This is a genomic window from Nonomuraea sp. NPDC050540 (assembly GCF_044457485.1).
In the GTDB taxonomy this organism is placed as follows: domain Bacteria; phylum Actinomycetota; class Actinomycetes; order Streptosporangiales; family Streptosporangiaceae; genus Nonomuraea.
In genome coordinates this window covers 170,558-226,504 of the sequence record NZ_JBITHA010000008.1, presented here as the reverse complement: position 1 = coordinate 226,504, position 55,947 = coordinate 170,558, and the positions used below count along the sequence as shown (strand labels likewise).

Annotated in this window: 54 protein-coding genes and 1 pseudogene (2 of these 55 only partly in view); 23 read left to right on the top strand and 32 right to left on the bottom strand. The window is 70.7% G+C overall.

The features are described 5' to 3' along the window. Positions 1-921: the 3' portion of a PhoH family protein gene (locus ACIBI5_RS27915; protein ID WP_379610720.1), read on the top strand. 399 nt of this gene lie to the left of the window's left edge; the window shows 921 of its 1,320 coding nt (coding positions 400-1,320); the start codon falls outside the window, past its left edge; the stop codon is at positions 919-921. Here the strand turns inward: ACIBI5_RS27915 and ACIBI5_RS27910 are convergent. From ACIBI5_RS27910 to ACIBI5_RS27900, 3 genes are read right to left on the bottom strand one after another with little or no spacing between them, the layout of a single operon-like run. Next, complete coding sequence (locus ACIBI5_RS27910) at positions 911-1,459, bottom strand: hypothetical protein (RefSeq protein WP_397251666.1); 549 nt, start codon at positions 1,457-1,459, stop codon at positions 911-913. The genes ACIBI5_RS27915 and ACIBI5_RS27910 overlap by 11 nt on opposite strands. Beyond that, positions 1,456-2,865: an ATP-binding protein gene (locus tag ACIBI5_RS27905; RefSeq protein WP_397251664.1), complete on the bottom strand. Its 1,410-nt coding sequence runs from the start codon at positions 2,863-2,865 to the stop codon at positions 1,456-1,458. Before ACIBI5_RS27905 ends, ACIBI5_RS27910 begins: the two co-directional genes overlap by 4 nt. Then, entirely contained in the window at positions 2,865-3,539 is a 675-nt protein-coding gene (locus ACIBI5_RS27900) for a response regulator transcription factor (protein ID WP_184967676.1), read from the bottom strand. The genes ACIBI5_RS27905 and ACIBI5_RS27900 overlap by 1 nt, the downstream gene beginning before the upstream one ends. Positions 3,540-3,860: 321 nt before the next feature. Here ACIBI5_RS27900 and ACIBI5_RS27895 point away from each other — a divergent pair, with 321 nt between their 5' ends. Beyond that, positions 3,861-4,496 (top strand): lytic transglycosylase domain-containing protein, encoded by a 636-nt coding sequence (locus ACIBI5_RS27895; protein WP_397251662.1) that lies wholly within the window; start codon positions 3,861-3,863, stop codon positions 4,494-4,496. 60 nt (positions 4,497-4,556) lie between these two features. Further along, a complete protein-coding gene (locus ACIBI5_RS27890; RefSeq protein WP_397251660.1) occupies positions 4,557-6,551 on the top strand; it encodes a glycosyltransferase family 2 protein in 1,995 nt (664 codons plus the stop codon). Positions 6,552-6,570: 19 nt separating this feature from the next. On the opposite strand, the gene ACIBI5_RS27885 is transcribed toward ACIBI5_RS27890, so the two are convergent. From ACIBI5_RS27885 to ACIBI5_RS27865, 5 genes are read right to left on the bottom strand one after another with little or no spacing between them, the layout of a single operon-like run. After that, complete coding sequence (locus ACIBI5_RS27885; RefSeq protein ID WP_397251659.1) at positions 6,571-7,707, bottom strand: alpha/beta hydrolase family protein; 1,137 nt, start codon at positions 7,705-7,707, stop codon at positions 6,571-6,573. After that, the gene (locus tag ACIBI5_RS27880) at positions 7,707-8,702 is read right to left on the bottom strand and encodes an alpha/beta fold hydrolase (protein WP_397251657.1); all 996 of its coding nucleotides are present in this window, start codon (positions 8,700-8,702) and stop codon (positions 7,707-7,709) included. Before ACIBI5_RS27880 ends, ACIBI5_RS27885 begins: the two co-directional genes overlap by 1 nt. Continuing rightward, on the bottom strand, positions 8,699-9,970 hold the full coding sequence (locus ACIBI5_RS27875; protein ID WP_397251655.1) for an MFS transporter: 1,272 nt from the start codon (positions 9,968-9,970) through the stop codon (positions 8,699-8,701). The genes ACIBI5_RS27880 and ACIBI5_RS27875 overlap by 4 nt, the downstream gene beginning before the upstream one ends. 31 nt (positions 9,971-10,001) lie before the next feature. After that, positions 10,002-11,882, bottom strand: a complete 1,881-nt coding sequence (locus ACIBI5_RS27870) for a helix-turn-helix domain-containing protein (RefSeq protein WP_397251653.1) — start codon at positions 11,880-11,882, stop codon at positions 10,002-10,004. Beyond that, complete coding sequence (locus ACIBI5_RS27865; protein WP_397251651.1) at positions 11,882-12,631, bottom strand: 3-hydroxybutyrate dehydrogenase; 750 nt, start codon at positions 12,629-12,631, stop codon at positions 11,882-11,884. Before ACIBI5_RS27865 ends, ACIBI5_RS27870 begins: the two co-directional genes overlap by 1 nt. A gap of 242 nt (positions 12,632-12,873) precedes the next feature. Here ACIBI5_RS27865 and trpD point away from each other — a divergent pair, with 242 nt between their 5' ends. After that, the gene (trpD, locus tag ACIBI5_RS27860) at positions 12,874-13,947 is read left to right on the top strand and encodes an anthranilate phosphoribosyltransferase (RefSeq protein ID WP_397251649.1); all 1,074 of its coding nucleotides are present in this window, start codon (positions 12,874-12,876) and stop codon (positions 13,945-13,947) included. Here the strand turns inward: trpD and dnaE are convergent. Then, positions 13,913-17,425, bottom strand: a complete 3,513-nt coding sequence (gene dnaE / locus ACIBI5_RS27855) for a DNA polymerase III subunit alpha (RefSeq protein WP_397251647.1) — start codon at positions 17,423-17,425, stop codon at positions 13,913-13,915. The genes trpD and dnaE overlap by 35 nt on opposite strands. A gap of 120 nt (positions 17,426-17,545) precedes the next feature. Between dnaE and ACIBI5_RS27850 the strand changes: the two genes are divergently transcribed. Then, positions 17,546-18,493, top strand: a complete 948-nt coding sequence (locus ACIBI5_RS27850) for a LysR family transcriptional regulator (RefSeq protein ID WP_397251645.1) — start codon at positions 17,546-17,548, stop codon at positions 18,491-18,493. A gap of 213 nt (positions 18,494-18,706) precedes the next feature. Here ACIBI5_RS27850 and ACIBI5_RS27845 read toward each other — a convergent pair whose 3' ends face one another. The 4 genes from ACIBI5_RS27845 to ACIBI5_RS27830 all read right to left on the bottom strand — a co-directional run bounded on the left by ACIBI5_RS27845 (position 18,707) and on the right by ACIBI5_RS27830 (position 23,313). After that, on the bottom strand, positions 18,707-20,098 hold the full coding sequence (locus tag ACIBI5_RS27845) for a class II fumarate hydratase (protein ID WP_397251643.1): 1,392 nt from the start codon (positions 20,096-20,098) through the stop codon (positions 18,707-18,709). A gap of 26 nt (positions 20,099-20,124) precedes the next feature. Beyond that, positions 20,125-21,573: a serine/threonine-protein kinase gene (locus tag ACIBI5_RS27840; RefSeq protein ID WP_397251641.1), complete on the bottom strand. Its 1,449-nt coding sequence runs from the start codon at positions 21,571-21,573 to the stop codon at positions 20,125-20,127. Continuing rightward, a complete protein-coding gene (locus ACIBI5_RS27835) occupies positions 21,525-22,634 on the bottom strand; it encodes a serine/threonine-protein kinase (RefSeq protein ID WP_379610702.1) in 1,110 nt (369 codons plus the stop codon). Before ACIBI5_RS27835 ends, ACIBI5_RS27840 begins: the two co-directional genes overlap by 49 nt. Positions 22,635-22,704: 70 nt before the next feature. Next, positions 22,705-23,313, bottom strand: a complete 609-nt coding sequence (locus tag ACIBI5_RS27830) for a superoxide dismutase (protein WP_184967702.1) — start codon at positions 23,311-23,313, stop codon at positions 22,705-22,707. A gap of 524 nt (positions 23,314-23,837) precedes the next feature. Between ACIBI5_RS27830 and ACIBI5_RS27825 the strand changes: the two genes are divergently transcribed. Further along, entirely contained in the window at positions 23,838-24,026 is a 189-nt protein-coding gene (locus ACIBI5_RS27825; protein ID WP_397251639.1) for a DUF5999 family protein, read from the top strand. A gap of 235 nt (positions 24,027-24,261) precedes the next feature. Here the strand turns inward: ACIBI5_RS27825 and ACIBI5_RS27820 are convergent, their stop codons facing one another. The 4 genes and pseudogenes from ACIBI5_RS27820 to ACIBI5_RS27805 form a co-directional block, all read right to left on the bottom strand. Next, entirely contained in the window at positions 24,262-24,528 is a 267-nt protein-coding gene (locus ACIBI5_RS27820; RefSeq protein WP_397251637.1) for a hypothetical protein, read from the bottom strand. Positions 24,529-24,591: 63 nt separating this feature from the next. Beyond that, positions 24,592-25,314, bottom strand: a pseudogene (locus ACIBI5_RS27815) (leucine zipper domain-containing protein); the annotation flags it as partial. A gap of 70 nt (positions 25,315-25,384) precedes the next feature. After that, positions 25,385-27,031 (bottom strand): fumarate hydratase, encoded by a 1,647-nt coding sequence (locus tag ACIBI5_RS27810; protein WP_397251635.1) that lies wholly within the window; start codon positions 27,029-27,031, stop codon positions 25,385-25,387. 44 nt (positions 27,032-27,075) lie between these two features. Beyond that, on the bottom strand, positions 27,076-27,660 hold the full coding sequence (locus tag ACIBI5_RS27805; RefSeq protein ID WP_397251633.1) for a DinB family protein: 585 nt from the start codon (positions 27,658-27,660) through the stop codon (positions 27,076-27,078). A gap of 37 nt (positions 27,661-27,697) precedes the next feature. On the opposite strand from ACIBI5_RS27805, the gene ACIBI5_RS27800 reads away from it, so the two are divergent. Both ACIBI5_RS27800 and ACIBI5_RS27795 read left to right on the top strand, forming a co-directional pair. Next, the gene (locus tag ACIBI5_RS27800; protein WP_397251630.1) at positions 27,698-28,330 is read left to right on the top strand and encodes a maleylpyruvate isomerase N-terminal domain-containing protein; all 633 of its coding nucleotides are present in this window, start codon (positions 27,698-27,700) and stop codon (positions 28,328-28,330) included. 98 nt (positions 28,331-28,428) lie between these two features. Next, positions 28,429-29,277 (top strand): SDR family oxidoreductase, encoded by an 849-nt coding sequence (locus tag ACIBI5_RS27795; protein ID WP_397251628.1) that lies wholly within the window; start codon positions 28,429-28,431, stop codon positions 29,275-29,277. Here ACIBI5_RS27795 and ACIBI5_RS27790 read toward each other — a convergent pair. The 3 genes from ACIBI5_RS27790 to ACIBI5_RS27780 are packed head-to-tail and all read right to left on the bottom strand — an operon-like array spanning position 29,267 to position 32,469. Next, complete coding sequence (locus ACIBI5_RS27790) at positions 29,267-30,127, bottom strand: deoxyribose-phosphate aldolase (RefSeq protein ID WP_397251626.1); 861 nt, start codon at positions 30,125-30,127, stop codon at positions 29,267-29,269. The two genes, ACIBI5_RS27795 and ACIBI5_RS27790, sit on opposite strands and share 11 nt — an antisense overlap. Continuing rightward, the gene (locus ACIBI5_RS27785) at positions 30,120-31,058 is read right to left on the bottom strand and encodes a Gfo/Idh/MocA family oxidoreductase (RefSeq protein WP_397251624.1); all 939 of its coding nucleotides are present in this window, start codon (positions 31,056-31,058) and stop codon (positions 30,120-30,122) included. Before ACIBI5_RS27785 ends, ACIBI5_RS27790 begins: the two co-directional genes overlap by 8 nt. A gap of 49 nt (positions 31,059-31,107) precedes the next feature. Beyond that, positions 31,108-32,469, bottom strand: a complete 1,362-nt coding sequence (locus ACIBI5_RS27780) for a PLP-dependent aminotransferase family protein (protein ID WP_397251622.1) — start codon at positions 32,467-32,469, stop codon at positions 31,108-31,110. Positions 32,470-32,537: 68 nt separating this feature from the next. Between ACIBI5_RS27780 and ACIBI5_RS27775 the strand changes: the two genes are divergently transcribed. Then, positions 32,538-33,422 carry an EamA family transporter gene (locus ACIBI5_RS27775; RefSeq protein WP_397251620.1) on the top strand — a complete coding sequence of 295 codons (885 nt, stop codon included), beginning with the start codon at positions 32,538-32,540 and terminating at the stop codon, positions 33,420-33,422. On the opposite strand, the gene ACIBI5_RS27770 is transcribed toward ACIBI5_RS27775, so the two are convergent. The 4 genes from ACIBI5_RS27770 to ACIBI5_RS27755 form a co-directional block, all read right to left on the bottom strand. Then, positions 33,388-33,513, bottom strand: coding sequence for a hypothetical protein (locus ACIBI5_RS27770; protein WP_397251618.1), 126 nt, complete (start codon positions 33,511-33,513; stop codon positions 33,388-33,390). The genes ACIBI5_RS27775 and ACIBI5_RS27770 overlap by 35 nt on opposite strands. Before the next feature lie 69 nt (positions 33,514-33,582). Further along, positions 33,583-34,158, bottom strand: a complete 576-nt coding sequence (locus tag ACIBI5_RS27765) for a DUF1772 domain-containing protein (RefSeq protein WP_397251616.1) — start codon at positions 34,156-34,158, stop codon at positions 33,583-33,585. Between the two features lie 258 nt (positions 34,159-34,416). Beyond that, on the bottom strand, positions 34,417-35,577 hold the full coding sequence (locus tag ACIBI5_RS27760; RefSeq protein WP_397251614.1) for an MFS transporter: 1,161 nt from the start codon (positions 35,575-35,577) through the stop codon (positions 34,417-34,419). A gap of 32 nt (positions 35,578-35,609) precedes the next feature. Then, positions 35,610-36,257: a phosphatase PAP2 family protein gene (locus ACIBI5_RS27755; RefSeq protein ID WP_397251612.1), complete on the bottom strand. Its 648-nt coding sequence runs from the start codon at positions 36,255-36,257 to the stop codon at positions 35,610-35,612. 73 nt (positions 36,258-36,330) lie between these two features. Between ACIBI5_RS27755 and ACIBI5_RS27750 the strand changes: the two genes are divergently transcribed. Then, a complete protein-coding gene (locus ACIBI5_RS27750) occupies positions 36,331-36,927 on the top strand; it encodes a TetR/AcrR family transcriptional regulator (RefSeq protein WP_397251610.1) in 597 nt (198 codons plus the stop codon). 80 nt (positions 36,928-37,007) lie between these two features. On the opposite strand, the gene ACIBI5_RS27745 is transcribed toward ACIBI5_RS27750, so the two are convergent. Then, positions 37,008-37,664 carry a DUF998 domain-containing protein gene (locus ACIBI5_RS27745; protein WP_397251608.1) on the bottom strand — a complete coding sequence of 219 codons (657 nt, stop codon included), beginning with the start codon at positions 37,662-37,664 and terminating at the stop codon, positions 37,008-37,010. Between the two features lie 72 nt (positions 37,665-37,736). On the opposite strand from ACIBI5_RS27745, the gene ACIBI5_RS27740 reads away from it, so the two are divergent. Next, on the top strand, positions 37,737-38,285 hold the full coding sequence (locus ACIBI5_RS27740) for a hypothetical protein (RefSeq protein ID WP_397251606.1): 549 nt from the start codon (positions 37,737-37,739) through the stop codon (positions 38,283-38,285). A gap of 59 nt (positions 38,286-38,344) precedes the next feature. After that, complete coding sequence (locus ACIBI5_RS27735; RefSeq protein WP_397251604.1) at positions 38,345-38,995, top strand: DUF1707 domain-containing protein; 651 nt, start codon at positions 38,345-38,347, stop codon at positions 38,993-38,995. Positions 38,996-39,037: 42 nt separating this feature from the next. Here the strand turns inward: ACIBI5_RS27735 and glpX are convergent, their stop codons facing one another. Then, a complete protein-coding gene (gene glpX / locus ACIBI5_RS27730; RefSeq protein WP_397251602.1) occupies positions 39,038-40,072 on the bottom strand; it encodes a class II fructose-bisphosphatase in 1,035 nt (344 codons plus the stop codon). Between the two features lie 82 nt (positions 40,073-40,154). Between glpX and ACIBI5_RS27725 the strand changes: the two genes are divergently transcribed. Further along, positions 40,155-40,736, top strand: a complete 582-nt coding sequence (locus ACIBI5_RS27725; RefSeq protein WP_379610676.1) for a TetR/AcrR family transcriptional regulator — start codon at positions 40,155-40,157, stop codon at positions 40,734-40,736. A gap of 11 nt (positions 40,737-40,747) precedes the next feature. Then, positions 40,748-41,278, top strand: coding sequence for a DUF4245 domain-containing protein (locus ACIBI5_RS27720; RefSeq protein WP_397251600.1), 531 nt, complete (start codon positions 40,748-40,750; stop codon positions 41,276-41,278). A gap of 1 nt (position 41,279) precedes the next feature. On the opposite strand, the gene ACIBI5_RS27715 is transcribed toward ACIBI5_RS27720, so the two are convergent. Further along, the gene (locus ACIBI5_RS27715) at positions 41,280-41,879 is read right to left on the bottom strand and encodes a TetR/AcrR family transcriptional regulator (RefSeq protein WP_397251598.1); all 600 of its coding nucleotides are present in this window, start codon (positions 41,877-41,879) and stop codon (positions 41,280-41,282) included. An 86-nt stretch (positions 41,880-41,965) separates the two neighbouring features. On the opposite strand from ACIBI5_RS27715, the gene ACIBI5_RS27710 reads away from it, so the two are divergent. Next, positions 41,966-42,373 carry a nitroreductase family deazaflavin-dependent oxidoreductase gene (locus tag ACIBI5_RS27710; RefSeq protein ID WP_397251596.1) on the top strand — a complete coding sequence of 136 codons (408 nt, stop codon included), beginning with the start codon at positions 41,966-41,968 and terminating at the stop codon, positions 42,371-42,373. A 344-nt stretch (positions 42,374-42,717) separates the two neighbouring features. Here the strand turns inward: ACIBI5_RS27710 and ACIBI5_RS27705 are convergent, their stop codons facing one another. The 3 genes from ACIBI5_RS27705 to ACIBI5_RS27695 form a co-directional block, all read right to left on the bottom strand. Then, positions 42,718-42,966 carry an exodeoxyribonuclease VII small subunit gene (locus ACIBI5_RS27705; RefSeq protein ID WP_397251594.1) on the bottom strand — a complete coding sequence of 83 codons (249 nt, stop codon included), beginning with the start codon at positions 42,964-42,966 and terminating at the stop codon, positions 42,718-42,720. Between the two features lie 78 nt (positions 42,967-43,044). Continuing rightward, on the bottom strand, positions 43,045-44,370 hold the full coding sequence (gene xseA / locus ACIBI5_RS27700; RefSeq protein ID WP_397251592.1) for an exodeoxyribonuclease VII large subunit: 1,326 nt from the start codon (positions 44,368-44,370) through the stop codon (positions 43,045-43,047). Positions 44,371-44,396: 26 nt separating this feature from the next. Next, positions 44,397-45,485, bottom strand: coding sequence for a hypothetical protein (locus ACIBI5_RS27695; RefSeq protein ID WP_397251590.1), 1,089 nt, complete (start codon positions 45,483-45,485; stop codon positions 44,397-44,399). Positions 45,486-45,598: 113 nt separating this feature from the next. On the opposite strand from ACIBI5_RS27695, the gene ACIBI5_RS27690 reads away from it, so the two are divergent. Next, the gene (locus ACIBI5_RS27690; protein WP_397251588.1) at positions 45,599-46,564 is read left to right on the top strand and encodes a 4-hydroxy-3-methylbut-2-enyl diphosphate reductase; all 966 of its coding nucleotides are present in this window, start codon (positions 45,599-45,601) and stop codon (positions 46,562-46,564) included. Positions 46,565-46,666: 102 nt separating this feature from the next. Here ACIBI5_RS27690 and ACIBI5_RS27685 read toward each other — a convergent pair whose 3' ends face one another. Together ACIBI5_RS27685 and rmuC are read right to left on the bottom strand one after the other, a co-directional pair. After that, positions 46,667-47,158 (bottom strand): DUF6542 domain-containing protein, encoded by a 492-nt coding sequence (locus ACIBI5_RS27685; RefSeq protein WP_397251586.1) that lies wholly within the window; start codon positions 47,156-47,158, stop codon positions 46,667-46,669. A gap of 41 nt (positions 47,159-47,199) precedes the next feature. Further along, entirely contained in the window at positions 47,200-48,465 is a 1,266-nt protein-coding gene (gene rmuC, locus ACIBI5_RS27680) for a DNA recombination protein RmuC (RefSeq protein ID WP_397251585.1), read from the bottom strand. 87 nt (positions 48,466-48,552) lie between these two features. Here rmuC and ACIBI5_RS27675 point away from each other — a divergent pair, with 87 nt between their 5' ends. The 7 genes from ACIBI5_RS27675 to ACIBI5_RS27645 all read left to right on the top strand — a co-directional run. Beyond that, positions 48,553-49,305 (top strand): hypothetical protein, encoded by a 753-nt coding sequence (locus ACIBI5_RS27675; RefSeq protein ID WP_397251584.1) that lies wholly within the window; start codon positions 48,553-48,555, stop codon positions 49,303-49,305. 11 nt (positions 49,306-49,316) lie between these two features. Further along, complete coding sequence (gene ychF / locus ACIBI5_RS27670) at positions 49,317-50,393, top strand: redox-regulated ATPase YchF (protein WP_397251583.1); 1,077 nt, start codon at positions 49,317-49,319, stop codon at positions 50,391-50,393. 73 nt (positions 50,394-50,466) lie between these two features. Then, complete coding sequence (locus ACIBI5_RS27665) at positions 50,467-50,811, top strand: hypothetical protein (RefSeq protein WP_397099146.1); 345 nt, start codon at positions 50,467-50,469, stop codon at positions 50,809-50,811. A 548-nt stretch (positions 50,812-51,359) separates the two neighbouring features. After that, a complete protein-coding gene (locus ACIBI5_RS27660; protein ID WP_397251582.1) occupies positions 51,360-52,184 on the top strand; it encodes a conjugal transfer protein in 825 nt (274 codons plus the stop codon). Between the two features lie 47 nt (positions 52,185-52,231). Beyond that, positions 52,232-52,525 (top strand): hypothetical protein, encoded by a 294-nt coding sequence (locus ACIBI5_RS27655; protein ID WP_184967764.1) that lies wholly within the window; start codon positions 52,232-52,234, stop codon positions 52,523-52,525. A 59-nt stretch (positions 52,526-52,584) separates the two neighbouring features. Next, positions 52,585-54,981 (top strand): TcpE family conjugal transfer membrane protein, encoded by a 2,397-nt coding sequence (locus ACIBI5_RS27650; RefSeq protein WP_397251580.1) that lies wholly within the window; start codon positions 52,585-52,587, stop codon positions 54,979-54,981. Positions 54,982-55,028: 47 nt separating this feature from the next. Further along, positions 55,029-55,947: the 5' portion of an ATP-binding protein gene (locus ACIBI5_RS27645; protein WP_397251578.1), read on the top strand. It continues 1,559 nt past the right edge of the window; only the first 919 of its 2,478 coding nucleotides appear in the window; the start codon lies at positions 55,029-55,031; the stop codon falls past the right edge of the window.

The window sequence follows — 55,947 nt, the reverse complement described above, 5'->3', positions numbered from 1 at the left end:
AAGGATCTGCCCCTGCGGGTCAAGGCGGCCTCGATCGGCCTGTCGGCGGAGGAGTACCGCGCCGAACTGGTCGTGGAGTCGGGCTGGACGGGGATGGCCGAGATCCAGGTGACCACCGAGGACGTCGAGACGCTCTTCGAGCACGGCGCCGCGGAACTGGAGGAGGCCAGGGACCTGCCCGCGCACACCGGGCTGCGGTTGCTGTCGAGCAAGGGTTCGGCGCTGGGCCGGGTACTGCCCGACAAGTCGGTCAAGCTCGTGCGGGGCGACCGCGAGGTGTTCGGGCTGCACGGCCGCTCGGCCGAACAGCGCATCGCGCTGGAGCTCCTGATGGACCCCGAGATCGGCATCGTGTCGCTGGGCGGCAGGGCCGGCACCGGAAAGTCCGCCCTGGCGCTCTGCGCGGGCCTGGAGGCCGTTCTGGAGCGCCGCCAGCACCGCAAGGTCGTGGTCTTCCGCCCGCTGTACGCGGTCGGCGGCCAGGAGCTCGGCTACCTTCCCGGCACCGAGGGCGAGAAGATGGGCCCCTGGGCCCAGGCCGTCTACGACACCCTGGGCGCGGTGACCACTCCAGAGGTGATCGAGGAGGTCATCGACCGGGGCATGCTGGAGGTGCTGCCGCTCACCCACATCCGCGGCCGGTCGCTGCACGACGCTTTCGTGATCGTGGACGAGGCGCAGTCGCTGGAGCGCGGGGTGCTGCTGACGGTGCTGAGCCGCATCGGCGCCAACTCCCGCGTGGTGCTCACCCATGACATCGCCCAGCGCGACAACCTGCGGGTGGGCCGCCATGACGGCGTCGTGGCGGTGGTGGAGAAGCTCAAGGGGCATCCGCTGTTCGCCCACGTGACGCTGACCAGGTCCGAGCGTTCGCCGATCGCGGCGCTGGTGACGGAGATGCTGGAGGACATCACTCTTTAGCGTCCTTCAGTTTCCCGCAGATGTGTTGCCCCTCGTCCTGGGGCGCCCTGCTGGGGAACTGGCGGATGATCTTCACCTGCTCGAACTGCGTTTCCTGCTGGGCGGTGCAGACGATCTGCTTCTTGCCCAGCAGGGGCAGCGGCCCGGTGCCCTTGATGTACACCGTCAGCGTGGACGTCCGGGGCAGCCGGGTCTCGTCGCGGGTCACCGGGTCGAGCGAGTCCTGCATGCCTTCGTAGGTGAAGCCGCGCAGGGCGGTGTGCAGGCCGCCCAGCTGCCGGCCGTTGGCCTGGAACAACGCCGTGAGCAGGCTGTCCACGGTGTCGTTCTCCACGTCGGCCGGCTCCTTGGTCAGCGCGAAGCGCGCGCGCCTGCTGTCCTGCCGCTGGTCGACCGGCTTGAGCAGGTAGATGGTCTTGGACGGTGGCGGGATCTTGACCGTCGGAGGTCCTGCCACGTCCACCACGTTCGTGGGCGTGATCCCGCAGCCCGCCACCGCGAGGAGGAGGCCGGCCGCCAGCGCTCGCCCGCCGTTCACAGGCCCGGCAGCCAGACCGTGAACAGGGTGCCGGGACCCTGCCTGCGCACCGAGATCGTGCCGTTGTGGAGGTGCACGTTCGCCCTGGTGATGGCCAGGCCGAGCCCGCTTCCGTGGCTGCGCGAGCGTCCCGCTCCCGCCTTGAAGAACCGGTCGAAGACGTACGGCAGCGCCTCCTCGGGAATCCCGGCGCCGTGGTCGCGTACCTTCATCTCCAGCCCGTTCTCCGTGCCTCTGGCCGACACCTGGACCGGTGGGCCGCCGTGTTTGAGCGCGTTGCCCACCAGGTTGGCGACGATCACGTCGAAGCGGCGCGGGTCCACGGTGGCCGCCAGTCCCTTGGCCACGTTCACCTCCACGGTCTCCGTCCAGCCGCGTGTCTCCAGGCTGTCATGGATGGCGTCGTGGACGTTGACGGATTCCACGTTGAGCGTGGCCGTACCGGCGTCGAAGCGGCTGACCTCGATGAGGTGCTCGACGAGGTGGCGCAGCCGTTCGATCTCCGACAGCACGAGCCTGACCGCCTCGGCGGGTGCGTCGGGCAGCCGTTCGGCCTCCTCCATCAGCATGTCGGCCACCGCGGTCATCGCGGTCAGCGGCGTGCGCAGCTCGTGTGAGACGTCGGCGACGAAGCGGCGCGAGAGGGCCTCCAGCGCGCGTAGTTCGGAGACGCTGAGCTCCAGCGCGGCGGCGGCGTCGTTGAACCTGGCGGTCAGCGCGGCCAGCTCGTCCTGGCCGTGGACGGGCAGCCGCGTGTCGAGCCGGCCCTCGCCGAGCGCCTGGGCGGCGGCGCTGAGGCGGCGTACGGGCAGCAGCACGCTTCTGGCCGAGACCAGCGCGACGCCGAGGGCGATCAGCACGATGACAGCGCCGCCCTGCGCGAGCGAGCCCTTGAGGGTGGTGAGCTGGTCCTCTTCCTCGCGCATGGAGAAGAAGACGAAGGCGCGCAGCCCGCTGGCCTCGGGCACGGGGCCGTCCCTGCGGTAGACCTCGGCGCCGACGATCAGCCACACGTCGTCGCGGATCACCTGGCGCTGCTTGACCACGCCGCCGCGGGCCCTGCCGTGCAGCTCGTGCGGGACGTTGGCCATCGACAGCGGGCCCTCTGAGTAGCTGAGGTGGCCGTACTCGAGCGCGACGCTCCGCCCGGGGCCGTTGAGCGCGTCGGCGAGCAGCCGCAGGTCCTTGGAGTCGGGCGCCGCCTCGCCCTGGCGCAGGGTGCCGACCGGGAAGGTGATCTGGCGCAGCTCCCTGGTGACCAGGTCGACGGCGCTGTCCTCGGCCCGCTCGATGAGGGCGGCCTTGGCCAGCTCGTAGCCGATGGTGGCGACCATGACCGAGGCCGCCACGGCGACGAGCGTGAACGTGATGACCAGGCGGGCGCGCAGTCCGGTGGGCGGCCGCATCACGGAGGGCTGAACCGGTAGCCGAAGCCGCGGACGGTGTGGATGAACACCGGCTCGGCCGGGCGCGGTTCGATCTTCGCCCGCACTCGCTGGACGCAGGCGTCGACGAGGCGGGAGTCGGCCACGTGGGTGTGGTCCCAGACGACGCGCAGCAGGTAGCGCCGGTTGAGCACCTGGCCGGGATGACGCACGAGCTCCAGCAGCAGCCGCAGCTCGGTGGGGGTGAGGTGGATCTCCTTGTTGGCCAGCGTGACCTTGAGCGCGCCCCGGTCGATCATGAGGTCGCCGAAGGAGATGCGGTCGGATGAGGCCGACTCGGCTCGGCGCAGGATGGCCCTGATCCGCGCGTCCAGAACCCGGGGCTCGACCGGCTTGACCACGTAGTCGTCGGCGCCGGCCTCCAGTCCGACCACGACGTCGAGGTCGTCGCCGCGGGCGGTGAGCAGGATGACCGGCAGCTGGTCCAGGCGGCGGATACGGCGGCACACCTCGACGCCGTCGATTCCCGGCAGCATCACGTCGAGGATGGCGATCTCCGGGCGGCGGGACCTGATGTGGTCGAGCGCCTCCTCGCCCGTGGCGTAGGACGTCACGGAATGGCCCTGCCGGGTCAGCGCCAGCTCCAGGGCGGTGCGGACGGAGGGGTCGTCTTCGACGAGGAGGATGCCTGCCACGCGCACATTATTCTTCCACCCCGCGAATATCCGTGTTCTGTCATAAAAATGTGACATCACCGGGAAGGGTAGGCGGAAGTCTGTAATGAGGCTCTCCCTTCGGTTAGCGGGGCGCGAGGGGCGGGCCTTACGCATGTGACAAAAGTCACAGTCGCGAAAGAAAGACCTGTGTGGCCTGCTGGTCAGTCAATGGAACACCAACCGGATGTCGCGTTTTGGTTGCGGACCACCCCCTGGGACAGGGCATTCTCATAGGTCGTGAGCCCTGGTCCGGAGTTGAAGGAGCGCGAAGCGCCGCCGTCTCGCCGCAAGAAGAAGGCGATGAGCCCGAAGCGCGTGCTGATCTTCGGTTTGGCGGTCGTGATCGTGGCCGGTGGCGGTGGTTTCACCGCCTACACCGCGATCCAGAACTCCAAGGCCGTCCACACCCCGATCTCCCCCGAGGAGTGGGGCAAGATCGCCATGGGCGACTTCTACTCGCCGGATCCCAAGGCCGACTCCTACAAGGCCGCGGCGGTCACGGCGTACCAGAAGGACAAGCTCAAGAAGGAGCGCAAGGGCGTCGAGGGCCTCGACCCGGTCATCATCAAGAAGCGCGGGCCGGGCGGCGACGGTTTCCCGCCCGCCAACTTCCCGGTCGGCAGCAACCCCTCGCCCGGCAGCAACAAGGCGCTGGCCAAGGGGATGCTCGGCCAGTTCGGCTTCGGCGAGGACCAGTGGGGCTGCCTGGAGAAGCTCTGGCACAAGGAGAGCGGCTGGAACGAGCGGGCCATGAACCGCTACTCCGGCGCCTACGGCATCCCCCAGTCGCTGCCCGGCAGCAAGATGGCCAGCGCGGGCGCCGACTGGCAGACCAACGCCGCCACCCAGATCGAGTGGGGCCTCGGCTACATCAAGGGCCGCTACGGCACGCCTTGCGGTGCTTGGGGCCATTCCCAGGCCAAGGGCTGGTACTGACCCGCTATTCGATCGGCAAGCCGTCGCGCCTGATCCGGTAGTACGGCGCACCCTGGCGGCATGGCTATGAAGGTCAGCGTGATCGTCAGTGTCCATAATCCGGGTGCCGGCGCCGATCCGTGCATCCGCTCCGTGCTGGAGCAGACGTTGCCGCCGGAGGCGTACGAAGTGATCTTCGTGGACGACGGGTCCACGGACGGCATCGCGGAGCGCCTGGACACCGTGGCCGCGGTCCGCAGAAACGTGAGGGTCCTGCACCTGCCGCACACCGGCTCGCCCATGCGCGGGCGCAACATCGGCCTGGCCGCCGCCAAGGGCGAGTTCGTCTACTTCCTCGACCAGCGCGACCGCCTGGAGCGCACCGCGCTGGAGCACATGCACACGCGGGCCGGGGAGACCGACGCCGACGTGCTCGTCGGCCGCCTCGTCCGCGACTCGGGGCCGCCGATGACCGCGTTCGAGGCCAGCACCGCCCGCGCCGACATCCTGCGCGACCGGCTGCTCAGCCTGCTCACGCCGCACAAGCTCTTCCGCCGGGCGTTCCTGGAGAAGCACCAGCTGGGCTTCGCCGTACCCGGGGGGCGGATGGCCGAGCAGGCGTTCGTGGTGCGCGCCTATCTCCTGGCCAAGGTCGTCGCGGTGATGGCCGACCAGGTCTGCTGCCACCTCGGCGAGCGCGAGGAGGCGGACGACGACCTGCGTACGGTCGCCGGCGAGCTGCTGTCGCTGCTGAACGTCGTCGACGAGCACACCGAGCAGGGCCGCCAGCGCGACCGCATGTACGCCCACTGGCTGCGGTCCGTGGTGCTGCGCCCGTTCCTCAGCGCCCGCTTCGCCGGATCCTCGGTGGATCGCGGGAAGATGTTCACCACGAGCAGGGAGCTCGTGCTGGAGCGCTTCCCCGAGCGGCTCGACCGGCACCTGCCGGTGCACCTGCGCGCGGTCGCCGCGTTCCTGCGAGCCGGCCGCCTCGACCAGCTCGTCAGCTACGCCAACGCCACCCGCCGCGCGGACCTGCGCGCCGACCTGCTCGACGTGCGCTGGGACGGCCCCGTGCTCGCCCTCGGCCTGGCCGTGGAGGTGCTCGCCGCCGACGGCGAGCCCGCCCGCTACCGGGTGGAGGACGGGCGCCTGCGGTGGCTGCCGCCGTGCTCGCTCGACGACAAGGCCCTGCCGGATGCCGTCACGGACGTCACGACCGCCGTGGCGCGCGCCCGCATCGAGGTCTACGTACGGCACGCCGACACCGGCGTCGTCTACTTCCTGCCCGTCACCTACCACGTGGAACGTGTGCAGGAGGACGAGGACGTACGGCTGCGCATCGTCGGCGAGGCCAGGCTGGACGTGGCCGTCGCCGCGCTCGGCACCCCGCTCGCCTCCGGCCAATGGGAGGTCCACGTCCGCATGTACGGCGGCGCCCTCCAGGCCAGAACCCGCGTACGCCGCCCCGACGGCCCGCTCAACTGCCTGGGCATCCTGGCCCAGCGCCCCAGGCGCCGCCTGGTCGTCCCGTGCTGGACCGACGCCGGGGAGCTGGGCCTGGCCATCGAGCCGCGCTCGTTCTCCGAGTCGATCGCCCTGGTCTCGCCGGGCGCCAGCATCCGCAGGCAGGAGAACCACATCTACGTCGTCGTGCCCGTGCCGTATGTGCCGCCGAGCGGCGGCCCTCCGCTGGAGCTGGTACTGCGCAACACGGCCGGCCGCCTGCGCGAGATCTCCGCGCCCGCCCTGGTGGAGCCGGGCGTACCGGGCAGGATCGCTGGCCAGCTCGTGGCCAAGGTTCCGGTCAAGCGGCTGATGCCGGGCCGCGACCGGCTCGGTCCCGGCGCCTGGATGTCCTCGCTGCGCGCAGAGGACGACGAGGTGAGCCTGCGTTTCGGGCTGGAGATGCGCGGCAGCAGGGTCGAGGTGTGCGCCTCGACCGAGCTGGATCCGGCGCGGCGCTCGCCCATGGGACACGACACGATGCTGCGCCGCCTGGGCCGGCGGCTGCCGGGAGCCCGGCATCTGGTCCGCCTGGCCCGCGCGGGCAAACACCGCTACCTCAAGGACTGATACCTCAAGGGCCGGTACCTCAAGGGCCGACCCAGTCCTCCAGCTCCTCGAAGGCCTTCCTGAACTCGGGCAGGATGGGCCTGAGCCGGTCCGGGTAGGCGTCGACCAGGGCGTCCAGGTGGTTGCCACCCTCGACGCGGTGGTAGCGGAAGGGGCGGCGCGGGCCGACCATCTCGGCGTAGACGTCGGAGGAGCGCGCGATGGGCAGCAGGGCGTCGAGCGTGCCGTGGACGGTGATGAGCGGCTTGGTGATCCGGCCGGTCAGCGCGATCTTCGCCACGGCCGCGTACGGCCGGCGCTCGGCATACACATAGTCGGCCGGTGCGCCGGTGTAGGCCGGGTCCAGTTCCTTCTGGTAGAGCTGCTGGGTGAGCTCCCAGTAGTACTGGCGGTGGAAGGGCCACAGAAACTCCGACTCCGGCGGGAAGCCGGCCCGCAGGGGGCCGTGCTTGAGCGCCGTGGGCAGGAAGTCCAGCAGGTTGTCGCCCTTCAGCCGCCAGAGCGTGCCCTCCCAGTCGACGCCGCCGTCGTAGAGGTGGCCGCGGTTCTCCAGCTGCCACCTGACCAGGTAGCCGCCGTTGGAGATGCCGGCCATGAGGGTGCGGGCGGGCGGCCTGCCGTACCGCTGCCTGACGACGGATCTGGCGGCCAGCGTGAGCTGGGTGACGCGGTGGTTCCATTCGGCGACGGCGTCGCCGGGGCGGCGGCCGTCGGTGTGGAAGTCGAGGCCGACGTTGCCCTTGTCCGTGGCGGCGAAGGCGTAGCCCTTGGCGAGGACCCAGTCGGAGATGGTGAAGTCGTTGGCGTACTGCTCCCGGTTGCCGGGGGTGCCGGAGACGACCAGGCCGCCGTTCCAGTTCTTGGGCAGGCGGATGACGAACTGGGAGTCGTGGTTCCAGCCCCGGGTCTTGTTGCCGGTGGAGGTGTCGGGGAAGTAGCCGTCGATCTGGGTGCCGGGGACGCCGGTGGGGTTGGTGGTGGCCGCCGAGTGGAGACCGGCCCAGTCGGCGGGGTCGGTGTGGCCGGTGGTGGCCGTGCCGGCGGTGGTGAGGTCGGCGAGGGTGGCGGTGACCGTGCGCTCGGCGCCGGGGACGGTGAGCTGCGGGGTGGCGACGACCATGCTGCCGAGCAGGGTGAGGGTGGCCAAGGCGTGCATCAGGACCGTCCGAGGTGGTCGAGGAGGAGGCGGCGGAACTCCTGCGGGTGCTCCAGGTGGGGGCTGTGGCCGCAATTGGGCAGGACCGCTTCCTCGTAGGGGCCGTACCGCTCCAGGACGGCTCTGGTCTGGGCGATCATCGGCTGGGCCGGGGTGCCGGGGGAGCCGGGCACCACGCCGATCGCGCCGAGGTGCGCCAGGTCGAACGGCGAGGCGTCGGCGACGATCAGGTCGTCGGCGCCCCTGATCCACAGGATCGGCGGCTTCTCCGGGAGCTCGTGGAGGTCGTCGAGGCGGAAGTGCGTGGGTGCCAGGGCGTTCAGGACCCCGCTCTTGCCCGGGGCCACGCCGGGCCAGCGGTCGGAGGTGACGGCGTCGCCCGGGTAGTTGTGCTCGCCGATCCTGGTGGTGAGCATCGAGGCCACGTAGAAGTCCTCGTCGGGGACCGGGGCGGCGACGTAGGAGCTGCGGAAGACGGACCGGGGTGAGGTGGGGGACTCGTCCGTGGTGTCGCCGGCCTGGAGGCGGGCCACGAAGTCGGGGTTGGCCGCTCCGGCGCCCGCTCCGGTGCCGTCCTCGTGGGTGAGCCCGCCGTCGGGGCCCTCGGTGCCGCTGTAGCCGTAGGGGGAGACGGGGTTGACCAGGGTGATGCTCCTGACCAGGTCGGGGTGGTCGCGCAGGAGCTGCAGGACGACGCCGCCACCCATGCTCCAGCCCACCAGGTGGGCCTTGGGCAGGGTGAGCGTCTCGATCAGCTCGGTCAGGTCGTCGGAGAAGTCGCGCAGGCCGCGGGTGGCGTCGACGGGGGCCGGGTCGGTCTCGCCGAAGCCGCGCAGGTCGGGCGCCAGCGGCAGGTACGGCTCCGGCAGGGCCTTCAGGGTGTCGCGCCAGAAGGCGCCGGAGGAGATGTTTCCGTGGACGAACAGCACGGGCTCAGTCCCGTCGTCCCGAAATTTCAGGACGTGCTGGGTGAGGCGGGGGGTGGTGACTCTCACGCGTGGATCCTCTCAGCCAGGTCGCGGCCCTGGGTCTCCCTGGCCTTGTACACGGCGAACAGGGTCAGGAGGGCGGCGATGCCCAGGTAGATGGAGATCGGCACCGTGCTGTCGTACTCCCTGAGCAGGGCGACCGCGATCACCGGGGCCAGCGCGCCGGCCACGATGGCCGACAGCTGGGCGCCGATGGACACGCCGGTGTAGCGCGAGCGCGTGGCGAACAGCTCGGCGAAGAAGGCGGCCTGCGGGCCGTACATCATGCCGTGGAACAGCAGGCCGACCGTCACCGCCAGCGTGATCGCCAGGAAGTTGCCGGTCCCGACCAGCGGGAAGAACGCGAAGATCCACACGCCGATGCCGGCGGCGCCGGCGAGGTAGATCGGACGGCGGCCGACGCGGTCCGACAGCGCGCCCCACACCGGAATCGTCAGGAAGTGGATGGCCGAGGCGATGAGCACCGCGTTGAGCACGGTCGAGTTGTCGATCTTCTCGGCCTTGGCGTAGGTGATGACGAAGACCGTCAGCAGGTAGAACGAGATGTTCTCGGCGAGGCGGGCGCCGATCGCGGTCAGCACGTCGCGGCGGTGGTGGCGCAGCACGGTCACGATCGGCGGCGACTCCTCCTTCGGCGCCTGCTGGAAGACGGGCGACTCGGAGATCGACAACCGGATCCACAGGCCGATCAGCACCAGCACGCCCGACAGCAGGAACGGCACCCGCCAGCCCCACGACAGGAACGCCGACTCCGACTGCACCGCGGCCAGCACCGCCAGCACGCCCGTCGCCAGCAGGTTGCCGCCCGGCGCGCCCGCCTGCGGCCACGACGCCCAGAAGCCGCGCCGGGCGGAGTCGCCGTGCTCGGAGACGATCAGCACGGCGCCGCCCCATTCGCCGCCGAGGGCGAAGCCCTGCACCAGGCGCAGGACCGTCAGCAGCAGCGGCGCCGCCGCGCCGATCGCGGCGTGCGTGGGCAGGCAGCCGATGAGGAACGTCGCCGCGCCCATCAGCAGCAGGCTGACGACCAGCAGCGTCTTGCGGCCCAGCCGGTCGCCGAAGTGGCCGAAGACCAGGCCGCCCAGCGGTCTGGCGACGAACCCGACGGCGTAGGTGAGGAAGGCGAGCAACGTGCCGGTCAGGGGGTCGCTCTCGGGGAAGAAGAGCTTGTTGAACACCAGCGCGGCTGCGGAGCCGTACAGGAAGAAGTCGTACCACTCGATGGTGGTGCCGATCAGGCTCGCGCCGACGATCTTCTTGATGGAAGTGGCCATGCCGGTCACGCTAAAGAGTGACGGGCGTCACTCATATGGGGCTGTTCTCCACACTCTGGGGGGAGGTTGTGTGGCCGAGCCGGTGAAGGCGGAGCGCGAGCTGGAGCTCAAGGGCGCGCTCGGGTTCCTGCCAGCCGTCGCCCAGGAGTTTGGCGATGCGGTCCAGGCGCTGGGTGACGGTGTTGACGTGGATGTGCATGGCCTCAGCCGTACGCGAGGGCGAGCCGCCCGCGGCGAAGTAGGCCGCCAGCGTGTCCACCAGCGCGGTACCCCGGCGGGCGTCGTAGCCGCTCACCGGGCCCAGGACGGAGCCCACGAAGCCGGGCACGTCCTGGCCGTCGCCGATGAGCAGGCCCACGAAGCCCAGCTCGGCCGCGCCCGCCCCGTCGCCCGCCCGGCCCAGCGCGACCAGCGCCTGCGCGCACCGCTGCGCCTCCCGGTAGGCCGCCGTGACCTCCCCGTTCCTCGGTACGGCCGCGCCCGCCGTGGCCGGCCGGCCCAGGGAGGCGGTCAGCTCGGCGGCGATCCGGCGCGCGATTCCGCCGGGATCGTCACCCGGCAGCAGCAGCACGACCTCCTCGCCGCGCGCCGCCGCCAGCCCGTGCCGGACGGCCGCCTGCGAGGAGGCCCAGAACGCCGCGCGCTCGCGCTGTCCCTCGTACCTGGCCACGACCAGCACGTGCGGGGTGTCCAGGTCCAGGCCCAGCCTGCGGGCGCGGTCGGCCAGGCCGGGTGAGCCGGGCCGGGAGATCAGGTCGTCCAGGAGTTCGCCGCGCACCCGGCCCTCGGCCTCCGCGACGCTGCGCCGGAACAGCAGCAGCAGCGCGCACACCTGGGCGCCGCGTTCGAGTATGCGCTCGTCGGCATCGAGAATGTGGCCGCTGCGCAGCACCAGCGTGCACAGCGGCTCGCCGCCGACGTCGACGCTGGCGATGAGCAGTTCGCCGCGCCGTACGGTCCTGCCGAGGGCGCGCGAGGCCTGCGCCGCCTCGAAGACGCCGGGTTCGGGCCCGGCCGCGCCGGCGTCCCCCGCCAGGGGACGGCCGAGGTCGTCGAGGACGGCCAGCGTCCCGCCCAGCACCTCCGTGATCACCGCGGCCACGTTCTCGATGCCGCCGCCGCGCAGCACCACCGAGGTCATCCGGTCGTGGGCCAGCGCCGCCCGCTCGACCGCCGCCGCGTGCTCGCGCGCGGTCCTGTGCGCCTGGGACAGCTCGTCGAGGGCGTTGCGCGTCTCCTGGAGCAGCCGCGCGTTGTCGATGGCCACCGCCGCGTGCGCGGCCAGCGACGCCAGCAGCGCCTCCTCTTCCTGCAGGAACGGCCGCGCGCTGCGGTTGGCGGCGAACAACACGCCGATCACCCGGCGTCCCAGCCTGAGCGGCACCCCGAGGATGGCGACCAGGCCCTCCTCCTTGACCGCCGAGTCGATGGTCCCGGTGTGGTGGAAGCGCGAGTCGGCGGGATAGTCCGCGGTCGAGTACGGCCGCGCCGTCTGCGCCACGAGCCCGCCGAGCCCGTCGCCCATCCCGAGCCGCAGCGCCTGGAACGCCGCCGAGACGGAGCCGTCGGTGACCCGCATGTAGGTGTCGCCGCGCTCGGGGTCTCCCAGGGTGAGGTAGGCGGTGTCGGTGCCGAGCAACTGCCTGGCCCGGTGGACGATCGCCTCCAGCACGGCGTCGAGGTCGCGCAGCGCGGCCAGGTCCCCGGCGGTGTCGAACAGCGCCGACAGCTCGGCCTCGCGCCTGGCCCGGCGCCGCAGCAGCTGCCTGACCCGCAGCGCCTCCACCTTGGCCAGTTCGAGCCGCTCGATCTCGGCCGGGTCGGCGCCGGCCGCCCGCGCCTCGATGATCGGCCCTTCGAACTCGACCGCCGAGGCCTCCCGGGCGAGAAGTTCGAGGAAGCGCCTGACCACTAGCGTGCCGTCCAGCCGCCGTCGACGGTGAGCGTGACCCCGGTGATGAACGACCCGCTCGGTCCGCACAGGTACGCGGCCAGGTCGGCCACCTCCCCGGGCTCGATCAGCCGCTTGATCGCCTCGGGCCCGAGCATGATGTCGGTGAGCACCTGGCTCTCCGGGATGCCGTGCGCCCTGGCCTGGTCGGCGATCTGGCGTTCGACCAGCTCGGTCCTGACGTACCCGGGCGAGACGCAGGCGGAGGTGACGCCGTGGGGCGCGCCTTCGAGCGCGATCACCTTGGACAGGCCTTCCAGCCCGTGCTTGGCCGCCGTGTACGCCGACTTGTACGGCGAGCCCCGCAGCCCGTGCACCGAGGTGATGTTGACGAAGCGGCCCCAGCCCCGTGCGTACATGCCGGGCAGTACGTGCCCGGCGATCAGGAACGGCGCCTCCAGCATGACCTTGAGCATGGTCGCGAACGTCTCCGGAGGGAACTCCTCGATCGGGGCGACATGCTGGAAGCCCGCGTTGTTGACCACGATGTCGACCTCTTCAGGAAATTTCCTGACGAAGGCGGGCGCGGCGAGGTCGGCCACGACGGCCAGCCCGCCCGTCTCGGCCGCGACCTTCTCCGCCGCCTCCCTGTCCCGGTCGACCGCCACGACCGCGGCCCCCAGCGAGGCCAGCTTGAGCGCGCACGCGCGCCCGATCCCCGCACCCGCCCCCGTCACCAGGGCGGTCCGGCCGCTCAGCTCGTTCCCCATGCTCCCGACCATAGGCGCTGGCCGATTCCGGACGCATGGGTGCGGCCGACATACCTGGGTGTTGATCTATGTGGTCCACGCCGAGGTGCTAAGGTTTGGCCCATGAACGCGTTCTCGTACTCCTGGTGGCCCGTCTTCTAGGCGGACCCCCTAGCGTTCATCTCTACGGCCGCCTCGACGAGGCGGCCTTTCGCGTTCTTCCCTCCGCCTTGCCGAGCAGACTCGACACCCGGAGGCGTCACGTGACCACCACCTGGCCCGCACTTCTCACCACGCTGCTCGGCGGCGGGTCGCTGTCGGCGCGCGACAGCGCGTGGGCGATGGAGCAGATCATGTCGGGCGCCGCGACCGACGCACAGATCGCCGGTTTCGCCGTGGCCCTGCGCGCCAAGGGGGAGAGCGTCGAGGAGGTCGCCGGGCTCGCCGACGGGATGCTTGCCTGCTCGGCCGCGATCCGCATCCCCGGCGACCCCGTCGACCTGGTCGGCACCGGCGGCGACCGGGCCAACACCGTCAACGTCTCCACCATGGCCGCGATCGTCGCCGCCGCGGCGGGGGCGAAGGTGGTCAAGCACGGCTCCCGCTCGGCCAGCTCCGCCTCCGGAGCGGCCGACGTGCTGGAGGAACTCGGGATCGCCATCTCCCTGGACCCGGCGGCGGTGGCCGAAGTGGCCGACGAGGTGGGGATCACCTTCCTGTTCGCCCCGATCTTCCATCCCTTCCTGCGCCACGCCTCCAAGGCGCGCGGGCAGCTCGGCGTCCCGACCGTCTTCAACTTCCTCGGCCCGCTCACCAACCCCGCCCTGCCCGCCGCGCAGGCGGTCGGCGTCTTCCACCCGCGCATGGCCGAGGTGATCGCGGGCGTGCTCGCCGAGCGCGGCGGGTCCGCGCTGGTCTTCCGCGGCGACGACGGGCTCGACGAGCTGACCACCACCGGTCCGTCCACCGTCCACGTGGTACGGCGGGGCGCGGTGCACCGGACCGCCTTCGACCCGGCCGACCTCGACATCCCCAGAGCCACCGTGGCCGACCTGCGGGGCGGCGACCCGGCCCGCAACGCCGACGTCGCCAGGCGGGTCCTGGCCGGAGAGCGGGGCCCGGTGCGCGACATCGTCCTGCTGAACGCCGCCGCCGCCCTGGTCGCGGCCGATGGGACGCCACCGGCCGGCGACCTGACCGAGGCGCTGGGCAAGGCGATGCGGCGTACCGCCGACGCCGTGGACTCCGGCGCCGCCGCCGACCTGCTCACCCGGTGGGCGGCGGCCACACAGGCGGCGTACCTCAAGAGAGGGAAAGCGGACCCAGGAGCGCCTTGACGTCGGCGTGGAAGGCGGGGCCGGGGGTGATCGTGTAGGCGGGCAGGCTCATCAGGACGTCCTTGCCCGCCGCACGGCGTACCCGCAGGTGGACGGGGGTCTGACCGGGATGCGTGGTCAGGATCCGCTTGAACTCCCGCACCAGCCGGACCGTCAGCTTCTCCTCCTCCAGCCGGATCACGAGCGGCGGGCCGGGCACCGTCAGGAACGTGACCTCCTCGCCGTAGACGCTCAGCGTCTCGTCGCGGACGTTGACCCGGCCGCTGACGGACACCACGTCGTCCTGGGCCAGCGACTCCCCGCACAGCGTGTAGACCTTGGGGAAGATCAGGCATTCGACGGCGGCCTCGTGATCCTCCAGCGTGACGACCGCCCAGGGGTGCCCCTGCTTGGTCACCTTGCGCTGCAGGCCGGAGACGATGCCGCTGACCCGGGTCCTGGCGTCCTGACGGCCCGAGGCCAGCAGGGCGGCGATCGTGGTGTCGCGGTGGGCGCGAAGGAGCTCCTCGGCGCCGTCCAGCGGGTGGCCGGAGACGTACAGGCCGAGCATCTCCCGCTCGTGGGCCAGCAGCGTGGGCTGCTCCCACTCCTCGTCGGGGATCGGGGCCGACAGGGCGTCCTCGGCGAACAGTGAGTCCTGGCCGTGGCCTTGGTTGCGTTTGAGGCCGATGACCGCGTCCACGGCCTGCTCGTGCACGGCGACCAGCGCCCTGCGGCGGTGTCCCAGGCTGTCGAACGCCCCCGCCTTGGCCAGCGACTCGATGACCCGCTTGTTGCAGACTGCGGCGGGCACCTTGCCGAGGAAGTCGTTGAAGCCGGTGAAAGGGCCCTTCTCGGTGCGCGCGGCGACGATGGCCTCCACGACGTTGGCGCCGATGTTGCGCACCGCGCCGAGGCCGAAGCGGATGTCGGCGCCGACCGCGGCGAAGTCCAGCCGGCTGGCGTTGACGTCGGGTGGCAGGACCTTGAGTCCGACGCGGCGGGCGTCGGCCAGGTAGACGGCCATCTTGTCCTTGTCGTCGCCGACCGAGGTGAGCAGCGCGGCCAGGTACTCGCTGGGATGGTTGGCCTTGAGGTAGGCGGTCCAGTAGGAGACCAGGCCGTATCCGGCGGTGTGCGACTTGTTGAAGCCGTAGCCGCTGAACGGGACCAGGACGTCCCAGACGGACTTGATCGCCGGATCGGAGAAGCCGTTGGCGCGCATGCCGGTCGAGAACCGGTCCCATTCGGCGTCCAGCACCTCTTTCTTCTTCTTGCCCATGGCCCTGCGCAGCATGTCGGCGGCGCCCAGCGAGTACCCGGCGAGCTGCTGGGCGATGGCCATGACCTGCTCCTGGAAGACGACCAGGTGGTAGGTGTCGCCCAGGATCGGCTCCAGGGCCGATTCCAGCTCGGGGTGGATCGGCTCGACCGGCTGCTTGCCGGTCTTGCGCAGGGCGTAGCTGGTGTGGGCGTTCATCTCCATCGGGCCGGGCCGGTAGAGCGCGTTCACCGCGGCGATGTCGGTGAACGTGGTCGGCTGCATGAGCCTCAGCAGGACCCGCATGCCGCCGCTGTCCAGCTGGAAGACGCCGAGCGTGTCGCCGCGGGCCAGCAGTTCGTAGGTCCTGGCGTCGTCGAGCGGGACGTCGAGGATGTCGATGTCCACACCCTTGTTCGCCCGTACGCCGGCTGTCGTGTCCTGGATGACGGTGAGGTTGCGCAGCCCGAGGAAGTCCATCTTCAGCAGGCCCATGTCCTCGGCCTGGGTGAAGGGGAAGGCGGTCACGACCGGGCCGTCGGCCTTGGGCTTGGCCAGCGGGAGCACGTCCAGCAGGGGCTCGCTGGACAGGATGACGCCGGCGGCGTGGATGCCGGTGCCGCGTACCAGGCCCTCGACGCCGGTCGCGGTGTCGATCACCTGGCGGACCTCGGCGTCGGCGGCGTACATCTGCCGGAGTTCCGCCGCTTCGCCGTGGCGGGGGTGGTCCTCGTTGTGGATGGCCTGCAGCGGGATCTCCTTGCCGCCCACAGACGCGGGGAAGGCCTTGCTGATCCGGTCGCCGAGCGCGTACGGGTGGCCGAGCACGCGGCAGGCGTCCTTGACGGCGGCCTTGGCCTTGATCGTGTTGAAGGTGACGATCTGGCAGACGCGGTCGTCGCCGTACTTGCGGGTGACGTAGTCGATCATCTCGTCCCGGCGGCGGTCGTCGAAGTCGAGGTCCACGTCCGGCATGGTGATCCGCTCGGGGTTGAGGAACCGCTCGAAGATCAGCTTGTGCTCGATCGGGTCGAGCTCGGTGATGCCGGTGCAGTAGGCGACCATGGAGCCGGTGGCCGAACCTCTGCCGGGCCCCAGGCCGATGCCGTTCTCGCGAGCGTGCCGGCAGATGTCGGCGACGACCAGGAAGTAGCCGGGGAAGCCCATGGTTTCGATGACCGACAGCTCGTAGTCGATGCGGTCCAGGACCTCTTGCGGCGGGTCGCCGGCGTAGCGGCGGCGGGCGCCGCGCAGCGACTCCTCGCGCAGCCAGCTCGACTCGCTCTCGCCCTGTGGCACCGGGAACCTCGGCGTCAGGTCGCGGTGGGCGAAGACCTCGGCGTAGTCGCCGACCCGCTCGGCCACGAGCAGGGTGTTGTCGCAGGCGCCCGGAACCTCGGAGTCCCACTGGGCGCGCATCTCCTCGGCGGGCTTGAGGTAGTAGCCGCTGCCGCCGAACCGGAACCGGTCGGCGTCGGCCAGCCGCTTGCCCGTGCCGATGCACAGCAACGCGTCGTGCGCCTGGGACTGCGACTCGGTGACGTAGTGGGAGTCGTTGGTGGCCAGGGGCGGCAGGCCGAGCGCCGTGCCGATGCGCAGCAGGTCCTCGCGGACGCGGCGCTCGATGGCCAGGCCGTGGTCCATCAGCTCCAGGAAGTAGTCACCGGGTCCGAAGACGTCGCGGTAGCGGGCGGCGGCGGCGAGCGCCTGGTCGTACTGGCCGAGGCGCAGCCGGGTCTGCACCTCTCCCGAGGGGCAGCCGGTCGTGGCGATGACGCCTTCGTGATGCTCGGCCAGCAGTTCATCATCCATGCGCGGATATTTCTGGACGTGTCCCTCCAGCCAGGCCCGCGACTGCAGCCGGAACAGGTTCCGCAGCCCCGCCGCGTCCGCCGCCCACATCGTCATGTGCGTGTACAGCCCGCGCCCCGACACGTCGCCGCCCGCCCCGGTCTCATCGTCGGAACGCCGCAGCGACAGGTCCTCGCTCCAGAACACCGGCCGCCGGTCCCGCCGCGAGGCCGGCGCCACGTACGCCTCGATCCCGATGATCGGCTTGACGCCGGCCCCGCGCGCCGCCTGGTGGAACTCGTAGGCCCCGTGCACGTTGCCGTGATCGCTCATGGCCACGGCCGGCATCCCCAGCCTGACCGCCTCCGCCATGAGCGGCGCCACCTTGGCGGCGCCGTCCAGCATGCTGTACTCCGTGTGCACGTGCAGGTGTGCGAAGGACCTCATGCCACTCCTCTTGGTTGTACGCTCAGCGCGGAACCCGAGCATTCGACCCAAGGCTGACCGGGGTTGTCCAACAATCGACACGCGGAAATGCACAACGTGTGGTTGTGTTAGGAGGTAGCGGTGGAAGGTCCCGAGCTCGACCTCGGCGCGGTGCGCGCGTTCGTGGCGATCGCCGAGGATCGCTTCTTCAGCGACGCCGCCGTCCGCCTCGGCATCAGCCAGCAGGCCGTCTCCAAACGGATCGCGAAGCTGGAGTCGGACCTCGGGCTGACGTTGTTCTACCGCACGCGCGGCGGCGCCGACCTCACCCAGGACGGCGCCGCCTTCCTGACGCACGCCCGCGCCCTCGTGGGCCTGGCCGACCAAGCCGTCGAGCTGGCCAGGCGGCGGCACCGCGCGCTGCGCGTGGACGTGCTGGACACCCGGGTCGCCTCCATCGAACTGGTCCGCTCCTTCCACCGCGCCCGCGGCGCGGCCGACATCGACGTCGTCACCTCCAACGGCCTCAGGAGCGCCCGCGAGAGCCTCGGCAAGGGCCACGTGGACGCCGTCTTCGCCCGCGCAGAGGGAGCGCTGCCCGACACGCTGGAAGTCGTACCGGCCTACCTGGAGCCGCTCTCTCTCCTGGTCGGCAGGACGCATCCGCTGGCCGGGCGCAGGCGGTTCGAGACCGCGGACCTGGCCGGGATGACCGTGTGGATGCCGGGCAACGAGGAGGGCAGCGAGTGGGCCGGCTTCTACGCCGAGATGGCCGCCGCCTTCGGGTTCCGGGTGGACACCTCGGGGCCGGACTTCGGCTGGGAGCACTTCGTGGAGACGGTGGCGCTGGGAGAACGGGTCAGCTTCGCGGGCGAGCGGACCCGCATCCCCCGGCATCCGGGCACGACACAGATCCCGCTGGTCAACCCGTCACCGGCCTATCCGTGCTCGCTGATCGTGCACCGGCGGAACCGGCGCGCGATCCTGCGGGCGTTCGTGGGGCACGTGCGAGAGGGCTTCCGCACCATCGCCCCGGACCGGCACTGGCTGCCCGCCCGGGACCGCGAGGTGTTCCGCCGGCCGGGCTAACGTGGGTGACGGGGGTGGTTCGGGCCGGAGTGAGGTCCCCTCGGGCGGGCCGGAGTGGGTCCCCTCGGGCTGGCCGAGGGGTTTCCCTGTCGGGTGGTCAAGGGGGGCCGTTGCGGTGGGGCGTGTGTCCGACGTGGGAAGCGACCCCCACGATCGGCGCCCGCCCGCGTCGGCGGGTGGGGTGGGGGCGGCTTCGCCGTAACGTATGGGCGGTCAGGAAGCGGGCTTGGTCATGGAGAGCACGTCGAGGAGGGCGTCGAGCTGAGGCTCGGTGAGGGCGCCGCTGGCGACGTGGCCGCGTTCGATGACGACCTGGCGGATGGTTTTGCGTTCGGCCAGTGCCTGCTTGGCGACCTTGGCCGCCTCCTCGTAGCCGATGTAGCGGTTGAGCGGCGTCACGATCGACGGCGACGACTCCGCGTACTCGCGCAGGCGCTCCACGTTCGCCGTGATGCCGGACACCGTGCGGTCGGCGAGCAGGCGTGAGATGGCGGCCAGCAGGCGGATCGACTCCAGGATGTTGCGCGCCATCACCGGGAGCTGGACGTTCAGCTCGAACGTGCCCGAGGCGCCGGCGAACGTGATGGCCGCGTCGTTGCCGATGACCTGGGCGGCGACCATGGCCGTGGCCTCGGGGATGACGGGGTTCACCTTGCCCGGCATGATCGACGAGCCGGGCTGCAGGTCGGGCAGGTTGATCTCGCCGAGCCCCGCGCGGGGGCCCGAGCCCATCCAGCGGAGGTCGTTGGCGATCTTGTTCAGGGAGACGGCCACGACCTTGAGCTGCCCGGACAGCTCGACGATCGAGTCCTGCGCGCTCTGCGCCTCGAAGTGGTCGTCCGCCTCGCGGAAGGCGATGCCGGTAGCCTCACGCAGCTTCGCGATCGCCTGCTCGGCGAAGCCCGGTGGCGTGTTGATGCCGGTGCCGACCGCGGTGCCGCCCAGGGGGAGTTCGAGCACGTGGGGCAGCGCCGAGCGCACCCGGGCCAGGCCGTGCTCGATCTGCGCCGCGTAGCCGCCGAACTCCTGGCCCAGGGTGACCGGAGTCGCGTCCATGAGGTGCGTACGGCCGGACTTCACATGGTCGGCGAACTCCGCGGCCTTCGCGCGCAACGCCGCCGCCAGGTGCTCAAGGGAGGGCAGCAAGTGGAAGGTGACCTCGGTCGCGGCGGCCACGTGGATCGAGGTCGGGAAGACGTCGTTGGACGACTGCGAGGCGTTGACGTGGTCGTTCGGGTGCACGGGCCGGCCCAGCCGCTCCTCGGCCAGGCTGGCGATCACCTCGTTGGCGTTCATGTTGGACGAGGTGCCGGAGCCGGTCTGGAAGACGTCGATGGGGAAGTGCGCGTCGTACTCGTTGTCGGCCACGTCGGCGGCCGCCTGCGCGATCGCCTCGGCCAGGTCCTTGTCGATCACGCCGAGCTCGCCGTTGACCTCCGCGGCCACGGCCTTGATCAGGCCGAGCGCGGCGATGTGGGCCGGCTCAAGCGGGCGGCCGGAGACCGGGAAGTTCTCCACGGCGCGCTGGGTCTGCGCCCGCCAGCGCGCCCCCGCCGGCACCCGGACCTCGCCCATAGAGTCATGCTCAATCCGAAACTCGCTCATGGCCCCAGTCTGTCTCATGGGTGAGCTCAGCTGACGAGCGCCACGATGAGGATCGCGATGATGACCGCGGTCGCCGCCGCCACGGCCATGAGGATGAGCATGCCGCGCTTGTTGCCGGTCTGCGGCGGCTCCTGCTGGGTGCCGGCGATGGCGAACAGGTCGGTGCCCAGCCCCTTCTCCTCGAAGATCGGCGGCGGCTGCGGTGGTTGCTGCTGCCGCGGGCGCATGTGCGGGGGCGGCGGGTAGACCTGCTGGCCGGGCGGGTAGACGCGCATGGTGTTGACGTCCCCCTCGTCGACCGGCGGCCGGCGCACGGGTGGAGCCGGAGGCTGGGGGCGGGACGTGGGGTGGGGCGCGGTGTTGGCCGAGGCCGGGTAGGCGGGGGCCTGTGGGTTGCGTACGGGCGGGGCGGCGGGAGGCTGGGCCGGAGGACGGGTGGCCGTGGGCATCTGGGGTGGTTTGGGGACCCGTACGGCGATCGTGCGGTCCGGGTCGTAGCCCTCGGCGGGCCTCGGGGGACGCGGCGGCGCCTTCGGCGGTTCGTCCTTGATGATCGGGATCTCACTGGTGGGCGTGTCGGCGACCATCCTGAGCATGGTCTCGGCCTGCGCCGCGCTCAGCCGCTGCTTGTAGTCCTTGTTCAGCAGCCCGGTCAGCGCCGGGCGCAGCGGCCCCGCTTGCGTGGGCAGGTCGGCGCTCTCGCTGAGCAGCGCCGCCAGCGTCTCGGCGATCGACGAGCGCTCGTACGCCGGCCGGCCCTCGACCGCGAAGTACAGGGTCGCGCCGAGCGACCAGATGTCTGATTCCGGCCCGGTGTATTCGCCTCGGGCGCGTTCCGGAGCGGTGTAGCCGGGCGAGCCGATGACCATGCCGGTCTTGGTGAGCTTGCTGTCGCCCTCCTGCTTGGCGATGCCGAAGTCGGTCAGCACCACCCGCCCGCTCGCGGTGACGAGAACGTTGCCGGGCTTGACGTCGCGGTGGGTGATGCCCTGGGCGTGCGCGGCGCGCAGCGCGCCCAGCAGGTCGACGCCGATCTCGGCCACGAGCCGCGGCGGCAGCGGGCCCTCCTCGTCGATGACCTGCTCCAGCGAGCGGGCCTCGACCAGCTCCATGATGATCCACGGGCTGTTGTCCTCGATGATGACGTCGTGGATCGAGGCGACCGACGGGTGGTTGATCCTGGAGGCGGTACGGCCTTCCCTGACCATGCGCTCGCGCAGCTCGGCACGCTGCTCCTCGCTGAGCCCGGGATCCTGGCGAATCTCCTTGACCGCCACGTCCCGGCCGAGGGCGCGATCACGGGCGCGCCACACGGTGCCCATGGTGCCCCGGCCAAGCGGGGCCGTCAGCTCGTAGCGCTCCGCGAGCAGGCGTGTGTGCTGTTCCGGCATGGGTAGAAGATATCGATTCTCGCTTAGGAAGTGCTTTACCCTCGCTTGCGAAGTTCTCGTGGCCAGAAGCGACGAGGAAGGCACAACTTTATCACCGCAGCTTTAAATCGGGCATAAGCCGACAGAGTGGGACGTGGTTCCACGCGCTTGCGGTGCACGCCCTCGCCCTGCCTGCGCTCCATCCTGGGCCCGGGTACGGCCAGCGCGGCCGCCGTGGCCTCCGCCCGATGCAGCCCGCGATGCGCGGGCCTGCGCGCGAAAGACGGGGTGGTGATCACCGGCGTCGGCCGCGCGCCCCTCTTCACCGGCAGCGGCTCCTCGGCCGAACCGCCCGCCGCCACACGGGCCAGCATCAGCGACGCGCGCACCGAGTCGAGCCGGGTCTCCGGGTCGATGCGCAGCAGGGCGTCGAGCACGGGCGCCAGCGGGCCCGCCTTGGCCATCGGGATCGGTTCGCCGCTGGTCAGGGCGGCCAGGGCGGCGGCGGCCGTACGCCGGCCATGGAGACCTCTGCCCTCGGCGGCGGTGTAGAGGGTCGCGCCGAGCGACCACAGGTCGGCGGCGGGGCTGGCCTTGGCGCCCAGCACCCGCTCGGGCGCGATGTAACCCGCGGACCCCAGCACGATGCCCGCCTGGGTGATCGAGACGTCGCCTTCCAGCGCGGCCAGGCCGAAGTCGGTGAGCACCGCGCGGTCCTCGGTCACCAGCACGTTGCTGGGCTTCACGTCGCGGTGCAGGATGCCCTTGGCGTGGACGGCGCGCAGCGCGCCCAGGATCTGGCGGCCGATCTCGGCGGCCTTGCGCGGGTGGAGCGGTCCGTCCTCAAGGATGAGCTGCTCCAGGGACTTGGCCTGGAGCAGCTCCATCACGATCCACGGCCGGTCGTCCTCGGTGACCACGTCGAAGACGGTGATGACCGAGGGGTGGGCGACCATCGCGGTGGCCCGGCCCTCGCGCTCGGTGCGGGCGCACAACTCCGCGCGCAGCTCTTCGTCGAGTACGGCCGGCAGCCGCACCTCCTTGACCGCCACGTGCCGGTCAAGCAACTCGTCATGCGCTCGCCAAACGGTGCCCATGCCACCGCGGCCGACCGGCTCCAACAACCGGTAGCGCGCGGCGAGGAGGTAACCGGCGGGCGCACGCATGGCAGGCAGCTTACCTATTTGTGTAAACCGACCAGTAGAGGCCGGGCCGATAAAAAGTTGCGAACTTTGGTCAACTCGCTTGACTTGTGACGTCAGCGAACCTACGCGTCACGTCGTCCCAGTTGATCAGGCTCCACAGCTTCTCCACATAGTCCGGGCGGACGTTGCGGTACTGCAGGTAGTACGCGTGCTCCCAGGCGTCGAAGACCAGGAGCGGCGTGCTGTTCATGCCGACGTTGCCATGGTGGTCGTAGACCTGCTCGACGACCAGGCGTTTGCCGAGCGGTTCCCACGCCAGGATTCCCCAACCGGAACCCTGCACCCCGGCGGTGGCCGTCGTCAACTGCTTCTGGAAGGCCTCGAACGTGCCGAAGTGCTCGTCGATGGCCGCCCGCAGCGCGCCGTCGGGACGGTCGCCGCCGTCGGGGGAGAGGTTCTCCCAGAAGATCGAGTGCAGCACGTGGCCGGAGAGGTTGAACGCGAACGTCTTCTCCAGGCCGACCAGCCCGCCGAACTCGCCCTTGTCGCGGGCCTCCGCGAGGCGCTCCAGGGTGTCGTTGGCGCCCTTGACGTACGCCGCGTGGTGCTTGGCGTGGTGCAGTTCCAGGATCTCGCCGGTGATGGCGGGCTCCAGCGCCGCGTAGTCGTAAGGCATGTCAGGAAGGGTGTACTCCCCCATGTGTCCTCCTAGTCGATCACTGGCATCCGACACTATTGCAACTATCTCGCAACTGCATCAGACCTGCGACCTAGGTCTAGCCCTTCTTGCGAGTTATTCGCAAGTAAGACATCATGGCAAGAGTCAGTTAGGTCCTGGTCGTGCGGGCGAGCGGTCTCCGTTCGCCCGCACCGCCGTTTGTGCCTGCGGCCGGTTCGTCCCCAACTCCCGTTGTAGGGGGACCCCTGAACCCGCTTACGAAACCCTTGTCGCGTCTTGTCAGTGGGTTGTAGGTGTGCGGTAAGAGGTACGGCGCAGAGTGAAGCCATGAAGCAGGCAGGCAGCCCCCGAAACTGTCGGTCCCGATCGTCAGAATGAGGGCAAGCGCCCAGACCTTAGGGACGTGATGAAGATGCGCCAGACCCAGATCAGGCCCCGTCCGAAGAAGCCCGCCGGGACCGCGCTGGACCTCCGCACTCCGTCAGGGCGCAAGCTGCCCTTCTGAAAACCCCAAGCTTTTCCAGGAGTCACCTGAGAGGTGCACGATGTGCGGTCACCAGCCGATCTGCCCCACTGCCTACTCCGCCGACCGTGAGGCGTCGCACGTGATCTCGGCCCACCCTGACCAGGGCTGGAGCCTGCTGTGCAATGGCGTGGTGCTGTTCGACGACACCGGGCTGCTGCTGCCGGACGGCACGATCGTCGCGCCCCATCGGGAGCCGGTCGCCGCCTGAAAGGCAAGGTCCTCCACCTTGGCGCGCTTCGCGCGTGGGAGGTTCCGGGCGTTCTTCCAGTCGAGCTGAAGCTCGGCCCCTGTCGATCCTCACTCCGCTCGGGTCCCCTCCCCAAGGCGCGCCTCCGGCGCCCCGGGGTCAGGACGAGACGCTCAATCCCGGCTGGACGCCTTCCGCGATTGGGCTTGGACGCCTCCGGCAGGAGCCCAGACAAGATCGCTTTGAACGAGCGGGCCTAGCTTCCGTCCGGCTCGCCGGCACGCCGCCGCCATGCCGGCTCCTCATACAGGTCCGACCACTGTCCCCGCCGCAGCCTGTTCTGCCAGAAAGCCGCCACGACGGCAGCGAGCAGCAGGCCGGCCACTGCCGCGACGCCACCTGCGGACAGCAGCAGTTCTGGGGCCCAGGCGCTCATCCCGCCGACCGTGATCGCTCCCGCGAACACCAGCGTGAGCACGACCCGGTCCGTGACGCCGATGGACCGCCGTTGGCCGACGTGCACGCCGTCGGCCGGGAGCAGTTCCGAGCAGGGAGAGCATCTTGGGGAACATCACCAAGTTTGAATGTCGGTCAGGACCCGTTGGATGCGAGTGATGCCGTGGTCGGCGAAGTAGGCGGCGGCCCGGGCCAGGAAGGCGGCGCAGGTCTGGCCCTTCTCATCGGTCAGGGCTTCGCTGTAGGCCAGGCGGGAGTGGTCGTCGATGGCGGTGTGCAGGTAGTCGTAGCCGATCCCGCGGCTGCGGACCTGTTCGCTGCGGCCGTGGGCGCGGTGACCGCCGCCGTCGGGGATACGGCCGAGTTTCTTGACGTCTAGGTGGATCATGTCGCCGGGCGCGGGGTGTTCGTAGTGGCGGCTGCTGATGCGCTGGGCGCGGATCGGCACGCCGGTCAGTGGGTCACAGGCGGCCAGCACGGGGATGTGGTGGCGGCGCAGGATGCGGGTGATGGTCCGGGCCGGCACCCCGGTCACGGCGGCGAGTTGATCGGGCCCGGCGCGTAGCTCGGCGCGGGCGGCCAGAACCTGCTGCTCGGTCTCGGCTGGGGTACGGCGGGGCGAGGTGTGCGGGCCGCTACGCCGATCGTGCAGCCCGCCCCAGCCCTCCGCGCGGAAACGCCGTACCCGCCGATGTCCGCACTGCCGGGAGACGCCCAGCTCGGCGGCGACATGGGCCACCGGGCGGCCGTCTTGCACGACACGGCGAACCAGCAGGCATCTGCCGTGAAACGTCAGCCGGGCGTAGCGTGTCCCATCAAGGCCTCCGGTGTTTGGTGAAGCGGCTAACTCCACTAAGCCCGGAGGTCTTCTATGTGATCAGCTCATCCCGGCCATGTGTCACCAAGATCTCGGCCAAGTACATCTAGCGCGGTGGGCGGGTGATCGACAGGACGGGGCCGGTTCTGTCGGTGAAGAAGTCCTCGCCCTTGTCGTCGACCACGATGAACGCCGGGAAGTCCGCCACCTCGATCTTCCACACGGCCTCCATCCCCAGCTCGGGGTACTCCAGCACCTCGACCTTCTTGATGCAGTCCTGTGCCAGGCGCGCCGCCGGGCCGCCGATGGAGCCGAGGTAGAACCCGCCGTACGCCGCGCAGGCGTCGGTCACCTGCTTGGACCGGTTGCCCTTGGCCAGCATCACCATGGATCCGCCCGCGGCCTGGAACCGTTCGACATAGGAGTCCATCCGCCCGGCGGTCGTCGGGCCGAAGGAGCCGGAGGCGTATCCCTCGGGCGTCTTGGCGGGGCCGGCGTAGTAGACCGCGTGGTCCTTCAGGTACTGCGGCATCTCGCCGCCGTTGTCGAGGAGTTCGCCGATCTTCGCGTGGGCGATGTCGCGGGCGACGACGAGGGGGCCGGTGAGCGACAGCCGCGTCTTGACCGGATATTTCGTGAGCTGGGCGAGAATCTCGGGCATCGGGCGGTTGAGGTTGATCTCTACCACGTCGTCAGACAGGTGCTCGTCCGTGGTCTCCGGCAGGAAGCGGGCCGGGTCGGTCTCCAGCTTCTCCAGGAAGACGCCCTCCGGCGTGATCTTCGCCAGCGCCTGCCGGTCCGCCGAGCACGACACCGCGATCGCCACCGGGCAGGACGCCCCGTGCCGCGGCAGCCTGATCACCCGCACGTCGTGGCAGAAGTACTTGCCGCCGAACTGCGCCCCGATGCCGAGCTTCTGGGTCAGCTCGAACACCTTCTTCTCCAGCTCCACGTCACGGAAGCCGTGCCCGGCCGCCGACCCCTCCGTGGGCAGCGCGTCGAGGTAGCGGGCGCTGGCGTACTTGGCCGTCTTCAGCGCGTACTCGGCGCTGGTGCCGCCCACGACCACCGCCAGATGGTACGGCGGGCAGGCCGCCGTACCGAGTGAGCGGATCTTCTCCTCCAGGAACGCCAGCATGCGCTTCTCGTTGAGCACCGCCTTGGTCTCCTGGTACAGGAACGACTTGTTGGCCGAACCGCCGCCCTTGGCCATGAAGAGCAGCTTGTAGCTGTCGTCGCCCTCGGCGTACAGCTCGATCTGGGCGGGCAGGTTGCTGCCGGTGTTCTTCTCCTCCCACATCGTCAGCGGCGCCATCTGCGAGTAGCGGAGGTTGAGCTTGGTGTAGGCGTCGTAGACGCCGCGGGAGATGTGCTCGGCGTCGCGCCCGTCGGTGAGCACGTGGCGCCCGCGCTTGCCCATGACGATCGCGGTGCCGGTGTCCTGGCACATGGGCAGTACGCCGCCGGCCGAGATCGAGGCATTCTTGAGCAGGTCGAGCGCGACGAAGCGGTCGTTGCCGCTCGACTCGGGGTCATCGACGATCTTCCGCAGCTGGGCCAGGTGGCTGGGCCGCAGGTAGTGGGAGATGTCGTGGATCGCGGTCTCGGTCAGCGACCGCAGCACCTCGGGGTCGACTTCGAGGAACGTCCGCCCGGCCGCCTCGACCTTCCGCACCCCCTCCGTGGTGATGAGCCGGTACTCGGTCTCGTCGGCGCCAAGCGGAAGCAGGTCGGTGTAGTCGAACTCGGGCATTCTCTCGATCCTTTCGGTCCCCATAGAGGGTACGCCCACCGCGGTCAGCCTCCGCCCGCCTTCCGCGCGGCGGCCTCCACCTTGGCGTGGTGTTCCTCCCACCACGCGGCCTCGGTCGAGGGGAGGTTGTCGTTGCTCCGGCGCAGCCCGGCGGTGCCGTCGATCAGCTCCCTGACGATGTCGGCGTGCCCGGCGTGCCGGTTCGTCTCGGCCGTCATGTGGACGAGCAGCAGATGGAGGGTGGGGTGCCGGCGCTCCTCCGGCCACCAGTGCACGGTGCCGGTGGCGTCGAGGTCCAGTTCCTCGATGGTGGCGTCGGCGTGGGCGCACGCCCGCTCGTACAGGCCGAGGATGTCGGCGCGTGACTCCTCCGGAGCGGCCCAGAGGTCGGAGTTGAGCTCTGCGTCCTCGGACATCCACGGCAGCGGCTCGGGGAAGGGCCGCCCGAACACGCTGCCGAAGTAGCCGGTCTCGACCCCGGCCAGGTGCTTGACCAGGCCGAGCAGGTTGGTCCCCGTCGGCGTCATCGGCCGGCGTGCCTCGTACTCCGCCAGCCCCTCCAGCTTCCACACCATGGCGTCGCGGGCGTCACGCAGGTAGCGGTGGAGCTGTGCCTTGTGATCGGTCATGCTCAGAGTCTCCTGCACGGGAAAGGGGTGTTCCAGCATGGTCAGGGATGACTTCCTCGCCGCCGCCCGCTCGGCGGCGACGCTGCTGCGCGCGCCGGAGGTGGCCGCGGCCTGGGCCAGTCCGAGCGCGCTCGCCGACTTCAGCGTGTCCGGCCTCGCCGGGCATCTCGCCTATCAGGTCCTGGGTGTACGGCAGGCGCTGGCCGACCCGGTTCCCGAGGAGGAGACGGTCACCCTGATCGGCCACTACGCCCGCGTGGAGTGGATCGGATCGGCTCCGGACGACCCGGTGAACGTCCGGATCAGGGACGGCGGCGAGCAGGTCGCGGCGGCGGGCGCGGACGCCCTGGCCGGCGCGCTCGACGCGGCGGTGGCCGAGCTGACGCGGACGCTGGCCGTGGCGCCGGAGCGGGCGGTGCGCATCCCGTTGTGGGGGCCGTGGTCGCTGTCGCTGTCCGACTTTCTCCGCACGCGGATGATGGAGCTGGCCGTGCACAGCGACGATCTGGCGGTGAGCGTGGGGGTGGCGACTCCGGTACTGCCCGACGGGGTGATGGAGACGGTGATCGACCTGCTGGCGCGGCTGGCCGTACGGCGTCATGGGGGGACTGAGGTGTTGCGGGCGCTGTCGCGGGCCGAGCGTTCGCCGGGGAGTATCGCCGCCTTCTGAATGAGACGAGACGGTCCGTCTTGACATGGGCGGGCCGCGCCCGCATACTTCTCGAAGCGAGACGAACCGTCTCGGTTCACCTTCTGAGGAGACACCGTATGCGCACTGCCCAAACGTGGTTCATCACCGGTGCCAGCCGCGGCCTCGGCCGCGCGTTCACGGAGGCCGCGCTGGAGCGCGGTGACAGGGTGGCGGCCGTGGCCAGGAACGTCGAGCCGCTGCGTGAGCTGGGGGAGAAGTATCCGGACGCGCTGCTGGTCCGGGTGCTCGACGTGACCGACCGGGACGCGGTGTTCGCCACCGTGAAGGCCGCGCACGACCACTTCGGCCGCCTGGACATCGTGGTCAACAATGCCGGGACCATGTCATCCGGCATGATCGAGGAGTTCACCGAGCAGGAGGCCAGAGCGCAGTTCGAGGTCAACTTCTTCGGGGCGTTGTGGGTGGCTCAGGCGGCGATGCCGTACCTGAGGGAGCAGAGGTCCGGACACATCGTGCAGATCTCCAGCATCGGGGCGCTCGGCGCGTTCCCCACGACCGGCCTGTACAGCGCGAGCAAGTTCGCGCTGGAGGGCATGAGCGAGGCGCTGGCCATGGAGGCCGCCCAGTTCGGGGTCAAGCTCACGATGGTCCAGCCGGGCGGCTACTGGACCGACCTGTACACGAGCATGGCCACGTCGGAGGCGCGGCCGGAGTACGCCGAGCTGCGGGCCGAACTGGCCAAGCAGTGGGCGGAGGGTTCGGTGGACAGCGAGCCGCGCCTGGCCGCCGAGGCCATGCTGAAGCTGGTCGACAGCCCGAACCCGCCGCTGCGCCTCCTGCTCGGCAGCCTGGTCTACGACCTGGCGTTCAGCGTCTCCCAGCAGCGCATGGAGACGTGGGCCGCCTGGGAGGAGGTCAGCCGGGCGGCCGAGAAGGCGGTGCCCGCTCCCGGGCTCACGGCGTGAGCATGGAGACGGCGGTGTCCACGGCCCCGGCCACGTCGTCGTCCTGCGGGTACAGCAGCGCCCGGCCCACGACCAGCCCGCGCACACCGGGCAACTGCAGGGCCTTGCGCCACGCCGCGTACGCCAGGTCGGGCGCCTCGCCGGGATCGCCGCCCAGCAGAAGCGTGGGCAGGGTGGTGGCGGCCATGACGCGCTCCATGTCCGCCACGACCGGGATCTTCAGCCAGGTCCTGGCCGAGGTCGCGCCGAGGCCCTGGGCGACGTTGACGGCCTTGATGACGCCCTCGGGCGACAGGTCGTGGCCGGAGCGCGCCGACCAGAACGGCTCGACCATGGCGATCAGGCCACCGGCCGCGAGCTCGGTCACCGCCCTGCCGCAGGACTCCAGCGTGGCGGCGGTGCCCGGCTCGTCGAGGGCGATGCGGCAGAGCATCTTGCCGCCGTCGAGCCGCATCCGGGCGATCGTCGGCACGTCGTAGGCGGTGAAGCGGTCGTCGAACTCGAAGGCCGCTCCCTGGATGCCGCCCCGGTTCATGGAACCGATCACGATCTTGCCGTGCAGGGCGCCGAGCAGCAGCAGGTCCTCGACCACGTCCGGCGTGGCCAGCAGCCCGTCCACGCCCGGCCTGGCCAGCGCGGTCACCAGGCGGTCGAGCAGCTCCACCCGGCTGCCCATGGCCAGCGGGCGGCGGCCCGCCCCCAGCGCGCCGCGCGCGGGATGGTCGGCCGCGATGATCATGAGCTGGCCGCGCGCGCCGGTGGCGGGACGGCGCCGCCGCGAGGCCGCCGCGTCCGCGATGCGCTCCGGATACAGGGCCCTGATCTGCCTGATCTCGCGGTAGTCAGCCAAGGCCCACCATCTCTGTGATGTCGACAGGACGCCGCTCGCGCCGCGACAGCTCCGCCGCCTCAGCCACGTAGAGGGCGGCCAGCGCGTCCTCGATCGTGCACTGACTGGTCGAACCGCGCAGAAAGGCATCGATCTCCTGCGCGTACGCGTCGGCGAACCGGCTGACGAAGTCCGGCCAGGGCGGCCCGTCGAACCCGCTGATCGGCGCGCGCGGGCCCAGCCCGACCGCGTGGGTGGCCTTGCTGCCGGCCAGCTCCATCCGCACGTCGTAGCCGGCGCCGTTGTAGCGCGAACCCTGCACGGTGGCCAGCGTGCCGTCGTCGAGCGTGAGCAGCGCGGCGCTGGTGTCCACGTCCCCGGCGGCGGCGAAGAAGTCCGCCGGGCCCAGGTTCGAGCCGGTGGCGTAGACGGTGGCCACCTCGCGGCCGGTGATCCAGCGCACGAGGTCGAAGTCGTGGATGTGGCAGTCGCGGAAGATCCCGCCCGAGGTGGCGACGTACTCGGCGGACGGCGGAGCCGGGTCCGCGGTGATGAGGTGGAGCCGGTGCGGTTCGCCCAGCTCACCCGCGCGCAGCGCCCGCGCGGCCTCGGCGAAACCGGGGTCGAAGCGGCGCTGGAAGCCGATCTGCACGTGCGCGCCCTTCTTGGCGGCCAGTTCGGCCAGCGCGCGGGTCTCCTCGACGGTCGCGGCGACGGGCTTCTCGCAGAAGGCCGGGATGCCCCGCTCGATGGCCGTCCTCAGCAGTTCGGCGTGCGTGCCGGTCGGCGTGGCGATGACCAGCGCGTCGCAGGTGAACGGGTCGCCCGGCCGCCCGTGCGGCGACGTGCGCACGGGATCGGCGACGATCAGTTCCTCGACGAGCGGGTGGGCGGCCAGCGTGGCCGCGTGGAAGGCTCCGATCCTGCCCAGGCCGAGCAGTCCGACGCGCATCGCGCCTCCAAGGGTGTTTGGCTTCTCTTTTCTAGGCGACGCCTCTGGCTCAGTCAATCCTTTGTCCTGACATTCTGACCTTTAGCTCCCGGACGGCTCCCGCCGCCCGATGAACCGGCACCCGCGCGAAGCCGACCACCATCGCCGGCGGCCCGGGGCGGAACCGCATCGGCCCCACCGGCTCGGCGGCCAGCCCGAGAGCCTGCGCGGCGGCGGCCGCGGCCGGCTCGTCCCAGTGCTCCGGCAGCTCCAGGTAGACGTGCAGACCGGCCTCGATGCCCCGCACCCGGATCTCGGGCAGTTGCTCGTTCAGCGCGGTGACCAGCGCGTCCCTGCGCCTCCTGTACTCCCTGCGGGTGCGCCGCAGGTGCCGGTCGTAGCCGCCGGTGCGCAGGAAGTGGGCCAGCGCGTACTGCTCGATCACCGGGGAGCCTAGATCGAGCTCGCCGCGCGCCTGCCGTACGGCGGCGGCGAGGTCTTCCGGCGCGGCCACCCAGCCCAGCCGCAGGCCCGGCGCCAGCGACTTGCTCACGCTGCCGGAGAGGATCACCCGGTCGGGCGCGAGCCCCTGCAGGCAGCCGACGGGGTCGCGGTCGAAGCGGAACTCGGCGTCGTAGTCGTCCTCCAGGACGATCCCGCCCCACTCGATGAGCTCGGCGCGGCGGCCGGGGGAGAGCACGACGCCCGTTGGGTAGTGGTGCGCCGGCGTGATCAGCACCGCGTCAGCCCCGCTGGCGGCCAGCGCCTTCACGTCCAGGCCCTCGTCGTCGCTGGGCACCGGAACCGGCGTCGCGCCCGCCCTCCTGACCAGCGGGACCTGACGTGGGCTGCTGGGGTCCTCGATGGCCAGCCGTTCGACGCCGAGCACGAGCAGGCTCAGGCTGAGGCCCTGCGCGACGCCGCCGACGATGATGAGGTTCTCCGGACGCACGTCGGCGGCCCTGACCCGCTTGAGGTAGCCGGCCAGCTCCTGCCTGAGCTCCGACACGCCGCCCGGGTCGCCGTAGTCGAACGCGTCGGAGGGCAGCGTGGTCAGCACATGCCTGACCGAGGCCAGCCAGCGCTCGCGCGGGAACCCGCTGAGGTCGGGCGAGGTGGGGCGATGGCCGTAGAAGGGGGCGCAGACGGTGTCCTGGCGCGGCGGCGGCGCCTGGCGCGGCGCGGCGACGGCGGCGGCCACGTGGGTGCCCTTGCCCACCCGCGAGACCAGGAAGCCCTCGGCGACCAACTGCTCGTACGCCTCGACCACCACGCCTCGCGAGACGGCCAGATCGGTGGCGAGGTCGCGGCTGGCGGGCAGGCGGGTGCCGGGCGCGAGGCGGCCGTCGCGGATCGACCCGCGCAGCTCGGCGGCGATCTGCGCGGCCAGCCCGCCCCGCTCCCGATCGAGCAGAACATGAAGATCGGTCACATTGGTCCCCGTTTATCGCGGGATATTGGACTGTTTCGGCAAGCCATTGCCTTTCTAGCATGCTGACCATGAGAAACGGAGCTCTCGGCGCGGCCACGGCCATGTTCATGGTGGGGACGCTCGCCGCCGTGTCCGGCCTGATCAAGGACTATCCGGTGTACGGCGGGCAGGCCGTGCGCTACCTCCTTGCCGCGGCGGTCCTGCTGGTGGTGACCAGGGCGCTCGGGCTGCGGTTCGTCCGGCTGACGCTCCGGGAGGTCGGTTGCCTGGTGGGGCTGGCCGTACTGGGGCTGGTGGTGTTCAACATCTGCGTGATCGAGTCCACGCGCGACTCCGGCCCGGCGCTGGTCGGCACCGTGCTGGGGACCGTACCGTTGGTGCTCGCGCTGGTCAGCGGGCGACCGGCGCCGCGGCTGCTGGCAGGGGCCGTCGTCGTCGTGGCGGGGGCGACGCTGGCCACCGGCCTCGGGACGGGGAGCACCGGCGGGCTGCTGTGGGCGCTCGGGGCGCTGGTGGGGGAGGTGAGCTTCTCGCTCCTGGCCATTCCGCTGCTGCCGAAGCTGGGGGCGATCCGGGTGTCGGCCTACTCGACGGCGCTGGCGGTGCCCATGCTCGCGGTGGCCGGGGTGGCGGTCGAGGGCACGTCGATGTTCCGGGTGCCTACGCTGCCGGAGGCGCTCGGGCTGCTCTACCTGGCCGTTGTGGTGACGGTGGTGGCGTTCTTCCTCTGGTATTCGGCGTTGCCCAGGCTCGGGGCGGGGCTGGCGGGGTTGTTCGCCGGGATGATCCCGGTCGGTGCGATCGTGACCGGGATCGTGCTCGGCGTCGCCACGCCCTCCGCCTACGACCTGCTGGGTGCCGGGCTGGTGATCGCCGGCATCGTGGCCGGGCTCACCGCTCGGCGCGGGTCCTCCGCGGCTAGCGTTTCAGCGTCGGCCACTGTCCGCTCTTGATGCCGCTCAGCACGATGAACACGGTGGCGACCCCGATGCCGCCCACGACGAGCAGGCCGATGGCCATGATGACGATGTATCCGACTTCCATGGCGGCCTCCCTCCTCTTACTCGGTGAAACGCTGGGAGGGAGGCACCTGGTGTCCCGATATTTCGCGTTTTACTGAGATTTTGCGCCATGAACTACCAGGGCCCACATGAAGCACCCGAACGAGCCCGTAGCCGCCAGGGCCCGCACGATGTTCCACGTCACCCACTTCGCCTCGAAGGCGGCCCGCACCGCCCCCAGATCCGCGATCTTGTCCGGGTCCCCGGCCGCGGCGAGCTGATCGTTCAGCGGCACGTTCACACCCGCGGTGACGAAGAACATCACCAGATAGAGCACGAACCCCGCGATCACCCACGGCAGCACCGGCCGCAGATCACCCCGCCAGTGCAGGATCACCGCCGCCAGCATGAACAGCAGACCGCCCATGAAAGCGCTCATGAACAGAGGGTTGAGAATGGCGACGTTGATCCGCTGCATCGCCTCGACCAGCGTGCGATCACCGCTCTGCTTGAGACCCGGCATCACCGAGTAGGCGAACGCCGCGAACAACCCGGCCATGAGACCGGCGCTGAGCGTGGACAGGATCAGGGTGAGCGTGCTGAGAGCTTTCAAGCTGTTCTCCGTGGTGCGATACGGCAGGCGAACGCCACCCTGACGCACCCCACCCCGAAACACCAACCCAAACACCCTGCACGTTGTGGCACCCCACCCATGCAACCCCACCCGCCCCGCGTGCCACGCGCGCCGCGCCCCCGCATGTCCCGTGCGTCTCGCTCCCCACGGCCCTGGCTTCCTGACTCGGCCTCACGCATGGTCTCCGGCCCAGGCGCCCCGCCGGGCAGCCTGGGGCGCACCCGTGTCGGCAGGCCGCTGGGTGTGTACTGTGCGGGGTGGTTGCTGGGCAGGTGGGTGGTGTGTGGCTTTCGGGCGGCCCACGGTCGGGGGTCAGGAGGTCTGGGCGGGGAGTTTGGGGTGGAAGCCGGGGGCCAGGGCGATGATGGCGGCCGCCAGGACCAAGGGCGCCGCGAACGCCACCTGCATCCCGGCCGCGTCCGCGATGCCGCCGACCAGCGCGGCGCCCACGATGAAGCCCACGTAGTTGAAGAGGTTCACGCGGGCGATCGCCACCCCGGTGCCCGCCGGGTCCAGGCGCCCGGCGGCCGAGAACGACTGGGGCGCCACCACCGACAGTCCCACCCCGGTCAGGCCGAAGGCGACGATGGCGAGCGGCTGGTTCGGGGCCAGGACGATGCCCAGGAAGCCCAGGGCGGCGATCGCGCCGCCGATCCGGACGATAGCCGCGGGGCCGTACCTTCTGACGGCGAAGTCGCCGCCGAGGCGCACGAGCAGCGTGGTCGCCTGGTACGCGGCGTAGGCCAGCGGGATGACCGAGGCGCCGGCGGCCAGGACGTCCTTCATGTAGACGGTGGAGAAGTTGGAGATGGCGGCGTCCCCGACGTACAGGAAGGCCATCGCCAGGCAGAGTGGGATGATCGGCTTCCACGGGAAGCGGGCGGCGGCGGTCGTGGTCCGCTCGGTCTTCTCCTCCTCGATCGTGCAGAGCAGCGGCCCGGCGATCAGGGAGCCCGCGACGGCCGGCACCATGGGCAGGGCCATCGTCAGCGACAGGGGGAGGACGGAGGCCATGGCCGACGCCCACAGCGCGCCGAGCAGGCTGGCGACGCTCCATACGCAGTGGAAGCCGTTGAGCAGCGGCCGGCCGTACCGGCGCTCGACGGCGACGCCCTGCATGTTCATGCCGGCGTCGACCCCGCCGACGCCCAGCCCGAACAGGAGCAGGGCCACGAGCAGGACGGGCACGTTGGGCGCCAGGCCGGTGAGGACGACGGCGGCGGCGACCAGCGGCTGGGCCAGGCGGAGCAGCCATTTGCTGCCCAGGCGCGCGGCCAGGGTGCCCGCGCCGACGCTGCCGAGTCCGGCCAGTACCGGGACGATCAGCAGCAGGAGGGTCAGTTCGCCTTCGTCGAGCCGATGCCGGCCCTGAATGGCGGCGACCTGCGTGAGCAGGGTGGCGAAGGAGAGTCCTTGCACCGCGAACACGGCGAACGTGCCGGAGCGGGCCAGGCGGTTTCGGGGGGTCTTCACCGCGTGCCTCCTGCAGTAAACGTGAGGTGGCGTCAGGTTAGTGCCTTGGCCTCTCTCCTGACCAGGTCCTTCCGCAGCAGCGGCGCGAACCCCCACCACAGCAACAGCGTCGTGCCCCCGCCCAGCAGCACGCCGCCGATCGTGTCGGAGAACCAGTGGGCGCTGAGGTAGGTGCGGTCCCAGACCATCAGGACCGTGAAGACGGCGGTCGCCGTCAGCCCGGCCCGCAGGTTCCCGGCGGCCATCACGGCCACGATGACCAGGCAGAACGTCACCGCCGTCACCACATGTCCAGAAGGAAAGGAGCCGACGTCCACGCTCACCATCGGATCGGCCGGCCGCTCGCGCAGCACCAGCCGCTTGACGCCCTGCGCCACGACGGTGGTGGCCGAGGCGGCGGTGAGCAGCAGCGCCGCGCCCCAGCGCCGTCCCGTCACCAGCCACCAGGCCATCAGGACCACCATGATCACCACACTGCCCCGCCCGCCGCTGAGGTTGAGCAGGTGGGACAGCACGGTGAGCGCGTTGTTGCGGGTGCCGAGCACGGCCTCGTGCCACGCGATGTCGAAGCTCTGCGTGAACGGCGCCGCCGGGTCGGCCAGCATGATCCCGGTGAAGACGGCGCCCAGGGCGAGGAGGACGAGCCCGCAGGCGAGCGTCCAGCGGGGGCGGATTTCCATGCCCGGGAAGATAGGCGAACCCCTGACTGCTAGGTAGGTTTGTTGCAATTATGTGACCTGGTAAGGTGCCGGGGTGAAACGCCGGGGATACGCCACTGGGGAGGCACGGCGCGAGCGCATCCTCGCCATCGCCCTGCTCGAGTTCGCCGAGAACGGCTACCGCGGCGCCTCACTGGCCCGCATCGCCGAACGCGCGGAACTCACCCAGGCCGGCCTTCTCCACCACTTCAAGAGCAAGGAACGCCTGCTCCTGGCCGTCCTCGACTACCGGGACGAGATGGACATGCGCCGCTACGGCTTCGACGTCAGCGACGGCCCGGAGATGCTGAAGGTGCTGGTGGACGTGGTCGAGTACAACTCCCGCGTGCCCGGCCTCGTGCAACTGTTCTCCGTCATCAGCGGCGAGGCCGTAACCGCCGACCACCCCGGCCACGAGTGGGCCAGGAATCGTTACCACCGCCTGCGCGAAGGCGTCGCCGCCGCCCTGCGCCGCAGTGCGGAGAGCGGCCAGTTCCGCGCCGACCTCGACGCCGAGGCCCACGCCGACCGCCTCATCGCCATGATGGACGGCCTGCAGACCCAGTGGCTCCTCGACCCGGACCGCGTGGACATGCCGGCGATCTTCCGCGGCTACGTCACCGACCTGGCCACCGCCCTCCGCGGGTCCTGACCGCACGCCGTACCACCTGACCGCGCTCAACGCTCCGTACGGCCTGACCGCGCTCAACGCTCCGTGTGGCCTGAGCGCGCTCAACCGGAGGTCGCCTCCCGGACCGGGGCGACGGCGGGAGCCCGTGCGGGACCCCTGAAGCCGGCCCAGGCGCCCAGGGCGATGACCGCGGCCACCTCCGTGGCGGCCATGCCGCGTTCGACCAGGCCGAGCGGCATGACCTGCCACCAGGCGAGACCGTTGCGGGTGGCCAGCATGATGGCCGCGCCGATGCCCGCCACCCACATCACCGACCCGAGCCCGAGCAGGAACGCCGCCCAGGACATCCCGTGCCGATGCCGCCACGGCCGGGCGATGACCAGCGCCGCGATCGGCAGGCTCAGGAAGGCGATGAAGCTGCCCACCCGGTGGATGCTGCCGCTCAGGCTCGGCCCGACCGCCCAGTCGTGCTTGGGGAACGACGCCGTGATCAGCAGCCCCGCGCTCCAGGCCAGCAGCGCGACGGTCCCGAACCAGCCGGCGATGCGCCGCCTGGCCAGCGACAGCCCGATCGCCGCCGAGCCGAGGGCGAGCGTGCCCACGCCGAGCCCGAAGATCCATCCCTGGTCGCCCAGGCCGTGCTCGCTGATCGTGCGGCGCAGGGGGTTGACCTCGCCCAGGTAGGCGAGGTCCAGCCCGATGATCACCGCCACCCCGGCCACGACCGCCCCGAGCCCCGCCCGTGCCGCTCTCTCCATGCAGAAGACAACGGCCGCGATCCCGGCCCGATTCCGGGTGGAAACGTGGTAGGGCTGGGTTACGTTCGGAAGATGGACAAGGGGATGCTTGCCGAATGCCGTCACCTGCTCGATCACGGCATGCCGCAAGAAGTCCGCACGGTGTTCGACGCCGATCGGGGCTATGTGCCGCTGGCCATGGACAGATCGGGTGAGGGCGGGGCGGTGGCGGTGCTGTCCGATCGCAACGGCGGGCCCATGATCATGGTCCATCTGTTCAAGAAGCGGGGTGGCGACTGGGAGCACCGGGGCGGCGGCGGAGGCGGGACGATCGAGTATCCGCTGGTCGGCCGCGTGCCGGCGAAGGGGCCGGAGGACTATCTGCGGTGCCCGGGTAACGGCGGGGTGCTGATGAACCCGGAACACCGGCTGCCCTGGACCGGCTGGTATCTACGGCACGCCGAGCTGACCGCCTCGGCCGAGGTGCGGCGGGTGCGGGTGCGCGGACGCCTCATCGACGTCCCTTTCCACGGCTTCCTGATCGTGGTCTGGTCGGCCCGCCGGGCGCCCGAGGTGGAGGCGCTCGGCGAGGACGGCGAGGTGCTCACCACACTGGACGTGAGCGGCCCCACCCTTCATTGAGCCGAAACGTTAGGCGTCGGCACCGACAGTTTCTGCCGCGCGCCGGATATCGTCGAAGTGTGAATGAACGTCCCGGATCCTGGCTGCCGAAACTCGCCGAGGTGGGCGAGCGGCTGGCCGAGGAATGGCAGTCGGCGCGCGGTCAGCAGCGCGCGAGCGACCTGCCCCAGCCGCACGAACTGCGCGCCTCGGACGCCGACCGCGAGCGCGTCGCCCAAGTGCTCCAGGACGCCCACGCCGACGGCCGCATCACCCTCGACGAGCTGGAGGAACGCCTCGGCGTCCTCTACTCCGCCCGCACCCTTGGCGACCTGGCCGGCCTCACCGTCGACCTGCTGCCCGCCGACGAGCAGCCGCTGCTCCTGGACGGGCGCCCGGTCGCGGCGATCTTCAAGAAGGAAGAGCGCGGCGGCCGATGGGTGGTTCCTGCGGAGCTCGCCGTGACCGCGATGTTCGGGATGACCAAGCTCGACCTGCGCGACGCGATCCTGCAGAACCGGCGCGTCATCATCAACGCGACGCTGGTCCTGGGCGGGCTGGAGATCCACGTGCCCGAGGGTCTCGAGGTGATCCGCGTGGCCAAGGACAAGACCGTGCGGCTCACCAAGCAGCACACCGAGCCTGACGGGCCGGTGGTGGAGGTCCGCACCACCAACTTCATGGGCGAGGTGAAGGTCAAGGAGCCGCCTCGCCGTAAGCGCCGCCGCTGACTTCCGGTACGGCCCGCCGTACCGGAAGCCGGAAAGGCGGGCTCAGCCCGCGGTGTCGAAGTTGATCGCGGAGTAGGCGCGCAGCTTCCAGAGCTGGTGCTCGCTCTCGATCTTCCTGATCGTTCCCGAACGGCCGCGCATCACCAGCGAGTGCGTCACCGCCACGCCGCCGCGGAAGCGCACACCCTGCATGAGCTCGCCCTGCGTGATCCCGGTCGCGGCGAAGAAGACGTCGTCGGAGCGGACGAGGTCGCTTGTGGTGAGGACCTGGCCGAGGTTCAGGCCGGCGTCGAGTGCCTTGCGCCGCTCGGCCTCGTCACGCGGCCACAGCTTGCCCTGGATGACGCCGCCCAGGCACTTCAGCGCGCAGGCCGCCACGATGCCTTCCGGGGTGCCGCCGATGCCGAGCATCAGGTCGATGCCCGTGCCGGCGCGCGCGGCCATGATGGCGCCGGCCACGTCGCCGTCGGGGATGAACTTGATCCGCGCGCCCGTCTCCCTGATCTCCTTGACGATCTGGTCGTGCCGCGGGCGGTCGAGGATGACCACGGTGACGTCGGCGGGGGAGGAGCCCTTGGCGCGGGCGACGGCCTGGATGTTCGCCGCCACGGGGGCTTCGATGTCCACCACGTCGGCCGCTTCGGGGCCGGTGACGAGCTTCTCCATGTAGAACACGGCCGACGGGTCGAACATCGAGCCCCGCTCGCTCACCGCGATCACCGAGACCGCGTCCGGCATGCCGAGCGCCGTGAGCCGGGTGCCGTCGATCGGGTCGACGGCCACGTCGCACTCGGGACCGCTGCCGTCACCTACCTGCTCGCCGTTGAACAACATGGGCGCGTGGTCCTTCTCGCCCTCGCCGATCACGACGACACCGTTCATGGACACGGTGTTGATGAGCTGGCGCATCGCGTTGACGGCGGCGCCGTCCGCGCCGTTCTTGTCGCCTCTGCCCACCCAGCGCGCGGCGGCCATCGCGGCCGCTTCGGTGACGCGGACGAGCTCCATGGCGAGGTTTCGATCAGGGGCGTGCTCGCCCGTGGCCAGCGCTGCGGGTACAGACGTCTGATCGGACATGATGGTGGGGCCTCCTCGTGGACAACTGCCTCGATCGTAGTTGCCCCTCTATCCCCGGTCAGCGGAGGATAATGTGCCTCTCATGAGCAGCGATGTGGAACGGGCGGTGACGGGCCGAGGCGCGGCCACCCGTGTCGGCCTTCTCACGGCGGCCAAGGAGGTCTTCGTCTCGAAGGGCTTCGCGGAGGCGGGCGTGACCGATGTGGTGGCGCGCGCCAACGCCAGCGTCGGCAGCCTCTACCACCACTTCTCCGGCAAGGCCGACCTCTACCTCACGCTGTTCGAGGACTTCCAGGGCAGACAGACGCAGCGGACCAAGCGGGCCGCCCGCGAGGCCCGCGAGACGGGCGACCAGGACCCGATGCGCGTCTTCCTGCGTGCCGCCCGCGCCTACCTCGACGGCTGCCTGGAAGAACGCGAGCTGGCCGCGCTGTTCCTGCGCGGGGACGGGCCGCCCGGTTTCGAGGTCGTCATGCGCGACCGGCTGCGCACGTGGGCCTCGCGCAACGCCGCCCTGTTCGAGGGCCAGCCCGCCCTGGTGATCGCCATCACCGGCGCGCTGGCCGCGGCCGTGAACGAGGTCACGCTCTCCGGCGACCGCAAGCTGGCCGACGACGTTCTCGCCATCATCGGCCAACTCCGACCCGTCGCCCCGGCAGGGTAGCCTCATCAGTTGTGCGGTTGACCCGAACTTTCTACTCCTACGCGGTGGCCCTGTTCGTCTGCCTGGCGGCGGTGGGCCTGTTCCTGCTGATGACGCCCCAGAGCAGGACCGAGCGCATCCCCAAGCGGGACTACTCGATCACGCTGGCCAACTTCAACCGGGCCGTGCCGTACAAGGTGTGGGGCCCCGCCCAGGACCCCGGCGGCTGGGTCCCCAACAGCAACCGCATCGCCGACGGCGCGAACGGCGCGAAGGTCCTCTATCTGGGGTACGCGACCGCGAAGCGCGAGCATGCCATGTTCGCCCAGTCGGGTGAGCAGCCGGGCGCCGGGTTCGGCAACCGGATGGCCAACAGCGACAAGTCCGTCGGCACCGAGCAGGTCAACGGCCAGCCCTGGGACAAGCGCTTCCGCGAGGACAAGAACCAGCGGACCCTGATCAGAACGCTGCCCGGAGTCACCCTCGTGGTCACCGGCACCGCCGACTGGCCCGAGCTCGCCCAGCTGGCCGCCGCGCTCAAGGAAGTCCCCAAGCCCGCCTGAGCTACCGCGCGATCACCTCGACCAGCGCGTCGAGCCCGTCCTTGATCTGCTCGATCGTGAACCCGCGCTCGGTCCGCTGGAAGTTGAGCAGGCCCGCGTTGACGGGCGCGAGCAGGACGTCGGCCAGGAAACGCTGGTCGGCGCCCGGCCGGATCCGGGCGAGCAGGGCGGTCAGGTGGGCGTGGTAGACGTGGTACGGGCCGGTGAAGCGGGCCTTCGGCGAACTCTTCTCCAGGAGGAGGAAGAGCTCTTCCTGCCCGAAGAGGTGGTCGACGAGCGCGCGCAGGAACGCGGAGATCCGCTCAGCGGGCGTGCCGCCCGGCCCCAGCGGTGAAGGACCGCTCAGGAACGCCGCCTGGAAGTGCCGCTCCCTTTCGTCGATGAGCGCGTAGAGCAGGCCGGCGCGGTCGCCGAAGCGGCGGTAGACGGTCCCGACTCCCACGCAGGCCTCGCGCGCCACCTCGTCGAGCGAGAGCTGCTCGGCGCCGCGTTCGGCGATCATGCGGGCGGCGCAGTCGACGATCTTCTGCCTGTTGCGTGCGGCATCGGCGCGTTCGGGAGGAGGTTGCCCGAGAACGGGAAGTTGCTGGCGTTCGCGCACAGCTTGAGCATAGCCACTTGGAAACGGAGACCTCTCCGGTTACTCTGATGCGGAGAGTTCTCCGTTTACATGTTTTGGGAGTGGCAATGCCGAACGACTTCAACCAGCAGGTGATCGAGGAATTCCGGGCCAACGCCGGCAAGGTCGGCGGATACTTCGAAGGCCACGACCTCGTCCTTCTGACCACCAAGGGCGCCAAGTCCGGCAACGAGACGACCTCGCCGGTGATGTACCTGCCGGATGGCGACCGCTACGTGATCATCGCCTCGAACGGCGGCGCCGACAACCATCCGGCCTGGTACCACAACCTGCTCGCCCACCCGGAACTGACCGCCGAGATCGGCACCGAGACGTTCTCCGCGAAGGCAAAGCAGATCGACGGCACCGAGCGTGACGAGCTGTACGCCCGCATGGTCGCCATCGCCCCGGGCTTCGCCGAGTACGAGGCCAAGACCACCCGCCGCATCCCCGTCCTGTCCCTGCACCGCACCTGACCTCGCCATCGAGCCGCGCGTGGGCGTTCTAACCCCGCCCATCCTTCACGGCCCAGCCAAGTGAGCCCCACCCGCCGCCCGTGGCCGGGCCCCGTCCAGGGGAACGGTCGTCCAGCGTGCGTGGCGGGTCACCGTAACGACCGCCCCGCCGGCCACCCGCGTGGTCCACGGGCCCGACCACGCGGCAGGGCCACCAAGCCCGCCCACGCGCACAGCCAGACCCGAACCAAGCGCAAGCCGACAACCCCGAACCACACGGCAAGCCGCAGGCCCGAACCACACGGCGGGCTCACCGGCCGGAAACCAGGCGCATCCCGCGAGCTCCGCAGGGAGCGGCGTCGGGGCTAGAACGGGGCGTCTTCGGCGGGTTCGGTGCGGCGGGCCATCGCGGCGGCGAGTTTGACGCGGGCCCCCTGAAGCCACTCCTCGCACACCGCGGCCAGCTTCTCCCCCCGCTCCCACAGCTCGATCGACTGCTCCAAGGTCAGCCCGCCCGTCTCCAGGCGGCGCACCACCTCGGTCAGCTCCTCCCGAGCCTGCTCGTACGACGGTGTCCTGTCGGAGGAGGCCCCGGGTGCGTTCTCGTCTGCCACGCGACCCACCCTAGAGTCAGAGACCGACAATCGCGCCCTGGCCCGCCGATGACCGGGCCCGGCCCTGACCTGGTTCGCCTAGGGCTCGTCGAGGGCGGGCTGCTCGGGCGCGGCCTTCTTGCGCGGCTTCCTGGCAGGCTTCGCCGCCGCGCCACCCCCAGAACCGGTACCGCCGTCGCTCGCGCCGCCTCCGCTGCTCGCGCCGCCCTCGGCCCGTACGGCCAGCCGGTCGTCGCTCAGACGGATCGTCAGCACGTCGCCCGGCGCCACATCCTTGGCCAGCCGTACCACGTCCCCGTCGGGACGCTGCACGATCGCGTACCCCCGCTCCAACGTCGCCGCCGGAGACAGGGCCACGAGCTGGGCCCGCAGGTGCGACAGCGAGTCGGCGGCCCGGTCCAGCGAACCCGTCAGGCTGCGCCGCGTGCGATCCCGCAAGGCGTCGACCTGCTCGGCCCTGCGTTCGAGCTCGCGTACCGGATCCGCCAGCGACGGGCGCGAACGCACCGACGTCAGCCACGACATCTCGCGGTCGAGCCAGCCGCCCACCACCCGGCGCCCCCGGTCACGCAGTTGCCGCACCAGCGTCAGCTGCTCGCCGACGTCCGGTACGACCTTCTTGGCCGCGTCCGTCGGCGTGGAGGCGCGCACGTCGGCCACAAGGTCGAGCAGCGGACTGTCCTGCTCGTGGCCGATCGCGCTCACCACCGGGGTACGGCAGGCCGCCACCGCCCTGACCAGGCTCTCGTCCGAGAACGGCAGCAGGTCCTCCAGCGAACCTCCGCCCCGCGCGACCACGATCACGTCGACCTCGCGGTCGGCGTCGAGCTTGCCGAGCGCCTCGGTGACCTCGCCCACGGCGTAAGGCCCCTGGACGGCCACCTCCTCGACCTTGAACCGCACCGCCGGCCAGCGGCGCCGCGAGTTCTCCAGCACGTCGCGCTCGGCCGCCGAGTCACGGCCGCAGATCAGCCCGATCGTGCCCGGCAGGAACGGCAGCCTGCGCTTGCGGTCGGCGTTGAACAACCCTTCGGCGGCCAGCAACTGCCGCAACCGCTCCAGCCTGGCCAGCAGCTCGCCCACACCGACCGGCCGGATCTCCAGGGCGGTGAACGCGAACGATCCCCTGTTGACCCAGAAGTCCGGCTTGACGTGCACGACGACCCTGGCGCCGTCGGTCGGCCTCGGCACGGTCGCCTCGTAGACGCCGCGCGGCGCGGTGACCCGTGCGCTGACGTTGGCCACCGGGTCGCGCAGGGTCAGGAAGACCGTGCCGCCGCGGGCGCTCAGGTCGGTGATCTGGCCCTCGACCCAGACCGTGCCGAGCTTGCCGATCCAGCCGCCGACCATCTGCAGGACCGTACGGATCGGCAAGGGCGACTCGGGAGAGGTCTTCGAGCTCATGGCGGCAGACTACGGTGCCCGGCCGACTATTCTCCGGCTTCGAGCTTGGCCAGGCGGTTTTCGTACATCTTCACGACCTCCGGCCGCCCCTGCGTGGCCCGCTCATAGGCGAGCAGCTCACCGATCTGCGCCGCGCTCTTCCCACGCATCCGCGCGCGGAGCGAAGCAACGGTCAGCTCCCCATACCCCACCAAAGGCTCCCCAGGTACGGCTCCCGCCGCCTCGACAGCCTCCCCGGCAACCGGCTCGGCAACGGCCTTCTTGGCCGCAGGCTTAGCGGCAGCGGCCCTCGAAGCGGCGGGCTTGGAAGCGGCGGCCTCAGAGGCGGCGGGCTTGGAAGCAGCGGCCTTGGAAGCGGCGGGCTTCGCGGCGGCGGTCCTGGCAGGCGCCTTCCGCGCGGGCTTCTTGACCGGCGCCTCGGCTTCGTCGGAAGCGGCAGCCTCCGGGGTCACGGTCTTCGGCTTGGCGCTCGCGCGCCTGGTGGTCGCGCGTTTGGCCACAGGCTCGGCCGACTCGACGACAACCGCCTCGGTGACAGCCTCCTTGGCGGTGGGCTCCTTGCTGGAGGGCTCCTCGCCGACAGGCTCCTTGGTGACTGCCCCGGCGGTGACGGCCTCGGTGGTGACGGCCTCCTTGGAGGCGGGCTTCTCGACAGCCGGTTCCTCCACGACAACCGGCTTGGCCTCGACAGCCTCAGGGGCGGAAACAGCCTCGGCCGGCGGGGACGCGGGCGGAGCCGGCTCGGTGGCCGAGGGGGTGGGGTCCGGCTTGGTGGCCGGGGTGAAGATGACCGGGTCGGCCTTGGCCTTCGGGGCGGTGCCGTTCGGCTCGGCGGCGCCCGTGGCGCTCGGACGGGGCGCGAAGATGACCGGCTCCCTGCGCGCGGGCTTGTCCTCCGCGCTCTCGGCCAGTTGTTCGGCGGCGGGACGCTTGGTCTCCTCCACCTCTTCCCGTGAGGCCAGCCCCTTGATCGAGTTCTTGACCCGGTCCACGAGCAGCAACGCCTGCCCGGCGGCGCTCAAGGTGGACTGGATGACGACGAGTGGCAGCTCCTTGGCCTTTTCCTTGTTGGTGATGGTCTTGGCGATGTTCCGTATCACGTCGCTGAGGGACATGACGACTCCCTGGTTTACGCGGGGCGGGGGCCCGTATTGGACGGCTAGTCTGGCAAACGCGTAACGGGCACGCACGCGCCGGCCGGTTCGCCGCTCCACGTAGCATAGGGAGCATGGAGCCGAAGACCCCCACCAGCCGACGCGTCCTCGTGGCCAAGCCCCGCGGCTACTGCGCCGGAGTCGATCGAGCCGTGGTCGCGGTCGAGAAGGCTTTGGAGCAGTACGGCGCCCCCATCTACGTGCGCAAGCAGATCGTCCACAACACCCACGTGGTCAAGACGCTGGAGGCCAGAGGCGCCATCTTCGTCGAGGAGACCGAGGAGGTCCCCGAGGGCGAGATCGTGGTCTTCTCCGCCCACGGCGTGAGCCCGGCGGTCCACGAGGAGGCCCGCGACCGGCGGTTGCGCACGATCGACGCCACCTGCCCGCTCGTGACGAAGGTCCACAACGAGGCCAAGCGCTTCGCCGGCCAGGACTACGACATCCTGCTCATCGGCCACGAAGGCCACGAAGAGGTGGAAGGCACCGCGGGCGAGGCCCCGGAGCACATCCAGCTCGTCGACGGCCTCGACTCGGTCGAGCGCATCCAGGTCAAGGACCCGAGCCGGCTGGTCTGGCTCTCGCAGACGACCCTGTCGGTGGACGAGACCGTCGAGACGGTCAACCGCCTGAAGGAGCGCTTCCCGACGCTGCTCGACCCGCCCAGCGACGACATCTGCTACGCCACCCAGAACCGCCAGGTCGCGGTGAAGGAGATCGCCGCGGAGTCGCAGCTCGTCATCGTGGTCGGCTCGGAGAACTCCTCCAACTCCAAGCGCCTGGTCGAGGTGGCCAAGGACTACGGCGCCGACGCCTCGTACCTGGTCGACTACGCCGCCGACATCCGTGACGAGTGGCTGGAGGGCGTCGACACGGTCGGCGTGACCAGCGGCGCCTCGGTTCCCGAGGAACTGGTCGAGGAGGTGCTGGTCCGTCTGGCCAAGCACGGCTTCGACGACGTGCGCGAGGTCCAGCCGGTGGACGAGCGCGTGCGCTTCGCCCTGCCCCACGAACTGCGCAAGGACCTGCGCGCCTCCTGAGCCCGAGCGAGCCCGTCCGGGCCCGCTCGGGCCCGGAACGAGAACGAGCCCGAGCGGGCCCGCCGTGGAGACCAAGACCGCCGAGCGGCAAGGAGCGGGTGGTCAGGGCTCTTCGCGGCGGGCGGAGCCGTACACGCGAGGCTCGAAGTAGCCCTCGGGCTCGGGCGCGAAGGCCTGCTCCCTGCGCGGGCGCGGCACGTCCGTCACGGACCGCAGCTCCTCGCGCAGGTCGCGCACGTTGTCGCGCAGGCCGCGCCGCCAGGCGACGGCCAGCACGATCGCCGACCCCGCGAACAGCCACGGCGCGCCCGCCGACATCGACGTGTAGAGGCCGAGCGCGAGCGAGCCGAGCACCGACGCGGAGCTGAAGGCCCGCAGCAGCTCGACGATGAACGTGGCGCAGAAGAACACCAGCGGCGGCGTCACCACCAGCGACAACAGTTCGCGCCGGTTGACCAGCATCGCCCCGAACAGGTTCCCCGCGACGAAGACCAGCCCCATCAGGAACCCCAGCCCGAACACCGATGCCAGGACATATCCCGCCACGGTGGCCACGAAGGCGAGCGCGACCGCGCCCCGGGCGGTCAGCTTCACAGCCGAACGCCTGCCTTTCCCACTCACCGGTCCCGCCCCCCTTACTGCGACCCGTTGGCCAACTTACCGTTCGCCTGCGAAATCAGAGACGAGGTTTCCAGTAGTTCGGGGGAGGCGAGGGGCCTGGGCAGCCCCTCGAGCATCTCGGGCGCGTCGAGGTCGCCGTCGACGACGCCGAGATCGTGAAGCTTGCGTGCCGTGACCAGAACACGGCTTTCGAGCGAACCGACCGTCTTGTTGTACGCCTCCACGGACCGCGTCAGAGCCTTGCCCAGCGCGTCCACGTTACGCCCCAGCGACGACAGCCGCTCGTACAGTTCCTTGCCCAGCTCGAACACCGCCCGCGCGTTCTCGCTCAGCGCCGCCTGCTGCCAGGCGTAGTGCGCGGTGCGCAGCATCGTGATCAGCGTGGTCGGGGTGGCGATGTGCACCCGCCTGACCATCGCGTACTCCAGCAGCCCCGGGTCACGCTCCAACGCCGGAGCCAGGAACGCCTCGCCCGGGATGAACAGCACCACGAACTCGGGCGACGGGTTGAACCCCTGCCAGTACGCCTTCGTGGCCAGCTGGTCGACGTGCTGGCGTACGTGCTTGGCGTGGGCGTCGAGGCGTACCGAGGCCAGGGACTCGTCCCCGGCCTCCGCGGCCTCCAGGTAGGCCGCGAGGGAGACCTTGGAGTCGACCACGATGTTCTTGCCGCCGGCCAGCCGTACGACCATGTCGGGGCGCTGGGCGCCCTCGGTGACCTGCTCGTCGAAGTCGCAGTGGCGCTGCATGCCGGCGATCTCGGCCACGCGGCGCAGCTGCAGCTCGCCCCAGCGTCCGCGCGCCTCCGGCCGTTGCAGGGCGCGCACGAGCGTCGTCGTCTGGGAACGGAGTTGTTCGTTGCTCTGCCGTACGAACTCCATCTGCTGGGACAGCTCGGCGCGGGCTGCGCGCGCGCCCGACTCGCTGTCGCGCAGTTGCGTCTCGACCCGGGCCAGCAGGTCCTTCAGCGGGTCCACCAGGTGCTCGACGGCCTGTTTGCGCTGCTCCAGCTCGCCGCTGGCCTCGGCGCGGGTGGCGGCGAAGCGGGTCTCGGCGAGTTCGAGGAAGCGGATGTTGTTGACGTCGAGCGCGCGGGTCGACAGCGCCTGGAACCGCTCCGCGAGCTGCCCCTCGACGTAGGCGAGCTTGTCCGCGGACGCCTTCGCCCTCGCGTCGGCCTCGGCCACTCGTACCGCCATCCTGGTGCGCGCCAGCAGGAACCCGATGGCGACCCCGACGGCCAGTCCGATGAGAAGCGAGACGACATCCACTCCACGCATGGTCGCATGACATCGGTCAGTGGATCTTCCCGACACGCTTGCGCATTCCGCTTGTGCGGTACATCTCGCGTCACTCAGAGTACCCATATGGCTACCGGATCGCGGATGATCGTCTCGCTCGCCGCCACCGTCGCGGTGGCCGCCGTCGTGGTCGCCGTGGCGAGCACGGTCATCGCGGGCCGGTCCGAGCCCCCGCCGCTCCCGCTCGCCCAGCCGCCCCGCCAGACGCTGATGTGGTCGCCCGGCGCCTGCGTGAGCCGCGACGGCGCCCGCTTCGCGCTGACGCCGTGCGTCAGGGGTGAGGCCGAGGTTCTCGCGCTCGCCGCCGACCCGCCCGGCCGCGGCCAGTGTCCCGACGACACCGACGAGGTGGTGCGGGTCGGGCAGGGCCGTACCGCCTGCGTGCGCGCGTTCCTGGAGCCCCACCCCGGCCGCGCGGGCGCGGGCGGCGGCGTGCTGCGCGCGGGCGACTGCGTGGCCCTGGACGGCCGCGAGCGCCCTTGCGCGAGCTCCAACTGGTACGGCAGAGCCGTCGCGATAGCCGGCGAAGCGGACGCCTGCCCAGCGGCCACCCTCGACGCCCTGGCGCTCAGGGACGGCGTCGTCTGCCTCGGCAGGGGCGGGGACGTCCTGGCCAAGGGGATGTGCGTGGCCAGGCCGGGCAAGGGCGTGGTCATGCGGTCGGCCATCGCGGGCGTGCCGTGTTCGTCGCCGCGCGCCTGGGCCCGCGTCACCTCGTTCGAGACCTCGGCCCGGGGCTGCCCCCAAGGCTCGGACCGCTATCTGCGCGCTCGCGGCGCCTTTCGTCCGGTGACCTGCTTGCACCTTGTGAGCAAGTAAACTCACCCGACGTGAGCCTCTCAATCGGCATCGTCGGGTTGCCCAACGTCGGCAAGTCCACGCTCTTCAACGCGCTGACCAAGACCGGCAACGCGCTGGCGGCCAACTACCCGTTCGCCACCATCGAGCCCAACGTGGGCATCGTGGGCGTGCCCGACGACCGGCTGCCCAAGCTGGCCGAGATCTTCGGCTCGGCCAGGATCCTCCCGGCGAAGGTCGAGTTCGTCGACATCGCGGGCCTGGTGCGGGGCGCCTCCGAGGGGCAGGGCAGGGGCAACCAGTTCCTCGCCAACATCCGCGACACCGACGCGATCTGCCAGGTCATCCGGGTCTTCGCCGACCCCGACGTGACCCACGTCGACGGCGAGATCTCTCCCAAGCGCGACATCGAGACGATCAACACCGAGCTCATCTACGCCGACCTGCAGACCGTGGAGAAGGCGATCCCGCGCCTGCAGAAGGAGTCGCGTACCAACAAGGACAAGAAGAGCGCGCTGGAGGCGGCGGAGGCCGCGGCCAAGGTGCTGGAGACCGGCAAGACCGTCTTCGAGAGCGGGCTGGACCTGGAGGGGCTGCGCGAGCTGCACCTGCTGACGGCCAAGCCGTTCCTCTACGTGTTCAACCTCGACGCCGACGAGCTCGTCGACCCCGCACTGCGCGAGCAGCTGTCCGCGCTGGTGGCTCCGGCCGAGGCGGTCTTCCTCGACGCCAAGATCGAGTCCGAGCTGGTCGAGCTGGACGACGAGGAGGCCCTGGAGCTGCTCCAGTCGGTCGGCCAGGAGGAGTCCGGACTGTCGCAGCTCGCCCGGGTGGGCTTCGAGACGCTGGGTCTGCAGACGTACCTGACGGCCGGGCCCAAGGAGACGCGGGCCTGGACGATCAAGAAGGGCGCCACCGCCCCCGAGGCGGCCGGGGTGATCCACACCGACTTCCAGCGCGGCTTCATCAAGGCCGAGATCGTCTCCTTCGGTGACCTGGTCGATGCGGGTTCGATCGCCAATGCCCGGTCGGCGGGGAAGGCCCGGATCGAAGGTAAGGACTACGTCATGCGCGATGGTGATGTCGTCGAGTTTCGCTTCAACGTTTGACCATCTACGTCAACCCCTCCCGGCCCTCATGCGTCGAATCGTCACGGCGTTCACGCTGACTCGGGAGGGCCTGATGATCCGTCGCATACTTCGCAAACGACGCCCCACGCCGTCGCTGACCGGCATCAGCACGGAGGAGGAGCTCGCCTTGCTCAGGGTTGAGCTCATGTACGGCCTGCGGGTGAACCGCGAGGCCTATCTGCGCAGGAAGGTCGATGAGCGGGCCGAGGCGGCCGCCCGCTTGCACGGCGCGGACGCCGCGGACATCCTTGCCGGGCTGCGCGACTCGCTGGAGCGCGCGCTGCCCCGGCACAGAGCCATCGACCGGGGCTCCCGGCGCAACGTCATCGACCTTCGCGGCCGCAACGTCGTCGAGTTGCACGGGCGTCGCCAGGCGGAGGATCCTGAGCCCGCCTGACCAGCGCGAAGATCGTCAGACCGCATCTCACGGGGGGTGCGGTTTGTCGCGTCTTATACCAAATGCGCAGATCGGGACAGTCCCCGCGCCATTTGGACAGCAATCTCTGGCCGTTGGGTAATGGGCGGCGCGCATCAGGCCTGGTCGAATGCCAATTCCACAGGAAAGGGACAGGAGGCGGCACTCCGTCCTGTCATACGGACTCGGTTTGCCCCCGAGCGGCGATGCCTGCAGCATGGGCGTGGCTTTCCTGGAACAATTGGCGGGACCGGATAAGGTGACACCTTCACCACGGATGATGGGGATCGGCAACGGACGACACCGCGCCAGCCGGGGGGACGGGCGCGAGCGGAGGCGTGATGGCTCGTAGGTCAACCGTCCAGCACGGTCCTCGGACCTCTGGCGACCCTGACCTTTCCGCGCGCCCTGAAACGGCTGACTTCGGCGCGCCGGCCACCAGGCCGCGGCGTGGCCGCTGGTCGGGCGGTGGCGGACGCTGGCTGGTCTGGGCCGGCCGCGCCATTCTCTGGGCGCTTATTGTGGTTATCGTGGTGAATGGGGTTCGTGCCCTATTCGAGCGAGCCACCCAGTCGAATACCCCGGCCGCGAATGAGACCTCGCAGGTCGCGCAGGGATTCCCCAGCGACCAGGCCTCCGCCTTCGCCGCGCAGTTCGCCGGCGTTTACCTGAATTTCACCGCGGCCGAGGCGTCGAGCAGGGCGGGCAAGCTCGCGGCCTTCCTGCCCGACGGCGCCGATCCGCAGTTCGGCTGGGACAGCTATGGCCGCCTCGGCGCGGTCGGCATCCAGCCGTACACCATCGAGGTCACCGACGCGAAGAACGCGGTGGTCTCGGTGGTCTTCCAGACGGGCAACCGCAGGTTGCTGCTGTCCGTGCCGGTCTACTACTCGGGCGACGACGGCGGGCGGAAGTTCGTCGTCTCCGGCAGGCCCGCCCTGCTGCCCGCTCCCGGCGCGGCCGACCTACCTCAGGTGGCCGGGCCCGAGGGCGACGAGGCGGCGCAGACGGAGCTCAAGCCTCAGCTCGAAGCCTTCTTCAAGGCCTACGCGCAGGGCGACACCCAGTCGCTCAAGCGCTACTTCGTCGCGGGGGAGACCCTGCCCGACCTGGGCGGGGCGCTGACCTTCGGCGAGCTCAAGAGTGTCGTGGTGCCTGTGGGGGGTGCCACCAGAGAGATCAAGGCCGAGGTGGTGTGGGTCGTGCCGACCGGTGCGACGCCGTCGGCCGAACCGACCGCCGACCCCAACGCGGTCGGCGGCCGTCTCGAGCAGGCCTATCGCCTCACTGTCGTGAAGCAGGGCGACAAGTGGTACGTCCAGGACATCCGTGGCGCCGGTCGGGCCGTTGGATAGACGCACACACTCGCGTTGCTGATCGGCACCCCCCGGGAGGACAAGAAGTGATCTTGAAGACCGTAGTGCTCAACCTGATCGACCTGGCGTCGGCGCTCACGCCCTCGCCCGCACCGACGGGACCCGACACCTCGGGCCTCGCCAACTTCCTGCGCGGCTTCTTCGCCCCGCTCTTCCTCGTCGTCGTCTCCGTGGTCGCGCTCTTCTTCCTCTTCACCCGCGAGATCACGAGATTCGTGCAATTCCTGATCTTGGCTGTGGGGATCGGCGTGATCTTCTACGTTCCCAACATCATCGAAGTCACGGCCAAGGCGATCGCTGGGGCTCTGGGTATCAAGTAAGGGTTGAACCCGGGCCCTGGCGGTCATTGAACGAGCGAGCGGGTGGAGAGGAGGACCGCGTGGACCTGCCCACGTATACCAATATCTGGCGAATTGAGAAGCGGCTCTACAAGCTGTACGACCTACGGCTGCCGACGCCGCTCCCCATCGTCTGGATCGGGATCTTCGCCGGTGTCCTGGCCCCGTGGTCGTTCCTGCTCTACATCGTCGGCCTGCCGTTCGAGACTCCGTGGCACGTGGTCTACCTCGTGCCTCCCGGCATCGTCACCTGGCTGTCCACCCGCCCCGTCATCGAGAACAAGCGCCTGACCGAGGTCATGCAGTCGCAGCTGCGCTACATGGGCGAGCCGCGCGCCTGGACCCGCATGGCTCCGGCCGCCGAGCCGGAGGCGGTGACGTTCTCCGGCCGGGTGTGGCGGGTACTGCCCGTCCGGGCGAAGGCGCCCAAGAAGGCCCGCCACGCGATGCGCAAGCCCGCCACGGCGCCCGCGCCCTCCGTCCGTTCCGTCCGCCCCGCGGTGGCAGCGGCGGCGGCCGCGGCCACGTCCGCGCCGGTCGCCACCCCGCCCACTCGCTGGGGCGCCGCGGCACCGGGCCGCCGAGGCGCCGCCCCGGCCCTGGCCACCGCCGCCGCCCAGCTCTCTCCTGCCGAGCCGGCCGCCGACCCGCCCGTGCGGGTCGCCGACCCGGCTCCCTTCGAGCAGACCCACCCCGAACCCGCCCACCTGGAGCCGGTACGCCCGGAGCCCGCCCACCTGGAGCCGGTACGCCCGGAGCCCGCCCATCTGGAGCCGGTACGCCCGGAGCCGGCACGTCCTGAGCCGGTGCGCCTGGAGGCGGTCCGTCCGCAGGAGGCGGACGCCGAGACGGCGCGGGAGGACATCAGAGCGGCCGGCCTGCCTGGCCACGATGTTGCCGGGACCACACCCAAGGTTGCCGTCCCCGAGGTTTCCGGGGGTGGGCGCGTACCGGAGAAGGGCGTCGCGGCGGGGAAGCCGATCGATGCCGAGGCGTTGCGCAGGCTGCGGCGGCTTGCGGCCACCGCGGACCCGGGCGCCGCACAGAGCGAGGGCTCGGTTGTTCAAGGGCCGGTGCTGCCCGAGGCGCCGGGTGAGCAGGAGGCCGGGGCGCAGGTTCCGGACGAGGCGCGCTCGCAGCACCGCAAGGGACAGCCGCCCAGGCCGGGTGCTCCGCTGCCGTTGCCGGGGGGCCAGCCCGCCTGGCCGTCCGCCAAGGAGCCCAAGGAGCCCGTCACGAACCCTCTCACCAAGCCCGTAGCCAAGCCGGTCGCCAAGCCGGTCGCCCTGCCGGTCACCGACCCGGGCGCCAAGCCGGTCACGAACCCCGTACCCAAGCCGAAGCCGGGTGTGGGTCTTCCGGCCGCCGGTCACCCCGTGGGGGCCGAGCAGGTGGGTGGGCCTGGGGGGAAGCGGGCTGAGGCGGTGCGGCCGAGTGACGGGCAGGACGAGCGGGTGCCGGGGCCCAGGACGGGTGACGGGCGGGTACGGCGGGTCGAGTCCGTCGTCGGGCGCGACTCCGGCGGCTGGCGGCGCATCGCGCAGGTCGTGGTCGGCGGCGGCGGGCCCAGGACCGACGGGTCGGAGATCGACGAGGCGCGCGCCCGCGCCGTGTTCGGCGGGAGCCGCCGGATCGTGGTGCTCGGGTGTACGGGCGGCGCAGGGCAGAGCACGACCGCGCTGATGCTCGGCCACACCCTGGCCAAGATCCGCGACGACCGGGTGGTGGCCGTCGACGCCAACACCGGCGCCAACACCCTGACCAGCCGCATCAAGCCGGAGTCCCCCGAGACGCTGGCCAGCCTGCTGTCCGGGCTTGACCGGGTCAGCGGGTATCTGACGATGCGTGGTTACACCAGCCGTACCTCTTCGGGGCTGGAGGTGATCGGGGCCGACACCGACGCGGGGGCCGAGCAGCGGATGTCGGACCGGACGCTGTTCTCCGACCACCGGCTCGCCCAGGCGGTCCACCTGCTCGACCGCCACTACAAGCTGGCCGTGATCGATCCGGCCGCGGCGCTGGCCGCCCGCGTCCTGTCGTACGCCGACCAGCTGGTCCTGGTCGTCCCCGCGAGCGAGGAGGCGTCGGAGGCGGTGGCGATGACGTTCGAGTGGCTCGACGGCCACGGCTGTGCCGATCTGCGCAGGCGCGCGGTGATCGTGGTCAACGGTGTGAGCAGGCGCTCGATGGCCGACGTCGAGCAGGCGGAGGCGGTGGCCCGTGGCAGGTGCCGGGCGATCGTCAGGGTCCCCTGGGAGGACGAGCTGGCGCCCGACGGCGTCGACGCCGTCGATCCGGGGCAGTTGCGCGCGGCCGGGCGGCGGGCCTATCTGGCCCTCGCCGGGGTCGTGGTGGCGGGCTTCGCGGCACAGACGGTCCGCGCGAGCGAAGAGGAGTTGGCGAGTGACCCCCCGGGCACGAGAATCGGTGAGCGTTAAGTGAACATGCGTGCAGGTCAGGCCCGTTCATGCGCCGAGGGGGCGGCATGAGCAGGGCGTCGCGAGCGCACCAGCGTCTTGCGGTCCGCTACTTCGACGACCGCATCCTGCTCACTGACTCCTGCGCATGGGCCTATTTCCGGCTTCCGACGGTCAGCTATGAGTTCGTCACCCCGGAGGAGCGCGAGGCTCTGGCGACCAACATCACGATCGCGCTGGCGGCGATCAGGATGCCCGACGCGGAGGTGCACCTGCGCGTGGCGCACCGCACGTACCCCGCGGCCGAGTGGGCGATGGCCCTGAACGGCACCTCCGACGAGGGGGCGGGCTGGCGCGACTACCTGGAGGAGATGTACCGGCACGTCTGGGCGAAGGACTTCTGGTCGAAAGAGGTCTACATCGGGGTACGGCTGGGCTCCCGCGGCCGCCAGCTGGGGCAGGGAGTCCTGGCCCAGTTGTTCGGCTTCTACCAGCGCACCGAGAAGGTGCTCGGCCTCGACGACGACCACGTGCCGGACGGCGAGATCAGCAGATGGACCGAACAGGCGGAACGCCTGGGCAGAGCACTCGCATCCAGCGCACTCTACGCCCGGCACGCCACCTCGACCGAGGTGGCGTGGTTGTTCCAGCACGCCGCCTCCGGCTCGCTCGGCGACCCGCCGCCGTCGGCCAGCCCGCGCCGCCGCTGGGGCAGGGGCGAGATCGAGTCGCTGGTCGAGGGGGAGATCCGCAACGGCAGGTCGCTGCTGCGCATGATGCAGCCGCAGGGTGACTCTTATGTGGCCTACCTGTCGTTCGCCCGCTTCCCCGACCTGATGCCGTTCCCGGACGGCGAGCCGTGGATGCACTTCTCCGACCAGTTGCCGTTCCCGGTCGAGATCTCCAGCAGGATGCGGCTGATCCCGCCGGTCAGGGCCTCGAAGGACGTGGCGCGCAAGCTCGCGCACGCCCGCGACATGGACATCC

Coding starts and splice junctions, on each gene's coding strand:
- ACIBI5_RS27800 (WP_397251630.1), top strand. CDS start 27,698: ATGGTCAGGGATGACTTCCTCGCCGCCGCCCGCTCGGCGGCGACGCTG.
- ACIBI5_RS27665 (WP_397099146.1), top strand. CDS start 50,467: ATGATCCGTCGCATACTTCGCAAACGACGCCCCACGCCGTCGCTGACC.
- ACIBI5_RS27890 (WP_397251660.1), top strand. CDS start 4,557: ATGGCTATGAAGGTCAGCGTGATCGTCAGTGTCCATAATCCGGGTGCC.
- ACIBI5_RS27895 (WP_397251662.1), top strand. CDS start 3,861: ATGAGCCCGAAGCGCGTGCTGATCTTCGGTTTGGCGGTCGTGATCGTG.
- ACIBI5_RS27875 (WP_397251655.1), bottom strand. CDS start 9,970: ATGGCCACTTCCATCAAGAAGATCGTCGGCGCGAGCCTGATCGGCACC.
- ACIBI5_RS27745 (WP_397251608.1), bottom strand. CDS start 37,664: ATGGAGAGAGCGGCACGGGCGGGGCTCGGGGCGGTCGTGGCCGGGGTG.
- ACIBI5_RS27725 (WP_379610676.1), top strand. CDS start 40,155: ATGAGCAGCGATGTGGAACGGGCGGTGACGGGCCGAGGCGCGGCCACC.
- dnaE (WP_397251647.1), bottom strand. CDS start 17,425: ATGAGGTCCTTCGCACACCTGCACGTGCACACGGAGTACAGCATGCTG.
- ACIBI5_RS27770 (WP_397251618.1), bottom strand. CDS start 33,513: ATGGAAGTCGGATACATCGTCATCATGGCCATCGGCCTGCTCGTCGTG.
- ACIBI5_RS27740 (WP_397251606.1), top strand. CDS start 37,737: ATGGACAAGGGGATGCTTGCCGAATGCCGTCACCTGCTCGATCACGGC.
- ACIBI5_RS27795 (WP_397251628.1), top strand. CDS start 28,429: ATGCGCACTGCCCAAACGTGGTTCATCACCGGTGCCAGCCGCGGCCTC.
- ACIBI5_RS27825 (WP_397251639.1), top strand. CDS start 23,838: ATGTGCGGTCACCAGCCGATCTGCCCCACTGCCTACTCCGCCGACCGT.
- ACIBI5_RS27845 (WP_397251643.1), bottom strand. CDS start 20,098: ATGAGCGAGTTTCGGATTGAGCATGACTCTATGGGCGAGGTCCGGGTG.
- ACIBI5_RS27675 (WP_397251584.1), top strand. CDS start 48,553: ATGGCTACCGGATCGCGGATGATCGTCTCGCTCGCCGCCACCGTCGCG.
- ACIBI5_RS27835 (WP_379610702.1), bottom strand. CDS start 22,634: ATGCGTGCGCCCGCCGGTTACCTCCTCGCCGCGCGCTACCGGTTGTTG.
- ACIBI5_RS27905 (WP_397251664.1), bottom strand. CDS start 2,865: ATGCGGCCGCCCACCGGACTGCGCGCCCGCCTGGTCATCACGTTCACG.
- ACIBI5_RS27775 (WP_397251620.1), top strand. CDS start 32,538: ATGAGAAACGGAGCTCTCGGCGCGGCCACGGCCATGTTCATGGTGGGG.
- ACIBI5_RS27710 (WP_397251596.1), top strand. CDS start 41,966: ATGCCGAACGACTTCAACCAGCAGGTGATCGAGGAATTCCGGGCCAAC.
- ACIBI5_RS27885 (WP_397251659.1), bottom strand. CDS start 7,707: ATGCACGCCTTGGCCACCCTCACCCTGCTCGGCAGCATGGTCGTCGCC.
- rmuC (WP_397251585.1), bottom strand. CDS start 48,465: ATGCGTGGAGTGGATGTCGTCTCGCTTCTCATCGGACTGGCCGTCGGG.
- xseA (WP_397251592.1), bottom strand. CDS start 44,370: ATGAGCTCGAAGACCTCTCCCGAGTCGCCCTTGCCGATCCGTACGGTC.
- ACIBI5_RS27865 (WP_397251651.1), bottom strand. CDS start 12,631: ATGGGGAACGAGCTGAGCGGCCGGACCGCCCTGGTGACGGGGGCGGGT.
- glpX (WP_397251602.1), bottom strand. CDS start 40,072: ATGTCCGATCAGACGTCTGTACCCGCAGCGCTGGCCACGGGCGAGCAC.
- ACIBI5_RS27755 (WP_397251612.1), bottom strand. CDS start 36,257: ATGGAAATCCGCCCCCGCTGGACGCTCGCCTGCGGGCTCGTCCTCCTC.
- ACIBI5_RS27690 (WP_397251588.1), top strand. CDS start 45,599: ATGGAGCCGAAGACCCCCACCAGCCGACGCGTCCTCGTGGCCAAGCCC.
- ACIBI5_RS27785 (WP_397251624.1), bottom strand. CDS start 31,058: ATGCGCGTCGGACTGCTCGGCCTGGGCAGGATCGGAGCCTTCCACGCG.
- ACIBI5_RS27830 (WP_184967702.1), bottom strand. CDS start 23,313: ATGGGGGAGTACACCCTTCCTGACATGCCTTACGACTACGCGGCGCTG.
- ACIBI5_RS27810 (WP_397251635.1), bottom strand. CDS start 27,031: ATGCCCGAGTTCGACTACACCGACCTGCTTCCGCTTGGCGCCGACGAG.
- ACIBI5_RS27805 (WP_397251633.1), bottom strand. CDS start 27,660: ATGACCGATCACAAGGCACAGCTCCACCGCTACCTGCGTGACGCCCGC.
- ACIBI5_RS27695 (WP_397251590.1), bottom strand. CDS start 45,485: ATGTCCCTCAGCGACGTGATACGGAACATCGCCAAGACCATCACCAAC.